Genomic DNA, 57,671 nt, shown 5'->3' with positions numbered 1-57,671 from the left:
GTTGTTGATTGTCGCCACCGGCTTGATTCTGCTCAGGCGGGTTTTGTTGCTTCTGCTGCTGATCCGCCTGCTGAGGCTGCTCGTTTTGATTCTGTTCGTTTTGGTTCTGGCCAGCTTGATTGTTGTCATTGCTGTTTTGCTCAGAGCCCTGTTGGCTTTGCTGTTGTTGATTACCATCTTGCGGCTGCTGCGAGTCGCCGCCTTGATCGGATTGCTGTTGTTGCTGTTGCTGCTGTTCTTGTTGTTGTTTTAGTTGCTCAAGTAGGGCCTTGTTGTGTTGTGCTTGTTGAAAGTCGGGTTGTTCGTTTAAAGCCCTGTCGTAGGCTGCAATAGCCTCATCAATCTTGCCGGCAAGGGCGAGGCTGTTGGCCAAATTGTACTGGGCTTCGGCGCCGCTTTGTTGTTGCCAGTAGTTTGCCGCTGCCTCGTAGTTGCCTTGTTTATATTCGGCTGCCGCTTGCCAGTCTTTGTTGTTAAAAAGCCCGGACGCTTTTTCGTAGTCCTGTTGATCAAAGGCGCGTTCAGCGCGCTGATCTTTGCTGAACCAAAATTTATCTAAGCTAGAAGCTGTGGCGTTTGGCGCGGTTACAGCGCTTGTTATCAATAACATCGGCAGTGTGAACAGGGCGATCAATAGCTGTCCGCGGCGAAAGAGTAAAATAAAAAGCAAAAGTGCCGGCAGCAAGACCCAGGGGCCGTTGTCCTGCCACAAATCAACGTCGCGTTTATGTTCGCCGTCGCTATCGTGGCTGCTGTGAAGCACCAGGTTTTTTAGGGTGTTGATGTCGAGGCTGCTTGTGCTAAAAGGTACATAAATAGCGCCAAGTGCTGCAGCGGCGTCTTGAAACTGTTGGTGATTGAGACCGGCAACAACAATACTGCCGTCGTTGTTGCGCACAAAACTGCCTTGACCATTGGGAATAGGGCCGCCGTTTTCGGTGCCGATACTCCAAATAATAAAATCATTGAGGCTGGTTTTTTTAATGTTTTTTAACGACGCAAGGGCACTTGCGTCAATGCCGTCGCTTAATATAAGCACTTGAGCGTCGCTGCTATTGTTCTGCGTGTTTTGCAGCAGTAGCTCGGCTTGCTCAAGTGCCGCTTCTATATTTGAACCCGCCGCCGGCATCAGTGTCGGTGACAAGCTCGGCAGCATTGATTTGATGGTTTTAATATCATCGGTAAGTGGCGTGACCACATGAGCGTCTGCACCGTAGACAATCAAGGCGGTGAGGCCATCGGGGCGTTCAGCCAGCAGGTCGAGTATTTTTAATCGCGCTCTTTGAATGCGAGAGGGTTTGATGTCTTCAACCAACATTGACGGTGACAAATCAAGCACAATCACCAGTGGCGCTTTATTGCTGTGCAGGCTGACTTGCTGTTTATTCCAGCTCGGCCCGGCAAGGGCGACAACCATTAAAGCCAGCAGTATTGGCAGCAGTGCATGACTAAACTTGTGTTTTGGCGAGCTCTGGCCACTTGTTAGCACGTCTAAAAAAGTGGGCGCAAAGTGTTTTTGCCACAGGGCTTGGGCGCGCTGGCGTTTTAGCTGGCGCCAGGCAATAAACACAACCGGCAGCAACAACAATAAAAAAGCAGGCCGTAAAAAATGAAAGGCGACAATCGTATCCATTAGGCGTTCCCGGAGCGCTTCTTGATATTTGTACCCGCCTTATTTATTGCGCCCCCGAACCAAGCGCTAAGTGAAGGCAGCATCAATAACAGCAGCGACAAGCTCAGCGGCCAATAAAAATAATTGTTCAGTGGCCGGTACTGGTTGTCATCAAGCTCGATTTTTTCGATGTTGTTAAGCTCGTCGTAGACCTCTAACAACTCTTTTGGGTTGGTCGCCCTGAAGTAGCCCCCCCCGGTTTGTTCGGCGATATTCTGCAGGGTCTGCTCATCGATTCTGTTTTCTCTAAGTGCATAAGGTGAGCTTCGCGGTACAACACCGATGGTGTGAACTTTGACTTTTGCCTGCGCCGCGAGCCTTGCCGCCTGTTCGGGATCAATTGAACCTGCGGTGTTGCTCCCATCGGTAAGCAAAATAAGCACTCGCTGGCTTTCTGGGCGCTCTTTTAGTTGTTTAACTGCAAGGCCAATCGCATCGCCAATCGCCGTTTCGGGGCCGGCTATGCCGAGGCTGGCTTCTTGTAGTAGCTGGTTGACGGTTTTTAAATCAAAGGTCAGCGGTGCCTGTAAGTAGGCGCCGCTGCCAAATAGAATAAGGCCGATACGGTCGCCGTCGCGTTTTGTTAAAAAGTCTTCGAGTATAAACTTAACGACACTTATGCGTTGAACATTGCGATTCTGGATGCGCATGTCGGCTTTGCGCATGCTCATGCTGATATCGACAGCGAGCATCATATCGCGGCCACTGCTGGGCAGTTGTAGGGCTTCACCAAGTTTCGCCGGCTGCGCAAGTGCAAGCACAAAACACAGCCACGCCAGGCTTAAACAAAGCGTCGAAAAAAAGCTGCGATTATTCGGCGCAAGCTGCGTGTCAGCTTGCGCGGCTTGCGCGCGTTTAAAAAACGGCACGCGCAGTGAAGCGTTTTCGCTGTCACAGGCTTTGAGTTTCAGGTAGGCGAATATCGGCAGCGGCAGGGCGAGTAAAAACCAGGGCCAGAGCAATTGCATCAGCGGGTGCCTCCGATGTGCTGCTGTTGAAGCGCACCTGGTGGCGCTGTGTGTTGATGTTTAAGCTTGAGCTTGAGCCAGCGCTCGGCTAACAATATAAATTGCACGATCGCCGCGTTGTTACTGGCCATTTCAGTGCCGTTTAAGCTCAGTGCCTGCCATGTACGACAATCGTCGCCGGCTGGGCTTTGATTTAAATCTGCGCACAAACTTTGATACCAAGCTTCACCGTATAAGCTTAAGCGCAGGTTTTGGCCCCTGTGGCGACAGCAGCGCTTTAATATTGAATTAATGTTCTGAAGCGCCGTTTCGCAATTTAATTTATCCAGGTTTTGCTTAAGCTCAGCAAGCTCTGCAAGTGCCTGGCGTTGATAACGCAGTGCTTGCTGCCGGCGAATAGAATAAAAAAGCACGAGTGCAACCACGCAAAGCGCAGCAGCTAAATAACTTAGCTGCTGCCAGCTCGGCGGCCACCAGCCGATTTTTTCAGGTAGTTGAATATCTTCTAGTTGAGCTAACAACTGCTGTTGCAGTTCGGCTGGTAGTTGCTGCGCAGCTGCAAGGCTCGGTTGATGTATCTTCGCCAGGCCCTGCGCGATCACTTCTATTAAATGACGCAGCGCTATCATAGTGTCCCCGCCGTGACTTTGTTTGTGCTGTTGTTGCCGTGAGCAAGCCCGGAAAGCTTGATGCCGGTGTGACCGGGGGCGGGGCTCAGCTGAGCTTGAAGGCGCTGATCGCTGGAAAATAAACGAAGGTCAATGCGGTATTGCATACAGGTATTTTCAAGCTCTTTTAATTGTGTCAGCCAGCTTTGGCGATAGCTGCTGCGCAAGCGCTTTGACGAGCAATCCAGGCGCAAACGCTGCAACCCGTCGCTAATCAATGCGGCGCTGTTGCTCTTGGGTAGCTCGCGCTCGAGTTGATCGCTGACGTGTAAAAAACGCAGTTCATTGTGGCGCGACAGCAGCGCCAAGGCGCGCTCACACTCTCGATTAAAATCATTGAAGTCGCTGATTACGTAAATCAGCGAGCCCGGGCGGCTTATGCGCAGCACTTCTTCGAGCATGGTTTGCAGCGATAGGCCTGCGTCGGAGCGCACCTGGTCTTTTTGCTCAAACAGGTGTTGATTTAGCTGAACCAGCTTATTAATTAAATGCAGGCAGGCGTTTTTTCCCTGGCGTGGGCGAAGATCAATTTGTTGATGGTCGTTAAATAACAGCGCACCAATGCGGTCGTGTTTATTCTGGCTTGCCCAAGCGGCGAGGCAAGCGAGTTTGGCTGCAAAAACGGATTTAAACTGTTCCCGGCTGCCAAAAAACATGCTTTGGCGCTGGTCGACAAGCACAAATACCGGGCGCTCTTTTTCTTCCTCAAACAGTTTGGTGTGCGTACGCTGAGTCCTTGCCGTCACACGCCAATCGATGTTGCGCACATCGTCTCCGGCCTGGTAGTGGCGAACTTCGGCAAAGCTCATACCGCGCCCGCGCGACCGGCTGGCATGTGCGCCGGCTAAATTGCGCGAGCGAGGGCGGGCTTTACCGCTTAAAAAATCGCCAGCAAAAGCTTTTAATTCAATCAGCTCTGCCGCATTGGCGACGATACCGCGAAGTGCCTGACTGTTCGTATCCATAGTTAACAGCTTAAGGGCACGTGCTCAATAAGTTGGTCGATAACCGCATCGGCATCGACGCCGCGGGCCTCGGCTTCAAAGCTCAGTATCAGGCGGTGGCGAAATACATCGTGCACAACCGCCTGCACGTTTTCGGGGCTGACAAATTCCTGCTCATTCAGCAGCGCGTGGGCACGGGCGCAGCGGTCAAGCGCGATGGTGGCGCGCGGGCTGACACCAAATTCAAGTGCCGCTTCAAGTTCAGCAGATACCTTTTCGGCGTTGCGCGTAGCGTCGGTGAGCCTGACGATATATTCTTCAACGGCGTCGGCCATATGTAAGTCGAGCGCGCGCTGGCGCAGTGTTTTAATGGCCTGTTGACTCAACTCACTGACACTATTTGCACTACTCTGGCCGGCCTCTTGGCGGCTTAGGCGCAAAATTTCGCGCTCGGACTCAAAGTCGGGGAAGTCGACGTTGACGTGCATAAGGAAACGATCGAGTTGGGCCTCTGGCAGGGGGTAGGTGCCTTCTTGCTCGATCGGGTTTTGGGTGGCCATTACCAAAAACAGCTCGGGCAGCTTGTAGCTTTTTTTGCCGACGCTAACCTGGCGCTCAGCCATTGCTTCAAGCAGCGCCGACTGAACTTTTGCCGGCGCTCGGTTGATCTCATCGGCGAGCACGAGGTTGTGCATAATAGGGCCTGGTTGAAATTCAAAGCTGCCGGTTTCCGGGCGGTAGATGTCGGTGCCGGTAATATCTGAAGGCAACAGGTCGGGGGTAAACTGCACGCGGTGGAAGTCGCCTTCGATGCCGTCGGCCAAACATTTAATGGCCCGGGTTTTGGCAAGGCCTGGCGCGCCTTCAACAAGTAAATGGCCATCTGCAATAATGGCGATCAGCAATCGCTCAACAAGACTTTGCTGACCAATAATTTGCTCACTAAGCCAGGTTTTTAATGTGCTTAAGCTGGGCTCGGGACTCATTTTCTACCTTCATTATATCTGGAGTTGGGGTTGGACCGCGCGGCTCTACGGAAGTTTCCTTGAATGAGCTATGCTTTAATTGGGTTAAATCTTACGAATATCAAGTACTTAAGTAAAACACCTGGAGTCGATTGTGGAACTTGCGCACAAACATTTAGACGACAAGCGCCTTTTATTATCTGAGCTCGGCCAATTGAGCCCAGGCGAAAATCGCAAGCAGGCGCTCGAATTAAGCTGGGCTGCGCTAATGCTTGAGAATTTTCCACTTGCCGATTGGCTCGGTCGCCCGCTCAATGATCTGCGTCACGCGCTGCTGAATATATATCATTTTGTTTCAGATCGGCAGCCCGGTTTGCCAAGCTGCCAAGTGTATAACCCGAATTTACAGGATGACGGTTGGGTCTGTGCGCGCACGGTGGTGTTATTTAATAGCGATGACTATCCGTTTTTAGTCGATTCGCTGCGTATGGTTTTTGAGCAGTGCGAGCTCGGCATTCACATTGCCAGCAGTCGCATTGTGACCCTGCAGCGCAATAAGCGCGGTGATTTACTGCTGGACGCTGACAGTGACGCCAGCGAACGCGCCGAAACACTTGCGTATTTTGAAATCAGTGCCATTGCCGATGCGGCGGATTTAAAGCAACTAGAGCAGCGCCTACTTGCCTCGGCGGCAGATGTGGCGGCAGTGGTGGGTGATTATCCGGCGATGGTTGACAAGCTAAATCAATGTATTGAGGAATTGGAAGCGCACGGGCTTGAGCACGAAAGCATTGCGTTTTTGCGCTGGTTAAAAAATTCGCATTTTACCTTTCTCGGCTATCGGGATTTGAGCTTTGAGGGTGATCCGGATACGCCGGGGCAAGTTGAGGGGCGGGTGCTGGTGGAAGATGCCGCCGCCCGGCTCGGTATCTTTAAAGTGATTGATTGTGACTCAGTGTGCACGCCGGCGATGCAGTTTGTGCTTGGTGCCAGCGATTTTTATAAAGGTGATGAGGTTCTGTGTTTTTCCAAATCACGCACGCGTGCGACCGTGCACCGTCACGTCTATCCGGATTATGTTGTTGTTAAAAAGTACGACGCCGAAGGGCGTGTTTGTGGTGAGCGCCGCTTTTTAGGGTTTTATACTTATGCGGTGTCGTCGCTGTCGCCGAAGCAAATTCCGATCTTGCGCCAGCGCGTCGACTATGTACTCAAGCGCAGCGGCTTAAACCCAAAGTCGCACGATGGCAAGCGGCTGCAGCGCTGTATTGAACTTCACCCGAAAGATGAGCTATTTCAGGCTAAACCCGAAGAGCTCTACCAAAGCCTTAAAAAAATTACCGAGCTCAACGAGCGCGACATTATTCGTTTGTTAATACGCGCCGATGCCTTTGGTCAATTTGTGTCCTGCCTGGTCTATGTTCCGCGCGAATTATATACAACCCGTTTGCGCCTTCAGATTCAAAACTTAATTGGCGAGCGGCTCGGTTCGGCTGATATTGATTCAACAACTTTTTTTTCTGAATCCAAGCACGCGCGCGCGCACATTGTTTTTCGCTTAAAAGATAAGCACTACCAAGATTTCAGCGTCGATGAGCTCGAACAGCAAATTATCGAGCTGTGCCACGGCTGGCAGGAGCATTTTCGGCGCGCGCTCGATGAGCGCTTCGGTGAGGCCAAAGCGCTGAAGTTATATAAAGACTGGGGCGATGCGTTTAGCCAGTCGTATCAAGATAGCTACGATGCGCGGGTTGCGGTTGAGGATATTATAAGTTTTGAAACGCTGACAGCGCCGGGCGAAATAGCCATGAGTCTTGCCCAGTCTCAGGGTTTTGATAACAAAAATCTAAAATTTCGCGTGGCTCACCTGCGCGATATGCTGGAGCTATCCGATGTTATTCCGATACTTGAGACAATGGGGCTTCGCGTACTTGGAGAAGAGCCTTTTTTAATTAACAAAGGCGCTGAGCTCTGTTATTGGATTCACGATTTCACCCTGGTGCCAGCGCTTGATATTGAGCTGGACGTCAAAGCGATTAAACAAAAATTTGAGCAGTGTTTTAAGTTCGCCTGGCAAAAGCAGATCGACAGCGATGGTTTTAACCGCCTGGTTGTTGCCGCAGAGCTCGACTGGCGGCAAGTAAATTTGCTGCGCGCTTACGCAAACTACATGAAACAAACATTGTTCAAGTTGAGCTTGGATTATATCGCCGACACTCTGGTTGCTTACCCAAAGCTCACCCGCGAGTTGATTCATTTATTTGAGCTGATTTTTAACCCCGCGCAGGCTCAAGCCGCATCCGCAGGCGAGGGGCTAAGCAAACAAGCCCTAAGCTTGATCGAATCGATTGAGCTTGGCCTCGACGAGGTCTCGGTGTTGAGTCAGGAGCAGGTATTTAGGCGTTATCTAGAGTTTACTCAGGCGACTTTGCGAACCAACTTTTATCAGCGCGATAACCGCGGTGCCCACGCGCCTTATATTGCGCTGAAGTTTGAGCCGCAAACGATCAGTGACTTACCCGAGCCCAGGCCCGCTTACGAGTTTTTTGTTTATTCGGCGCGGGTGGAAGGTGTGCATCTGCGCAGCTCAAAAGTAGCGCGCGGGGGGCTTCGCTGGTCAGATCGCAACGAGGATTATCGCACCGAGGTGCTGGGCCTTGTCAAAGCGCAGCAGGTTAAAAACGCTGTTATTGTGCCAAGTGGAGCCAAAGGCGGTTTTGTTGCCAAACAGCTGGCGCAAACAAAAGACCGCGCTGCATTTATGAAAGAGGGCATCGCCTGTTACCAGCTTTTTATTCGCGCCTTGCTCGATTTAACCGACAGCCTAATCGACACCGAGATACACAGGCCCGAGCAGGTTGTCTGCCGCGACGGCGACGATGCCTATCTGGTGGTGGCAGCCGACAAGGGCACGGCAAGCTTCAGTGATATCGCCAATGAAATTTCCGCCGAGAAAAAACACTGGCTCGGCGATGCCTTTGCGTCCGGCGGCAGTCAGGGCTATGACCACAAAGCCATGGGCATTACTGCGCGCGGCGCCTGGGTGTCCGTTCAACGTTTATTTCGGGAAAAGGGTCTGCACACCCAGCGCGATGAATTCAGTGTGATTGGTATTGGCGATATGGGTGGCGATGTGTTTGGCAACGGCATGCTGCTATCAAACAAAATTCGCCTGTTGGCGGCCTTTAATCATCTGCATATATTTATCGACCCGGCGCCGGATGCCGAGCAGTCTTTTGCTGAGCGCCAGCGGCTGTTTGCAGCCAGCGCCTCGGGCTGGGATGCCTACAATAAAACACTTATTTCTCAAGGCGGCGGTGTCTGGCGGCGCAGTGAAAAATTTATTGAGCTCAGCCCGGAAATACGAAATTTAATTGCGTGTAATGCAACGCGCTTGACGCCCACGCAGTTGATTCACGCGTTGTTAAAGGCGCAAGTTCAACTGATTTGGAACGGTGGGATTGGCACCTATGTCAAAAGCGAGGCCGAGACCCACGCCGATGTTGGCGATAAAACCAACGACGCCGTGCGTGTTAATGGCAGCGAATTGCGCTGCGAGGTGTTTGGCGAGGGCGGCAATCTCGGGTTAACACAATTAGGGCGCATAGAATTTGCCGCTAACGGTGGCGCCTGCAACACCGACTTTATAGATAACGCCGCCGGCGTTGACTGCTCCGATCACGAAGTAAATATCAAAATTCTGATTGACGCTCAGGTGGCCAACGGCGATCTAACCGTCAAGCAGCGCAACGCACTGCTCGAGGCGATGACCGACGATGTCAGTCGCCTGGTACTTAACAACAACTACAAACAAACCCTGGCGCTGAGCATTGCCGAACAATATGCGGTGATACGAGGCAATGAATATCGACGCTTTATCAAACACCTTGAAGAGCAGGGCAGGTTAAATCGCTCGCTTGAGTACTTGCCCAGTGATGAGCAGCTTGCCGAGCGCAGCGCCGCCGAACAGGGATTGTACAGGCCGGAACTTGCGGTATTAATCTCTTATGCCAAGGTGCAGCTAAAAGAGGCCCTGGTTGAGTCCGATATTGCCGACGATGCATATTGTGCGCGTTCACTGTTTAATTTGTTTCCCGAGCGCTTACACGATGATTACGCGGAACAAATAAAACATCACAAGTTGCGAGCGCAAATAATTGCCACGCAGCTGGCTAACGATTTAATTAATCGCCTGGGCATCACCGCGTTTTATCGCCTGGCGGAAATATCTGGAAGTTCGGCCGAAGAGGTTGTGCGCGCCTATGTGATTGCTCGCGAAGTTTTTTGTATGGAGGACTTTTTTGCCTATGTTGCCTCGCTCGATTACAGCGTTGAGGCTTCGCTGCAACACGAACTGTTGGCGACGTTGATGCGCCGGGTGCGCCGCGCCAGCTCCTGGTTCTTGAAAAATCGCCGCGGTGGGCTCGATGTCGAAAAAGAAGTCAGTGCTTTTAAAGCCAAGCTTAAGCAGGCGCAAAATTGCGTCGCCAGCTTGTTGCCGCAAAGCTATGCTGAGCTTTGGCAAAAACGCAGCGACGAATTAAAGGCCCAGGGGCTCGCTGACGAGTGGATCGACAGCATGGTCATGCCAGATAACTTGTTTAGCGGCCTGGGTGTGGTCGAGGTATCGAACTGCAGTGGCGCGGCGATCGAGCGCTGTGTTGAAAGTTTTACCGTATTGATGCACGAGCTCAAGCTCGACTGGTTTGCCAACCAGCTGGCACAAATGAAGGTTGATAACTTTTGGCAGGCCAGTGCACGCGAGGCCTATATTGACGATCTTGAGGCGCAGCTGCGCAAATTAAGTACCTGCCTGCTATCCGAGCGCTATGAGGGCAGCGTTGGCGAGCGCCTGGGTGCGTGGCTTGAGAGCAATCAGGCCATGATAAGCAGGTGGCGCAGCATGGTTAGCAAGGTTGAGGCGAGCAGTCGGGTTGATTCGGCCATGTTTTCGGTGGCGCTGCGCGAATTAAACGACTTGGTTCAGGTAACCGTGCACCGCTAACGCTGATATGAGATGTTATTTTGTCGATATGCATATTAGCGCCGAGCAGTATCTGCGCATGTACGAAGGTAGCGCCAAACTAGTATCGGTGCTCGATCGCAGTGGTCGGCGGCTGCAGTTTCCTGCGTCAGTGTTGCGCCCCTTTGTCACCCACTCGGGCATCGATGGCAGTTTTGAGCTGCAGGTTGATAACAACTCAAAGTTGATCCAGATTCGTCGACTCTAAGCCTTGCATCAGCTATGCTTTGCGCCAAATTTTCAGCCGAGTTTTAGCTTATGAGTCTTTATGATGTAGCGCGTCGTATGTTGTTCCTGCTTGATCCAGAAACCGCCCACGAGGTGTCTTTGGACATGATGTCCGCATCAGAGCGCCTCAAATTAATTGGTTTATTAAAACCCAGCTTTCGCGCCAACAAAAAAACCGTTATGGGTTTGCAGTTTCCAAATCCGGTCGGCTTGGCGGCGGGCATGGATAAAAACGGCGATCACTTTAATGCCCTGGGCGGTTTGGGTTTTGGTTTTATTGAAATTGGCACGGTAACGCCCGTTGCGCAGGCTGGCAATGAGCAGCCGCGACTGTTTCGCCTGCCCGAGCACCAGGCGATTATTAATCGCATGGGCTTTAACAATAAAGGTGTCGACTACCTGGTTAATCAGGTGCGCAATCATCGCCGTTTTGATGGCGTGCTCGGCATTAATATCGGTAAAAACAAGCTGACCGCCGATGAAGATGCGCTCAGCGATTACCAAACCTGTATGGATAAGGTTTACGACGTCGCAGATTACATCGCAATCAATATCAGCAGTCCGAACACGCCGGGGCTTCGCGGCTTGCAGTTTGGTGACGCGCTCGATCGCCTTATCGCAGGTATTGCCGACAAAGCCAAGCAGCTTGCCGATGATTACAGTAAAAAAGTTCCGATTGCAGTAAAACTTGCACCAGATACCGATGACGAAGGTTTAAAGTTTATTGCCGATACCTTGCAGAAGTATCAAATGGATGGGGTGATTGCGACCAATACGACGGTGTCGCGCAGTGCCGTCTCCGGACATAAATTTGCTGATGAGGCCGGTGGCTTAAGCGGCAAACCACTGACGCAAATGAGCACGGAAGTGATCGCCAAATTGCGCTCGTACTTAGGTGAAGCTATGCCGATTATCGGTGTCGGCGGCATTGAAAATGCTGACGATGCCAAAGCCAAGATTGATGCGGGCGCTGATTTATTGCAAGTTTATAGCGGCTTTATTTATCGCGGCCCGGCATTAATTAAAGATGTCAACGCGGCTTTTGATCCTGCTGCCTGATTCCTGGGGCTGGCTCCTAGTTAGAGTTAGGCCTAGGAATCAGGCCCAATCCAACACCTTGCTCAGTGAATGGCTTTAGCCAGGCTCAGCTTCTTCGCCGCCTCGCGGGCGACATCGCTATACTGCTGCTCGAGCTTGGCAAAGTTCGCTTCGTGTTTGCGGCGCTCTTGTTTGGAAAGTTTTTTCCAGTCTTCGTGAGTCGGGATATGTTTTATTTGCCCGGCAATCTCATCAAATATTGCATAGGCATCGCGCGCGCGCGAATCCAGGCTTAAGCAGTCGAGCAGGTGATTGATGCGCAAGCTGAGCTCGGCCAGCTCTATCTGCTTGTCGAGATAGGCGCTCAGTAAAAAATTCACATCACTGTGAATGCGGGCAATATTCTTTTGTGCCAGCGCCTGCTGCTCTGCATTAAATTTATCAACCTGTTGTTGTCGCCGGTAGAGGCGATAGTGCAAATATGTCGCGTAAGCGGCGAGTAGGGCAACAATGGCGGCGGCGAGGGCAAGAAATAAAAACACAATAATTAAACGCTGAAGAGGGTTTTAGTTAGTTACGTGGCGGAGTATGCAGGCTTATTTTGTTTGCTGTAAATGTAGTAAGGCAATGTAGCAAGCTTAAGATTGTATAGGGCGCATAGTTTGTGAGGCGTAGTTAATGAGCCGCAGTTATTAATGGGGCATATATAGAGCAGCGTACAAACAATGCCTGTTTCGGTAACAATGCCTATGTCGGTGCTTATACGCAAATATCTACTGCCTGGATTTACCGCATCGTTAATAGACCGTGGCACTAATGTATTTTACGCGGGTATAAAAAAACCCGCACATTGCTGTGCGGGTTTTTTTATGTCATATGGCGATCCGGAAGGGACTTGAACCCTCGACCTCCGGCGTGACAGGCCGGCATTCTAACCAACTGAACTACCGGACCGCGGTAGTCATTCGTAACGTGAATGAAGCGTGGTGGGTGGTACAGGAGTCGAACCTGTGACCTACGCCTTGTAAGGGCGCCGCTCTACCAACTGAGCTAACCACCCGAGAGGCCGGCAATTTAATATCGAAAATGTCGTGGGTCAACACTTTTTTTTAAAATTTCTTACGGTTGTATGTATTGCAGTCAAAGTGGCTGGGCTTTGTGCTAAAGACCACAGTTACTGACGCTTCTGTGGCACAGGACTTTGTACTGTATATAATGCGTCGACCAAATCTCGGGCTTTAACAATGAAGAATATTCTTTTTTTATGCGCGCTGCTCGCGGCAAGCTCCGTCCATGTTCACGCCGAAGACGGCAACGCCGGGCTGTATCAGTTTGACACAGACAACCAGCGCGAGACCTACCAGTATTTGAGCGAAAGCCTACGCTGCCCCAAATGCCAGAACCAAAACCTGGCCGACTCGAACTCTGAAATTGCCATCACCATGCTCGACGTTATTGCCGAGAAAGTGCTGCAAGGGCAAAACGAAGAAGAGATCAAGCAGCTTATGGTTAGTCGCTACGGCGATTTTGTGCTCTACGACCCGCCAAAGCGCAAAGAGACCGCGCTGTTGTGGTGGGGGCCGCCGGCCTTGTTTTTTATTGTCGCGCTGATCTTTGTCGCGACCTTAATGAAACGCAGTCGGCGGCTCAAGCAAGAGGGCGACGACAAGCAAAATGAAGAACAACAAGAGACCGGAGAAAAATAATGGGTTTTTGGCAGGTATTTATTGTTTTTTCTCTGTTGGCCGTGGCTTTTTTACTGTGGCCGTTTTTTCGCCGTCTCGGCGCGCTCAAGCGCGGTTTGCGCGAGGATGTGCAAATCGATCTGCAGCAAACCTTGCAGTTTGATCGCCGTGAAGAGCTCAAGCAGGCGCTCGCGGCCGGGGAAATATCAGAAAAGGACTACCGCGATCTCAGCGCTGACTTAGAGCGCGACTTTGAGCAGCAGGCCTTACAGGGCGCACTGAACCAAGCCGTCAGCAATGGCTCGCGCAGCCGCCTCATTTTTGGCGGTTTGTGCCTGGCGCTGCCGCTTGCGGCGCTGCTGCTTTACAACCAGCTCGGTGCCAAGCCCGAATGGCAAATTACCGAAATTAGCGAGGCGCTCTACGGCGCGCACGGCGGCTCAAAGCAGCTCGAAACAGAGCTGCTTAGCAAGTTACAGCAGCGACTTAAGCAGCGCCCAGAGAGCCCGCAGCTTTGGTTTATGCTCGGCTCGGCGGCTTCGTCGGCCGGCAACTACGAGCTGAGCGTACGCGCCTACAAAGAGCTGTTAAAGCTTGCGCCAGAATCCGCTCGTGTGCACGCCGAGCTCGCTCAGTCTCTGTTTATGCGAGCGGGCAATACCATCACCCCAGAGGTTAGAGCCGAAACTCAAAAAGCGCTTGAGCTCGACCCGGAACTCGCCTCGGCCCTGGGCCTTGCCGGTATTGACGCGTTTCAGTCGGGCCGCTACCAGCAGGCCATTGATCTTTGGCAAAGCGCTGTGAAACAGCTCGACCCCCAATCCTCGGGCGCTCAAGTTCTCAGCCGTGGCATTGTTCGCGCGCAGGCAGCTTTGGGCCAAAGCGGTGCCAGTAAAACTAGCAGTGCCACCGCCAGCACTAAGGCTGCAGCCGGTGCCAGCATCCTCGTTAAACTCAGCCTCGGCGACAAGGCCGCCGAGCTCAGTGGCGACGAAACCGTATTTGTCTACGCGCGCGCCTGGCAGGGCGCCAAAATGCCGCTGGCGATTCAGCGCCTTAAGGTCTCCGATTTGCCGGCCACGGTTGAACTTAACAAGGATACGGCGATGGCCCAGGGCATGGATATTAGCTCGGCCCCGCAGCTTGAAGTACTCGCTCGCGTATCGCTAAGTGGCACCGCCTCGCCGCAAAGTGGCGATTGGTTGGCGAGCAAGGGGCCGATAGTGCTCGGTAAAAAAGCCAGCACAGTCGAACTCGAAATTAACGAGCAGCTGCCTTAATGCATGCGCCGCAGTGCGGCGCGTTTTAGCTCGCTAGGAATTTTAATCGAAATGTGTAGAATCTGGCCCTTGGAATGGAAGCGGTCAAACGGGCCTGCTTTCTGCGCAAAGTGGTGTTGATTTATACAATAAGCAGCCCGCGCATAGACCCTAGCAGGAATTTTTAGCAGCTTTATGCGTTTAAAGACCATTAAACTCGCGGGCTTCAAAAGCTTTGTTGACCCGACCTCTGTAAATTTACCCAGTAACATGTGCGCCGTTGTCGGCCCTAACGGTTGTGGTAAATCTAATATTATTGACGCCGTGCGCTGGGTGATGGGTGAAAGCTCTGCAAAAAACCTGCGCGGCGAAGCGATGACCGACGTTATTTTTAACGGCTCGAACTCGCGCAAACCCGTCGGCCAGGCGTCGATTGAGCTTGTTTTTGACAACAGCGACGGCACCATCACCGGCGAGTACGCAGGCTATGCCGAAATCAGTATTAAGCGCCGCGTCACGCGCGACGGGCAGAACCTCTATTATTTAAATGGCAACCGCTGCCGCCGCCGCGACATTACTGATATTTTCCTCGGTACCGGCCTTGGTCCGCGCAGTTACGCCATTATCGAACAGGGCATGATCAGCCGCCTGATCGAAGCCAAACCCGAAGACCTGCGCGTTTATATTGAAGAGGCGGCGGGCATTTCCAAATACAAAGAGCGGCGCAAAGATACCGAAAACCGCATGCGCCGCACACATGAAAACCTCGAGCGCTTGACCGATATCCGCGATGAGCTCGAACGACAGTTGGTGCGCCTTGAGCGCCAGGCAAAAGCGGCTGAAAAATACGCGGTCTTTAAACAAGATGAGCGCAGTTACAACGCCAAACTGCAGGGCCTGCGTTATCAAAAACTCAAACAGCAGGGCGATGAGCTGCGCAAGCGCATCACTGAGTCCGAGCTGGCGGTCGAGGCCTCTGTTACGCAGCGCGTCAAATTTGATTCGGCCATCGAAAAATACCGCACAGATTTCAGCGATAAGTCCGACGCCTTTAACCAGGTTCAGGGCAAGTTTTATGCGCTCGGCGCCGATATCGCCCGCATCGAACAGAGCATCAAGCACCGCCAGGAACGCGAGCGCAGCTTGCGTGTCGACTTAGAGCAAACCGAGCGCGACCTCAAGGACGCGCAAGAGCATTTAAACCTCGATCAGGCCAAAATCGAGGGCTGGCAGGGCGAGCTGCTCGAGATCAGCCCCGAGATAGAAATGCTCGAAGAGGATCAAGAGCTCAGCCACGACGCGTTGCAATCGAGCGAAGAAGCTATGCACGCGTGGCAACAGGACTGGGATAACTTTAATCAGCGCGCCGCCGAACCCAAACAGGCCGCTGAAGTTCAGCAGAGCCGTATTCAATATCTCGAGCAGGTGCAACAGCGCCTGTTAAGCCGCAAAGACAAGATCGATGCCGAAAGCGCTGACAGCGATCACGGCATCGACACCGAGGAGCTGAAGCTGCAAGAGGAGCAGCTGGCTGAATACGAAATGGATATTGAGCAGTGCAGCGAGCAAAGTAGCGAGCTCGCCGAGCGCATTGCCGAACTGAGAGACAAACACGCAGAAACGGCGGAACAACGCAATCACAGCTTAAGCAAGCTACAAAGCAGCAAGGGCCGCCTGGCCTCGCTCGAAGCATTGCAAGGTGCGGCGCTCGGCAAAGAGGGCGACGGTGCCCAGAGCTGGCTCGAAACGAACCAACTCGACGCCGATCAGCGCTTGGCCGAAAATCTCGACGTTGAAGCCGGCTGGGAAACCGCACTTGAAGTGGTGCTCGGCAATGCTTTGCAAGCGGTGTGCAGTGACAGCGCGCTCGATACTTTGCTCGCCAATTTACCCGAGCTCGACAACAGCCTCGATGTAAGCGCGCGTATTGATGCCGGTGACACACAAAGTGGCACGCTCGCAGCAAAAGTCAGCAGTGCCTACGCGCTGCCGCTCGAGCTAAACAACATTCTCTGCGCCGAAGATCTGACAGAGGCCAAAGCCAAGCTCGCCGGGCTTGCCCCCGGGCAAAGCCTGATCACCAAAGACGGCTATTGGCTCAGTAACAACTGGCTGCGCGTCGTGCGCCAAAGTGACGCCGAGGCCGGTGTGATTGCGCGCGCCAACGAAATCAAAACGCTCGAGCAGGCTATTGCCAAGCTCGAAGCGCATGTTGCCGAACTCGCCGAGCAAAGCAGCAGCCAAAAGGAGCAGCTGCGCTCGGCCGAAAGCCAGGCCGAAGAGGCGCGCCGCAAACAGGAACAGTTGCGCCGCGACAGCAATAATTTGCGCGATAAGCTCAACTTGCAGAAAAGCAAAATTGAAAAAGCTCTACAGGCCCAGCAGCGCGCGCAGCAAGATTTGCAAGAAATCAAACAGCAGCTGGAACTTGAAGCTGAAAATCTTGCCGAAGCCAGGGCCCTGCTCGAAGAGGCCATCGCCGCCATTGAAAATGACACCGAAGAGCGCGAAAGCTTGCTGGCCAGGCGCGATGAACTTCGCAACAGTCTCGACAGTGCGCGTCAGCGCGCCCGCCAGGCTCAAGACAAACGCCACGAGCTGGCGATGCGTCAGCGCAGCGTGCAGGCTCAACTCGATTCAATGCGCTCGGGTATTCAGCGCCTGAACGAGCAAATTTCGCGCATGGATGAGCGCCGTGAACAACTGCGCGAAGCGCTTGAAGAGGCGGCCAACCCGGAAGAAGAAAACCAGCTCGAGCTTGAAGATATGCTTGAGCGCCGAATCAGTCTTGAGAAAAAGCTCAGTGAGGCTCGCCTTGAGCTCGAGAGCACGGAGCAGGCCCTGCGTGATGCCGAGAGCCAGCGCGACAGCGCCGAAAAGTCAGTAGCGGAGCAGCGCGGCAAGCTCGAGAGCAGCCGCCTCGACCTGCAGACCCTTGAAGTAAAGGCACAGAACATCGCTCAGTTGCTTGAAGAGCAAGAGCTCAATGTCGACGAGGTCCTGGAGACTATCGAAGACGACGACAGCGAAGAGGCGCTTGAACAAGAATTGCAGGCCATTGCCAATCGTATTCAAAGGCTCGGTGCGATCAACCTTGCGGCCATTGATGAATTTAAAACCGAGAGCGAGCGCAAACTCTATCTCGATGAACAAAACGACGATTTATGTGAGGCACTCGAAACCCTTGAGGCCGCTATTCGCAAAATTGATAAAGAAACACGCACCCGCTTTAAAGAGACCTACGATCAGGTCAATAGCGGTTTGCAGAACCTTTTCCCAAGGCTCTTTGGTGGCGGTCACGCCTACCTCGAACTCACGGGTGAAGATTTATTGGATACGGGCATTGCTATTATGGCGAGGCCTCCGGGCAAGAAAAACTCAACGATCCACCTGCTTAGCGGTGGAGAAAAAGCGCTGACCGCCATCGCCCTGGTGTTTTCAATCTTCCAGCTTAATCCAGCGCCGTTCTGTATGCTGGACGAAGTGGATGCGCCACTCGACGATGCCAATGTCGGCCGTTACGCCAATATTGTTGAGGCAATGAGTGAGCACGTGCAGTTTATTTATATTACGCACAATAAGATTGCGATGGAAAAAGCGCAGCACCTACTCGGAGTAACAATGCAGGAGGCCGGCGTCAGCCGTATGGTGACCGTCGATGTCGAGGAGGCTGCCGAACTGGCGGCAGTGTAATACAGGAGTAATAACGTGAGCGATGCACTATCGGTCATTATTTTGGTTTTAATTGTTGCCATCGTGCTAGATGGTCTCAGAAGGGCGCGCAACGCGCGAAAAAACAGCGTTAAACTCAGCGCCAACGCCCGCAAAGCCGATCGCTATTTTGAAGAACAAGGCGGCGATGAATCGACGTCCATTGTTAGCCCTGCGCGCAAAAAAAATGGCGATCTGGATACTGCCGCCGCTGACGAAACTAAGGTCAGCGAAAAGAAGGTGAGCGACAGAAAGATTAACGAAACTGGGGCCAACGAACGAACGGCCGACGAATCTAAGGCACGGGCCGCACTCGATAGCGGCGTAAAACAAGCCGCCGTGCGGCACAAGAAAAAAATTAATGTTGAGCCTTTGCAAAGCCAGCTCGAGCTTGAAGAGCCGGTGCCGATGTTGATGGAAAGTGTTGAAGCTCAGCAGGATTCGAAACCCGAGCCCCGAGCGCTGGCCGATGATTTGGCCCTTGCCGAGCTGAATCAGACAGACGAGACGCTTGAGCCGAGCCTCGGTGAATTAAGTGACCTTGACGCGCCGGCCTGCGCGCCTGAAACCTACGCGCCAGGAAAAAGCTCCGCGGCTAAAGCTAAGCGCGCAGCTGACAAAAGCAGCGAAGCGGCAGAGAAAAGTGATAACAGCTTGTTTGCCGCGTTTTCGTCAAGCCCCCCCGAGCCGGAAGAAACAGTTGATCTTAGCGATGCCGAAGAGCTGCTTATCGTCAACGTTATGGCCCCCAAAGGTATGGTATTTAATGGTGAAGCCCTGCTCGAAGCCATGACGGAACAGCAGCTAAAGTTTGGCCAGCGCGGCATTTTTCACCGCCACCTCGACGGCGATGCAGACGGCGCCGTGCTCTACAGCGCGGCCAATATGATCGAGCCGGGCAGTTTTGATTTAAGCAATATAAAAAGCAGCCAAACACCGGGTGTGTGTTTGTTTTTAAGCCTGCCCTGTGCATGTGAGGGCGCCAAGGCTTACGATGACCTGATTCAAACCGCCCACGGTTTAGCGGCCGCGCTCGGCGGAGAACTTAAGGACGAGAATCGCAGCACCCTGACCAACCAAAATATCGAACACGGTCGTCAGCGTGTACTTGAGTTTGAACGCAAACAAAAACTTCGTAAATGACATCAACAAGCCCAACGCTTGAGCACAAACAGCTTTGTGAACAATTGCATTATCACTGTCATCGCTACTATGTACTCGATGACCCCGAAATAAGTGACGCCGAGTACGATCGTTTATTTCAACGTCTACTCGAACTAGAAAAACAGCTGCCGGAACTGGCAGTAGCTAGCTCTCCGTCTCAGCGCGTTGGCGCGCCGGCGCTCGATGCGTTTAACAGTGTCGAGCACCGCTTGCCGATGCTGAGTCTCGACAACGCATTTAGCGACGACGAGCTCGCTGCGTTTGACAAGCGTGTCGCCGACAAACTGGCCGGCAGCTACCACTACGTTTGCGAACCGAAGTACGACGGTATTGCCGCAAGCCTCATCTATCAGCGCGGTGAGCTTATCCAGGCTGCAACACGCGGCGATGGTCAGCGCGGCGAAGATATTACCCAGAACGTCAAAACCATTAACAGCGTGCCGCTTAAATTAAGCGGTGAACACTGGCCGGATTTATTTGAGGTTCGCGGCGAGGTATATATGCCCTTAAAAGGGTTTGCCGAGCTCAATCAACAGGCGCTGCAAAACGGGCAAAAAACCTTTGTAAACCCTCGCAACGCCGCGGCCGGAAGTTTGCGCCAGCTCGATTCAAAAATCACCGCCAACCGGCCTCTGGAGTTTTGTGCCTACAGTGTCGGTTTTGTCGAAGGCGCTCATTTTGCCGACAGCCACAGCAGCGCCCTGGCCAAGCTCAAGCAGTGGGGTTTTTTAATTAGCCCCTTGTTAAAGCGGGTCGCGTCGATTGAGCAATGCCTCGACTACTACCGCGAGCTCGAACAACAGCGCGCGGCGCTGGCCTTTGATATCGATGGCATCGTTTATAAAATTGATGAGTTTGAGCTGCAGCAGCAGCTCGGTTTTGTCTCGCGTGCACCGCGCTGGGCGATAGCGCGGAAATTTCCGGCGCAAGAAGAAATTACCGAACTAAAAGATGTTGAATTCCAAGTAGGGCGCACCGGTGTGGTGACCCCAGTGGCCAAATTAAAGCCGGTTTTTGTCGGCGGGGTCACAGTTAGCAATGCAAGCTTACACAACCGTGAAGAAATTGAGCGTTTAGGGCTTAAGATTGGCGACAGTGTGGTGATTCGTCGCGCCGGCGATGTGATTCCCAAAGTAGTTTCTGCGGTGGCGAACAAACGCCAAAGCGATGCCCGCGCGATTGTTTTTCCAGAGCATTGCCCGGCTTGTGGTTCTGAACTTCAAGCCAGCGACAAAGAAGTTGCCATTCGCTGTCAGGCGGGGCTGAGTTGCCCGGCCCAACTCAAAGAAAGTCTCAGGCACTTCGCCTCGCGCGATGCCATGGATATCGACGGCCTCGGTGAAAAGCTACTTGAACAACTGGTCGACACCGGTTTGGTCAAAGGTATTGCTGATCTGTTTAAGCTTGAAGCCTGGCAGCTCGCTGGCCTTGAGCGCATGGGCGATAAGTCCGCCAATAATTTGGTCGCCGCGCTTGAAAAAGCCAAGCACTGCCAGCTCGAGCGCTTTATTTTTGCCCTTGGTATCCGCGAAGTTGGCCAAGCCACCTCGCGCAATTTGGTGCGGCACTTTGCATCACTGGATGCTTTGGCCGGCGCCTCGCTCGATGCTCTGTGTGAAGTCGATGACGTCGGCCCGATTGTTGCCGAGCACATTGTTCATTTTTTTGCGCAGGAAAAAAACCAGCAGAGCATCGCGGCTTTGATTGAGGCCGGACTCAGCTGGCAGACACCGGTATCTAGCGATGCCAGGGGCCAGAGTTTAGACGGCCAGACCTGGGTGCTAACCGGCACGCTCGAGTCGATGCCTCGCAATGACGCTAAGAAATTGATTCAAGCGCTCGGCGCCAAAGTCAGCGGCAGTGTCAGCAAAAATACGGATTTACTTGTGGCCGGCCCTGGCGCCGGCTCCAAACTTAAAAAAGCCCAGGAACTGGGCATAGAGACTTGGGATGAACAGCAGTTTTTGGCTTTTATTGAGCAGCAGCGTTAAAAAAATTCTCGCCGTTGCTGTGTTTGCCAGCCTTGGCGCCTGCGTTACCTCGCCGCCAAAAAATGTCGATAATATTTGCGATATTTTTGACGAAAAAGACGGCTGGTACGATGACGCAAAAAAAGCGAGCAAGCGCTGGGGCACACCAATTGCGGTAAATATGGCGTTTATTCACCAGGAAAGCCGTTTTGTAGCCAAAGCCAAACCCCCGCGCAAAAAATACCTCGGTTTTATTCCCGGCCCGCGCAAAAGCAGTTCCTACGGTTACTCTCAGGCCAAAGACGAAACCTGGGATTGGTACAAAGACAAAGCGCCACACTGGGGCGCCGATCGCGAAGATTTTGACGACGCCATCGATTTTATTGCTTGGTACAATTATTTGAGCCACAAAAAACTCGGCATCGCGCAAAATGATGCCTACCGCTTGTACTTGGCTTATCACGAAGGTATGGGCGGTTACAGCCGCGGCACTTACAAAAAGAAGGGCTGGTTGACCGGAGTTGCGCGCAAGGTGCAAACGCGGGCGAGCAAGTATCAAACTCAGCTGAACAAATGCGAGAAGCGTTTAAACAGCGGCTGGTGGTTTTTTTAATTGGAAATATCTATGAAGCGTGAATCCGTCGTTTACGGTTATATCAAAGATCAAAGCGCCGCCCCGGAATTAGACCGCCGCAGTTTTACCAATCGTGCGGTCACCGAGGGCCTGCCTGATCTCGATGCATTTATGCATCTAAACCGGGAAATGTTTTCCAAGCCGATCAGCCAGGGTTTAGTTGAGGGTTACGACAGCTATTTGATCCCCTTTGGCGCCTGTTACGATGGCATTGAATACGAGTGGAGCAGCTGGCTCGAATCGTTTGAGCACATGCTTAAAAGCATGTACTGGGTCAGTGCGGTGGTGCACCTGGAAACCGAAATTAACGGCAAGCACAGTTTTAGCTGGGAGTTGCAGCAGGGCGAGCATCGCCCCGGCGAAGATGTTGAACGCAGCCAGCTCGAGTGGGTTCACGACAGGCTATAACTATGAAAGTTCACTTTAAGTTCAATAAACGCCACAGCATGTACGGTGCGCTTATCGCTTGTGGCGTGGGTTTGTGGATGATGCTAACGCGCTTTGGCCTCAGTAAGGCGCAGTTTTTTTCCTACCTTTTTTTAACCTTTGTCTTGATTGCTGCTGTTATTGCTGCGGCAGCATTGCTAGGCTTGGTGCTCAGGAAATTACATAAAGAGAAAGACTGATGGCCGAAAGCTCGGTGCCTGTCGCCTATGTCGAACAACTATTAAATAGGGCAGAGCAACAGGGCTGTCGTATCGACTTGGTATTACAGCAGCTCGGCTTCAGTCGCGCGAAGCTCTTGCAGCAAGAGCTTCGCGCAAAAACCTACGGCGATCTGTATCGTTTAATTATTCTCGACACCCAGAACGAATGGTTTGGCCTGTTTAATGTCGGTGGCAAAGTTCCGCTCGGCTCGTTTCGCATGATGGCGCTGACCCTGCTTCAATGCAGTTGCCTTGAGCAGGCGATTCGCCGCGCCAACGATTTTGCTGCGATATGCCGCGGCATGAATACAACCTATCAGCTTCGCCCGATGGGAGAGCGCACAACACTTCATTTAGTGCCCAGTCGCGCCGTCAGCCAGGAAGACTTTGATGCTAAGCTGCAAAAGAGCGACGCCGATGAGGTGCTGACATCGCTGTTGACCTGGCACCGCTTCTCAGAGTGGTTGATCGATAAAGAAATCCCAGCGCTGGATATAAAACTCAGCTTTGATGAAGATACGCTCAAACAACCGCTCGCCTTTGGCGCCGGTGCCATCGACACGCTGCGTTTTAATCAGGAAAGCAACGCCCTGTGTTATCACAGCAGCTTTTTACAAAGTCCGATTGTGCAAAACCAAGAGAGTTTGCACGCGTTTTTGCGCAGCGCGCCGTATCACTTAGTCACCGAAGACCCCGCCCACCTGTGTATGGAAGCCAAGGTGCGCAGTATTATCAACCGCGATATCAACCATCTTATTCCAAGCGCCGAGCACGTGGCGCGTTGCCTCGGCATCAGCGTTTCCACCATGCGCCGCCAGCTTGTGAGTGAGGCCAGTTCGTATCAAAAAATTAAAGACGAGTGCCGCTTAGAGGCCGCCAAACACTTTTTAAGTTATGCCGAGCTCAGCAACAGTGATATCGCCCAGCGCCTGGGTTTTGATGAGCCGAGCGCGTTTTTTCGCAGTTTTAAAAAATGGACGGGGCTGACGCCGGGGGAGTACCGGGTTGCGTTTCGTTTGCACGAATAGATCGGCGCTTGCTGTTTTGCACTTTGCATGCTTGCTAAGACTGGCTGATACTCTTTAAATACAGCTAGCTTTTGCCTGAATGCTAAACGCAGGCCCAGAGGCGAGCGCTTAAAATAAAATAATAAGCCCGGGCAGGGCGTTTAGGCTTCGCAGCGGCGAGACCTGGCTTTGTTCTACACTAAATACGACATGGAGCACGAAGTGCGCGAGCGCTTCTGGAGTGAATAATAATGAACGATTACCAAGCGCCTCTGCGCGACTACGATTTTATTTTTTTTGAGCTCTTTGATTTTGAGCAGCACTATCAGCGTTTGGGCCTTGGCGATGAAGCCAGCCCGGATATTGTGCGCGCTATTTTTGAAGAGGGGGCGAAATTCTGCGAGCAGGTGATAGCCCCGCTCAATCGCAGCGGCGATGAAGAAGGCTGCCACTGGCAAGACGGCGAGGTAACAACACCCAAAGGGTTTAAAGAAGCCTATCAACAATATGTCGATGCCGGCTGGCCATCGATGTCTCACGACACTAAATACGGTGGCCAGGGTCTGCCCGAGTCGCTCGGCACCTTACTCAGTGAAATGGTTGGCACCGCCAACTGGTCCTGGGGCATGTACCCGGGCCTCAGCCACGGGGCCATGAAAACACTCAGCTTGCACGGCAGTGAAGACCAGCGCGAGGCGTATTTAAGCAAACTGATCGAGGGGCGCTGGACCGGCACAATGTGCCTGACCGAGGCGCACTGCGGCACCGATTTGGGTCTGTTAAAAACCAAAGCCGAGGCCCGCGCCGACGGCAGCTACAGCATTAGCGGCAGCAAGATATTTATTTCCGCAGGCGAGCACGATTTGAGCGAAAACATCGTGCACATCGTTTTGGCGCGCCTGCCAGATGCGCCGGCTGGTACCAAGGGCATATCGCTGTTTGTGGTGCCCAAATTTATTCCGGGCAGTGACGGCGAGGCGGGCGAGCGCAACACACTCAGCTGCGGCGCCATTGAGCATAAAATGGGCATACACGCCAATGCGACAGCAGTATTGAATTTCGACGGTGCGCAGGGCTGGCTGATTGGGCCGCCGAACAAAGGCCTTAACTGTATGTTCACGTTTATGAACACCGCCCGCATCGGTACCGCACTTCAGGGTTTGGCGGCGGCGGAGCTGGGTTATCAGAAATCGCTGGCCTACTGCAAAGACCGGCGCCAGGGGCGCGCCTTAAGCGGTGCAAAAGACCCGGACGCGCCCGCCGATGCCATTATTGTTCACGCCGATGTCAGGCGCATGCTGCTCAGTCAAAAAGCGCTGCTTGAAGGCAGCCGCATGCTGATTCACTACGTCAGCATGCAGGTTGATATCGAGCACCACAGTGAAAACGAAGAAGAAAAACAAAAAGCCTCTGACTTGCTTGCACTGCTGACACCCATTGCCAAGGCCTTTGTGACCGAAGTCGGTTGTGAAGCTGCCAACCTCGCTCTGCAGTGTTTTGGTGGTCACGGTTATATTCGCGAGTGGGGCATGGAGCAAAACGTTCGCGACGCGCGCATCAGCACACTCTACGAAGGCACAACCGGGGTTCAGGCTCTGGATCTGCTCGGGCGCAAAGTGCTGCTGACCCAAGGCGCCTTACTCAAGCGCTTTACCAAAGAGATACACCTGTTTTGCCAAGCAAATGAAAATAACGAAGCGCTGCAGGAATTTATGCCCGAACTGGCCCGGCTCAATAAAGAGTGGGGCGAGTTGGCCATGCATTTGGGGCTGAGCGCGATGGAAAATGCCGACGAAGTCAGCGCAGCCTGCGTCGATTTTTTGATGTACAGCGGCTACGTCAGCTTGGCGTATTTTTGGGCAAGGGCGGCCAAGGTTGCCATTGATGCCGATACCGACAGCGAAAGCATCTATGCTTCCAAACTGAAAACAGCGCGCTTTTATTATGCACGTATACTGCCGCGCACACGCAGCTTGGTTGAAACAATGAAGTCCGGCGCCGATAAACTATTGAGTTTCGAGCTCGATGAGTTTTAAACTCTGCGCCCGCCGCGCCAGCACCTAAAAACAACAACAGAGGGTATTTTGCGTGACTCAACGTTTTAACACCGTAATCGAGCTCATCGAGTCCGCGTTTGAATCCTATGCCGAGCTGCCTGCTTACAGCTGCATGGGTCGTGAAATGAGCTATGCCGAGTTGGATCAGCTCAGCCTGCGCTTTGCGAGTTATTTGCGCAACGAACTTAAACTCAATGCCGGCGACAGGCTCGCCATTCAGCTGCCAAATATTCTGCAATTCCCGGTGGCGATGTACGGCGCAATACGTGCGGGCTTGGTCATTGTCAACGTCAACCCGCTTTATACCGGGCGCGAGCTTAAACATCAGCTACAGGATTCGGGCGCCAAGGCCCTTGTTGTCCTGGCGAATGTCGCAGCAGCCGCCAACGCTGTTGTTGATCAGACACCGGTTGAACACGTTATCGTCACCGAACTTGGTGATTTACATCCGGGTTTAAAGCGGCCGCTGATTAACTTTGTGGTCAAGCATGTCAAAAAACTCGTGCCGGATTACAACTTTAAGCACGGGCGCTCTTTTCTTGCGGCACTTAAACACAATCGCGCCGACTTTAGTTTGCCGAGCACAAGCGCCGAGGATTTATTGGTACTGCAGTACACAGGCGGCACCACGGGGCTCAGTAAAGGTGCAATGTTGACCCACGGCAATCTGTGCGCAAATGTCTGGCAAATGGTCGAGCATATGCCGGTTGCCTTTGGTGAGGGCGAAGATGTGTTTGTCGGCTGCCTGCCTCTGTACCACATCTATGCGCTAAACCTGCATGCCTTAGCGGGGTTCAGCCGCGGCTGTGCGACCTTGTTAATCCCTAATCCGCGCGATTTAAATGCCTTTGCCAAGGCGCTTGCAAAACATAAATTTACCGTATTTATCGGTATCAACACCTTGTTTCGCGCCCTGGTTCGCCACAAGGGCTTTTGCCAGCTCGATTTTAGTCAACTTAAAATTACCTCGGCCGGTGGCATGGCATTAACCGAAGACGCCGCCGTCGCATGGGAGCAATTGACCGGCTGCAAAATTATTGAAGGTTACGGGCTTACCGAGACCTCGCCGGTGCTCACCGGTAATCCGCACGATGATATTCGCTTAGGCAGTATCGGCACAGCGCTGCCGGAGACCGACATTGTTATTCTCGATGATAACGAAGAGCCTGTTACCGACGGTGAGGTTGGCGAGCTGTGTGCAAAAGGCCCGCAGATTATGCCCGGCTACTGGCAAAAAGACGATGAAACCGCCAAGGTGTTCAGCGCATCGGGCTATTTTAAAACTGGCGATATGGCCAAAAAACTCGATGACGGATACTTTAAAATTGTCGATCGCAAAAAAGACATGATTCTCGTCTCCGGTTTTAATGTCTACCCCAATGAAATTGAAGACGTTCTGTGTTCGCACCCGGATATCAAAGAGGCGGCCGCGATTGGTGTAGCCGATGAGTGCAGTGGTGAAATTGTCAAAGTTTTTATTGTGCGCGAAAACGACGAGCTCAGTGAAAAAGAAGTGAAAAAATTCGCCAAGGCAAATTTGACGCCGTACAAAGTGCCTAAGATTATCGAGTTTCGACAAGAGCTTCCGAAAACAAATGTCGGTAAAATACTGCGCCGAGAACTGCGCGACTCTGCCCAGTAGCCAAACAAGGAGCCCTCATGGAAGTTCAATACCTTATTATTTTAGTTTTTGCCGTCGTCTTGATTGGCGCGGCGTGGAAGAGCGTACCCCAGGGTTCAGAGTGGACGGTTGAGCGCTGGGGGCGTTTTACCAAAATCTTAAAGCCCGGTGTCAACTTTATTGTGCCGTTTGTCGATCGTGTCGGTCGAAAAATGATCGTTATGGAGCAGGTGCTCGACGTGCCACCACAAGAGGTTATCAGCGCCGATAACGCCATGGTGCAAACTGACGCGGTCTGTTTTTTTCAAGTCATCGACACCATTAAAGCCAGCTATGAAGTCAACGACCTTAACCGCGCCATGCAAAATCTGGTAATGACCAATATTCGCGCGGTGCTCGGTTCGATGGAGCTCGATATGATGCTCAGCAATCGCGACGTCATTAACAATGCGATTCTCGAAAAAGTCGACGAAGCAACCGACCCCTGGGGTGTAAAAATCACCCGCATTGAGATCAAAGACATTACCCCGCCGCGCGATTTGGTTGACGCAATGGCCAATCAAATGAAAGCCGAGCGCGAGAAGCGCGCGCAAATTCTCAAAGCCGAAGGTGAACGCGAGGCGGCAATTAAAGTTGCCGAAGGTGAAAAGCAGGCCCAGGTACTCAACGCCGAAGGTGAGCGCCAGGCCGCTTTTCTCGAAGCTGAAGCCCGCGAGCGCCAAGCCGAGGCCGAAGCAAAAGCCACAACCATGGTCAGTGAGGCGATTGCCAAAGGCAACCAGCAGGCCATTAATTATTTTGTTGCCACCAAGTACACCGAAGCGCTGCAGCAGGTGGCCTCGGCCGACAATGCCAAAGTGGTTATGATGCCGCTTGAAGCTTCACAGCTTATTGGCTCGGTCGCCGGCATCAAAGAACTGTTTGAAGGCAAGGCCAATGTTTGAGCAGCTCCAGAGCATACCTAGCTGGCTGTGGCTGAGCCTTGGCTTGGTGCTCTTGGTGGTCGAAATGCTCGGCCTTGGCGGCTTTTTACTTGGCACCGGTGTCGCCGCGCTGTGCATGGCTGTTTTGTCGTGGTTTAGCTCGCTGCACTGGACCGTGGAAGTGCCGCTATTTGCCACATTAAGTGTGCTTTTTTCCTATATTTATATTAAGCACATGAAACCCAATGCGCTTGAATCTGAAGACCCAAAGCTCAACAACCGCATGGCAAGATTGATAGGCAAACAAACAGCCTTAACCAAAGCGACGGAACACGGTGTTGGCAAAGTTCAAATTCAAGATGCCTTTTGGACGGTAAAGTGTGAGCAGGACTTAGCGGCGGGCACCAAAGTTAAAGTGCTTGCCTACGAGGGCTCAACGCTGATTGTTGAAGCCTGTGATGAGTCGCTATAGCAGCTTATGACACGTCGCGTATCAGGAGGCCCATGCCCGGCAACGCACTTATACTCTCTGGCGGCGGCGCGCGAGCGGCTTACCAAGTTGGTGTGTTGCTCGGCGTTAGCGACATCCTGCCGCATCTAAAAAATCCCTTTGAAATCATTTCCGGCACCTCCGCCGGCGCCATCAATGCCGCCTCCCTCGCTGCACACCCCGGCAGTTTTAATCGCTCAGCACACGACCTTGCGGCAATTTGGCGCGAGCTCGAGCCAGATAGTGTATTTCGCAGTAATTTAACGTCGCTGCTAAGTGGCGCTGCAAACGTAGGTTTTAGTTTACTGCACGGCGGAAGTCGCGGAAAAAAACCGCTGGCCTTGCTCGATAACAGCCCGCTGCGCGAGACCTTGAGCCATATGATCGACTTTCGCCATATCCAGCGCAAAATTGATAAAGGCAAGCTCAAAGCCCTAAGTGTCACGGCGCTCGGTTACAGCTCGGGTGAATCGGTAAGTTTTTTTCAGGGGCAAGCGGGCCTTAAAGGTTGGCGCCGCTATCGGCGTGTCGGCACGCCTGCAACAATCAGCGTTGAGCACTTGCTCGCGTCGTCGGCGATTCCGGTTATTTTTCCAACCCTAAAGCTGAGCATGGAATATTTTGGCGACGGCGCTATGCGTCAAATGGCGCCTATTAGCTCGGCTTTGCATTTAGGTGCCAATCGCGTATTTATTATTGGTGTTTCAGGCAACCGAGCTGTAGGGCCATGGGGGCGAAGCGGCAAGTTTGTCGAGCCGGAGAACAGCCCGTCGCTTGCACAGATACTTGGGCAGATGATGAACGCGGCGTTTATTGACTCGCTAGAAGGGGACATCGAACATTTGGAGAGAGTCAACGATTTGCTGCGCCTTGTGCCCGAAAAGGCCGAGGGGCAAACCGGTTATCTGCGTGAAGTCGACACCTTAATTATTTCACCGACCAAGCGCCTCGATCGCATTGCGGCACGGAAAATAAAAGGGCTGCCCAAAACACTTCGTTTTTTTCTTCGCTCAAGCGGCGCCTCGGCAAAAGGTGGTGGCGCTGCTGCGGCCTCGTATTTATTGTTCACCCGGGAATACTGCAACGAATTAATTGAGCTTGGCTACAACGATGCCATGTGGGACAGAGATAAAATCGAAGCCTTTTTTAACAAAGGCTAGCGCCTATTCGTGGTGGATAGCTGGGTGTTGGATCGTTGCGCGTTTAAATTAGCCTCTAGTTCGACTTTGTACTGCTTCGCCGACTCTCGTTTTCGAGTGCTTTTTCAGTGATGTGATGGTAGAGCTCAATGGCTTTAACGATCAGGTCTTTATAGGCCGGGGCGGCATTTGCGCTTGCGTGGAACTGACTTGCGTCATGCAGTACTTCAGAGAGAAAACGAATATCAAACTCACCTAAGCGTTCACCGCGTTCAACTCTATCTCTAAGCTCATTAAGCCTGGGTAAACGCTGGTGATTAAAACGCTTCACAATGGCTTGAGCGGTCAGTTCGTTGCGCAGTTGTGACGGCGACATGGACAATTCCTTTTCCTTTTTAGCTCAAAATATGTATCGCAAGCACTGCCGGCAGTGTGTACAGCCTAATTGGCCTACCGCTGCAGAGCAACACGCGCATACAAACAAAAAATCAAGCTTAGTTTACCGGCCTTGTATGAAAATTCCACAACAATAATTCACCCAACTCAACAAAAGCCAGGCAGATTGATACGACTCAAACGCCCTGGCTAAAACGAGCTTGCTTTAGACGTTGGTAAAAATACCGCTAAGCGGCGTGTTGTCACCGCTCCAGGGTACAGATGTGCCAGCGGCACGCGCGATTGTTGCCCAGAGGCGCTGCATGTCGGTGCACTGGCCGAGCTTCCAGTGCTGGCGGTTGCCCTGGCTGCTCAGGTTGAGAAAACGCCCACTGCCGAGACCGTTGTTCAATAAACCGCTGGCGCCACCGATTAAACTTACCGGCACATCTTGCATATGCTCAGGCGCGCCGTCGGCCATCTCGCTGGTCAGTACCACTAAACTGTGATCGAGCAGCGAAGCGCCTTCGACATCTGGGTCGGGATAGGCGGCGAGCCTGTCGAGCAGGTAGCGAACTTTGTGTATGTACCAGGCGCGGCTGTCTTTCCACTCGTTTACATTGCCATAGCGGTGTGCGCAATCGTGAGGGTTGCGTGTCGACGACACCGACTTGATAACAACCGGGTCGGCCGAGCGGCCAATTTGCAAGGTGGCCACACGGCTCATGCCGCAGCTTAACGCAGAGGCGACAATATTTGCGTGCGCTTCGGTTACCGCATCCCGGTGATCGGCGGAGTGGATTGCAAGCTCTGATGCCGGTGTAGCGCCGGCAAGGTCACAGGCGCCGACGGGGGCGAGGGTATTGCGTATGTCGCTGACCACTTGCTCAACCGCGCCAAGGTGTAATTCAAGTTTGTTTTTTTCGCTGGCGCCCAGGGCCGATTGCAGGCTTTTAATATCTTCTTGTACCGGGTCGAAGATATGGCTGTTATCCGCCAAAACGGCCTGAGCTTGCCCCGGAGCCTGGTAGTTGCCATAGACTTGATCAAAAAGCTGATACGGGTTGTCTTCGGGCAGCAGCATCACTTTGTTTTGATAACTGATATTCCACGCCGCACCCACCATCGCGTGCGGCCCACTGTAAATACGTTTAAGAGCGGGCTGGCTGCCGGGTAAAGCATCGGCCAACACAAGATCGATGCTCGTGTGGCTGGAATTGCTGTCTCTTAATATGGTTTGCCAGGCGTTGTGGCCGCCGGTGCCGCTACCAACAATTAAACCGCGCAAGAATAGCGCCTGTTGGGCGTAGCTGCCGAGATGGCGGCTCATCTCGTTGAGCTCAAAGTTTGTGCTCTCTTGCGCGTTTGTTTTAGGGAACCACAAACCGTCATTAAAGCCCGCATACGCATCGACACCAAAACCGTCGGGTATCACCGCAAATATCACCTTGAGCTTGGCCGTGCTGTTGGCCATGGCCAGGCGGCTAAAGCTCATAGCGCCTAGCCCCGTGGCACCGAGTGCGGCGGTGGTACCGGCACTATAAAGGCTTTGTTTAAAAAAACGGCGGCGGCTCAGTTGTGTGGACATAAAATTGGCCTAAATGTTTGTAGCGAATAGGGCATTAATATAATGGCGCGGCAGAGCTGGGCCTATTGGCCCCTTGGCCAAAGCTTGGCTTAGGCCGCAGCTTTAACCGGAGCTTAAGCCGCAACTTTGGCCCGAGTGCAGGCCGGCCTAGTGTTAACAGGCCCGGCGGCTAAATAAAAAATAAAACCCAAGCGCTTGTGCTTTTTTTGCGATGTTAAGCCTCGCTTGGCAACGCGTTGGGCGTTCAAGATAGAGCGTAAAAGGTTCAACGTTTTACGCAGAGAAAAGAATCTTGCAAAACAGCGCTTATTGGCGGTACAGCAGCACATCACTTAAGACAAGATCGCGCATTAACTCGCGTATATCACCGCTTAATTCAAATGAATCGGCGATGGCCTGGATGCCGGCATCACTGTTTTCATCGGCTTCGTGGCCAGAGCTAAAGCGATACAGGTTGTCGACAAAACATGCGCGCAGCTGCTCGCTGGACGCGAAATAGATGCTCAAATCGCGCAGCGTTGAATAACTAGCCAAATACTCGGCACCGCTGTTGTCCCGCAATACGCCTGTCGCATCAATCGCCAATTGCACACCGTCGACATTAAAGCTTGTTTCCGAAGTGCGGTAGCGGCCGGCGTGATCGAAGTGTTCCATCGCCACGCCGGGCTCGTTCATTAACTGATGGCAGCTCCAGCACTGGCCTTCACTCGCTTCGGGCCCGGTAATTAGCTGCCAGCGCTCGCGGGTACTAATCGCGTGACTTGGCAACTGAATATTTGCAGGGTCGACGCCAGAGGGCACACCCAAGCTGTGACAGAGCATATTTTCGCGCATCATCTTGCCGCGCTTGACCAGCGAGGTCGCCGAGAAGTCACTGTTGTGTACTTGCGTCGCCCCGTGGTGCAACAGGCCTCCGCGCCGATCGTTGGTCGCGACTTTTACAAAGTCTGGCTCGGCAGAATTAATGCCGTAGTGCTCCGCAAGCGCGGCGTTGACAAAAGTAAACTCAGGGTTAAATAACTCGTCGATTGTCGCTGAACCCCGGTTAAATAAATCGGCGATAGCGAGCTGTTGCTCTTGCTGCATCGCATCGATTATTTCCCTGGTTAAACCCGGTTTTTCTGGCAGCCTTGCGTAGGTGTTGGTGTAATAGCGAATAAACTCGGCAAAGTGTGTGGCAAAGCGCGCATCGCTGAGCATGGTATCGACGTGATCGCTTAGCCCTTGTTTGCTATTTAATTCGCCTTGCCCGGCGCGCTCGAGAAGCGTTGAATCCGGGCTTGTGCCCCACAGGCGAAAGCTTAAATGTGCCGCGCGTTCGTACGCGTCAAGTTCGTAGCGCTTGTCGTCTTCATTCCAGCTGCCAAGTTCAATATGGTAAAGAAAATACGGCGACATAAGCATGGCGTTTAACATCGAATCGGGGCCGTGATCCTGTTGATAGCGCCGATAGCGCGTTAACTGCTCGTTACTGGCTGGGCGCCGGAACAGATGTAAAATAAGCTGCTCAATGGCGTTGTCGGCGCAGCTTAGCCCGCAGCCGAAGCGGCTTAAATCGGCTGCTTGGCTAACGGTACTGGCGAGCTGTTGATACTGCCTAACTTGTGTTTCAAGTACCACGCCGCGATCACTTTGTGTTGCGTATTTAAAATCGGCATCAAAGCGTGCCGGCGGTAATTCGTCGTGCGCAAGTTCCACGCCGAGTACATCCCGAATAATGTTTTTATATTCATAGGGGCTTAACAGACGTATACCGCGAACACCCAAAGCGCGCGCAGATGTTTCTTGCTCAACATAACCCCAGCGCTGCCATATCCACGAGGCAAGGGTTTGTTGGCAGGCGTCTGTGCACTCGGGGGCCGGCATCGCCGCGACTTTAGTTGAAAACTCGTTAAAACTGCGTTCGGCCCAGCGGCTTTGAACCTGGCTTAGCCACAGATCACCACCAAGGCCCGATGCAACGTGGCACGATAAACAGTGCTCATTAAATAATGCCTCCGCCTGCGCAGTTAAATCGTTCTCGGGCGCCGAATTATCCGGAATCGAATTGTCCGGCGTCGAATTGTCCGGAGTTGAATTGTCCGGAGTTGAATTGTCCGGAGTTGAATTGTCCGGAGTTGAATCATCCGGAACCGTGGCAAGACAATCGATCGAGCTCCAGGCCTCTTGCCAAAAAAGCCCTTTGCCTGGCTCATAGGCCCAACTAGCTGGGCTCGAACACCAACCGGGGATCTTGCAGCGATAGGCGCCCGTGTTATTAAGTACCTCGTCTCCCAAAGCGTAAGTTGCTGCTTTTTGCCAAAGGCGAGTAGGGCACATCGGCAGATCCGGCGAAAGTCCCGGCGTCTGTGTTTCACCTTGATCATCATTTGGCTCGGTGATCGAACTGTCACCTTGATCGCCAGAGCCCGCAGCAGGAGGCCGTTCACCTGAATCCGGGTTGTTATTATTCTCGCCGGTATTATCGCTATCAGAGCCAGCGCCCGCATCGGGCTCGTTTTGCTCAATAGCGATTAACTGATAGCTGCCCGGGTAACGTTTTTCGATTAACCAATGGCTAATGTCCTCGGCGCAGTTAAGGTCACACAGGGCGGGGTTACTCGTTGGCATGTTTTTATAGCTAATATCGGCAATGGCATCGGCATCGTTGGCATTGACAAACAGTGCAAATGCGCCGCCTTTGCCGTCGCGGCCGTGACAAGCTTGACACTGAGCAGCGTAAAGCTGGCCGCCGCGCTCAAACTGCTCAAGCGTCAGTTTCGGCAAGTCTGTATCTTGTGGGTTAACAACGTTGCCGCTGTTGCCCGGCGGGCCGCCCGGTTCGGTTGCTGGCTCGTCGGGCTGGAATTCCAGCGTATCGCTGCTGTCAATATTGATGTCATTACACGCACTTAATAGCAGCGCAAGCAGCAATGGTTTCAATACTAGGATTTTGCGAAAAAGGGGCAGGGCCATGGCGCTTCCGAATACAAGTGGATCTTCCTGCCACTGTATCGCTCTGGATCAAAGTGCGGCATTGTCAGCATGGTTAAAATTCGGCTTAAGCCATCTGACACAAGGCTTGTTAGATAGCGTGCCATTTTTCCGAAGTTAATGTATGCACTATATCTTGACGCTAGCAACTCGGGCCCCTATGGTGAGCCTTTTGTATAAGGGAATAAACTATGAGCTGGGAAATGCGCCATCCGAAACTGGTTGTGCACCGCGACGGACACGAAATTGAACTTAAAGCTGGCACCTGGGCAGAACCCTACGAAATCAGCCCCAAAATTCATCGCGGAACCAAAGCAATTGAATCAGTTCGACTGATACGCGAAGGCATGAACTATGCGCGACGAGAAATGCAGGTCACAGCTTAAACGCCGTTATTACACGCTACATCATGCCCGAAGCATGAGTGTTTAACACGCAGTAAACTCATTCCACTCATTTAAGCTAAGGCACACCATGCAAGAAAGTTGTAAACGCATTGTTATTGTCGGCGGCGGCGCCGGCGGTCTTGAACTCGCCACGCGTCTGGGCCGCAAGTTTCGCAAAGACCCGTCTATATCCGTTTTATTGTTAGACAAACACCCCTTCCATATCTGGAAACCGTTGTTGCACGAAGTTGCTTCGGGCTCATTAAATGCGGAAACCGAAGGTATTGATTACCGTTTGCACGCTCGCAATAACGGTTTTGAATTTCAGCTCGGCTGCCTTGAGGGGCTTGATCGCGATGCGCGCACGGTGGCACTTGCCGCCATTGTCGACGATGAAGGAGAGGTGCTGGTACCCAAGCGCAGTATCGCCTTTGATTATCTGGTCATCGCTTTGGGTTCAATTACCAACGACTTTGGCATCGAGGGCGTCAAAGAGCACTGCTTTACCCTTGATGAAACCAAACAAGCCAATATTCTGCACAAGCGCATACTCAACGAGTTTTTGAAAATCAAAGCGCTCGGGCAGCAGCGCCCGCTGCGGGTTGCGGTTGTCGGCGGCGGTGCAACCGGTGTCGAGTTAACAGCCGAGCTATATCAACTCGCCGAGACTCTAAATACTTACGGTTTCAAGAACGTTGACCGCAGCTCCATTCAGGTTGAGTTGGTTGAAGCCTCCGATCGTATTCTTGCAGCGTTACCAGAGCGCATATCTAAAAAAGCCTCGCAAATTCTCAGTCAACTCGGCACAAAAATTCACTGTAAAACGACGGTTAGTTCCGTTCAGGCCGGTGGCCTGGTAACCGCCGATGATTTTATCGACGCCGATATTTGTGTGTGGGCAGCCGGGGTGAAATGCCGCGATTTTCTGCAAAATATCGGTGGCTTAAACACCAATCGCATACATCAAATCGTTGTTCGCGAAACATTGCAGAGCGAAAATGACAGCCAGATTTACGCCATTGGCGACTGTGCATCACTGACCTTTGAAGACGGCAGCCGTATACCGCCGCGCGCACAAAGTGCCCATCAAATGGCCACCTGCACCTATAAAAACTTAGTTCGCCAATTAAAAGGCGAGCCGCTGGAGCCCTTTAAATACAAAGATCACGGCTCGCTGGTATCTTTTGCTGAATACTCTTCGGTTGGCGTGTTACAGGGTGTACTTGGCGATACCGTATTTGTTGAGGGCAGTATTGCTAAACGGCTCTACGTTTCGTTATACCGTTTGCATCAAATTGCCTTACACGGCTACACACGCACAAGCTTATTAATGTTGGTAGATCGAATTAACCGCCGTTTACGCCCGGTGCTTAAACTGCATTAATTGTTTTAGATAAGCCCTTAACGTGCCAACGCTTGCGCCTTATATTTCGGTGGTTATGCCAGGCCGATCAAAATAAAAAAGCCGCCCAAGCTTTTACTATGGGCGACCTTTTTTAGCTGAGCTTGTTTAACTGAACTCGTTTAACTGAACTGGTTTAGCTGAAATGACTGAGTTGAACGCAGTTGGTTGAACGTTCTTGGTTGAGCGTAGTTAGTTGAATTTACTTAGCTGAGTTTTAGCTGGCTTTAACTGTTCGAACCGCTTAGTCGCCGTGGATGACACGGCGGCTAAGCGCGCAGCGATTGGCTTTAATTAGCGCACTGGCTTTTGTTGTAGCGAAGGCGCAGCAGCGGGCCTTTACCGGATTCAAGGTCGTGAATATCCAGGCCATTACTTGTGCCGCCGGAGGCAATAACAAGCCCATAGTTATCGCCGTTTAACCACTGTTGCACAGCCGCAACACCCGAAGCATTAAAGCTTACTTTATATACGCGCGTCGACCCCGGCACAAAACTGCCGATGTTTTGGCCGTGTAAATCATTGCCGCCGACGGAATTCCAGGTAGCAGAAGCAGCAGACCAAGCTTTGTTGCCAGCAAAGAGATTGTAGTTGCCCGATGATGCATCAAACACATCAAGGTCAAGCTCAGCGCTTTCTATCGTTGCGCACGCGGGCACGGCCGACACATCCCACTTTATTAAAATTTGCATTTCGCCGTAGCTAAGATCGTATCCGTCGGCGAGCAGCTCGTAGCCATCTGCTTCAAAATTTGAATTGCTGTGGCGGCGGGAAATATAGGTATCTTCGCTGCTGCGAATATCAATACTTTGGCTCACATTGTTATTTGAGCTAACACTAAGATCTTTACTGCGTGTTGCGCTGGCGCCGTCATTATCGCTAACACTTAGTGTTACGCGGTAAGTTCCCGCACGCGCGTAGCGATGCCTGGGGTTTTTAGCGCTGCTGCTATAGCCGTCGCCAAAATCCCAACGCCACAAAACAACGCTGCCGTCACTGTCGCTTGATGCGTCGCTAAAGGCAACATCTAACTCGTCTGCGCGGCTTGAGAAATTCGCCGTCGGCGCCTGGTTGCTGCTGCCACCACAGTTATCTTCATTGTAAGTAACACGCAACACCGGCGCTTTGCCCGATTCTCTATCGTTGATATCAATACCGTTGCTGGTTCCCGCCGAGGCGATAACAATGCCGGCGTTGCTGTTGCCGTTAACCCAGCTCTTAACCATGTTTGATCCGGCGGAGTTTAATTGCACACTGTAAAAACCCTTGGAGCCCGGAGTAAAACTGCCGACGGCCTCGCCTTGCTGGGCGTCGCCATTAACGCTATTCCAGCTTACCGACGATTCTTGCCAATTGTTTGTGCCAGCAAAAATACTGTAAGAGCCCGAAGACGGATCGAAAAGATTGAGCTCAACTTTTACCAACTCGATGCTTGCACAACTCGGAATCGCCGAGACATCCCAGGCTATCAAACTTTGCATTTCACCGTAGTAATTATCCGCGCCGTCAGCGAGCAGCTGATCTGACGAAGCGTTGTAATTGTTATTGGCATGCGCACTGGAAATAAATGTGTCCATCGACGCTTCAATACTAAGTGTCGTAGCGTTGCCAGAACCTGCTGAACCTGCGAGCACACTGCGGTTGTTGGCGTCGCTTTCAAGGGTCATAACATCACCGACATTATTCGCAACCCACCAGTTAACGCCACTAGGCAGCGCTGTCGCGTCGGCATCGCGTGTGGCTTTGCTTAAGCTCGCTGGCGAGCCGTTAAATTGTGCGGTTCGCAGCTGCATTTGTGTAGCATCGACGCTAATCACTTTAAACTGCTGAATGCTTGCCAAATCCATCGTCCAGGACTTGGCGTCATTAGCCGAACGCGCCGGAGCACCCCAGCTGCCTTCACCAACATAAACAGTTCCGGAGCGAACCCCCTGGTCGGCACCGGCAAAACCATTGCCGCTTGGTGCGACAACTTCGGTCAGCTTAGTTAAGTGTGTGTCCGACTCAACAACAAGGTTCATACCGTAGTCGTAAAAATCTTGCGCCCACCAGTTAAACAAGGTGTGGTTGTCGGATTTGCCGCTGTAGTGGGGGAACATCGGCTTGTGGTACTGGGCGATGCGCCAAATGGCCGAGGCGCCATTATTCGCTAAATCGCTGCGCAGCCAATTATTTTGCGCATTCTGCAAACTTGAGCTTCGATTCATAAACTGCGAGTTTAAGGTGTAAATACGCAAAAGCGGCGAGACATCTACAGTGTAAAACGAATCGTAGGCGGAGCAGCTGTTATTGCGATCGACATCCACACCGAGCATTTTACAGATGGTGCTGATATCGCCATCTTCGTGGTTGCCGTGGGTGCTGATCATCGGGTAAATACGTTTATAGCTCAAGCCATCTATATTGTCGCTCGAATACGAAAGCTCCCAGTCGATCAACCACTGGCGCCACTGCGAATAATTATTTGCATCGGTAAAGTCACCACCGTGCATAACAAACAGCGGGCGAACTTTCGCGATTAAACGGTTTCCGTCCTGGCGATTGGTCCAGCCCGTGCGAGTATCGCCACCTGCGACAAAAACAAACGGCGAATTGTCATTCGCGGCCGTTTTAAACCAGAAGCGCTCGCCACAGCCACCGTCATCACAGATACGAAAATACACTTCTGCGTCGGGATTTAAATTATTTAAACGTACGTGTTTACTGGTAATTGAGGCCATGCTCGATGTAAAAGTTACCGGCTCGCTGTACCAGTTGTTTTCATTGCTGCTGTAACCATAACTGACGTAAGCATTGTTATTACTGCCATCGGCAGTAAAACTAATGGTTGCTTCACTGCTGGCATCGCCTTGCCAGCCCAGGCGCACCCACTTGCTGTCGGCTTGGCTGACATGCGCAGCAAACATAGAACTTAACGCCATCGCGGCAGATAAAAATAGTTTGTTCATTTTTTCCTCAAATAGAGATAGATCGCAGGGATTTTTGTGTTTGTGTAAAGAACAAATCGTGATCAGAAGCTTGGGCTCTTCCTAGCTTATCTACGGGCAGACAAAGAGCTGGCTCGAAGCATAGGCTGTGAATATGAAAGGCGATGGAAAGAAATATGAAAGCTGAATAAAACAATTGTTTCAGTGCGTGCAGCGCGACAAGATAAGCGTGTACGCGACAAAGATAGACTCGGCGCCTACGGTTATTCTTCAAGTTTTCGGGCCAGGGCGAGTGCTCCGGCCACGTTGTTGATAGCGCATTAAATGACGAGCCCGCCCATTTAACGCTGCTTTGCTTTTAGTGCTTGTTCTAATTTGCGTGTTAATTTCTTATCAGGCCGGCTAACAAGGCGTACAAAAGCCGCGTTCCTATAGGGTATAACCCGTTGCTCACCGCTGATAAAATCGATAGCAACAGCGCCGTGGCCAAGGTGCTTATATACCCCCGTCAATACACGCTCGTGTTCCGAGCTCCAGTAATCGCCGCGCTTAGTATGTGGAAAAAAATCATTGTAGATGCTCGCCTGGCCAGCTTTAGGTGAAGGGTTAACAATGGAGCGAAGTTCCACCGCCGAGGGTAAACGCCACTGGTCGATACCGCAGCTCGCTTCATTGTTGGCGCGGCGAATTAAATCAGCAGTATCACAGCGATCAAGTTCAAAATAACAATCGCCGCCGTTTTCAACGCCGTATTGTTGCTGCTGCCAGGAATAGGTCCAAAGCGCATCGTGAATACTTTCATCATCGCTTTTATTTTCCCAAACCAGCCCGGTCTTACTGTCGTAAATACAGGCCCAGGGGCCGTGCCAATTATCTACAAGTTCACCGAAACGATCGATTTTTACAAATCGCGCAGGCGCACTTTGCTCAGGTACATGTTCGTACAGTGAAAAATAGATAACTACCGCAATAAAAATTAGCAGCGCCAAGCGTTTGCAAAAAGGCATCATTGTATATTGAGCTCGATAGGGCGGGTGTGACGGGTGTGAGCAATTTGGCTGCGATCAAAAGCCGCCACCCACATGCAAACGCCATCGCTGATTGCAATATCTTTGACCGATTGTGTATCGAGTTTTCGAAATAATTCCAAAGACCAATACCCCTGTTGCCAGCGCGCAAACGCGCGCACATGAGCGCGATCACCTTCAAACTGGTTTGATACATATAAAATCGAAGGCATGATGCTGCCAGGTGCGTAATCGTCTTGCTGGGCCTGATAGGCCTGACTATCAAACCAGGGCAGCACCCAGGGCGTCGCTTGTGCTGAGTCTGAGTCTGAGTCTGAGTCTGAGTCTGAGTCTGAGTCTAAGTCTGAGTCTAAGTCTAAGTCTAAGTCTAAGTCTAAAGAGCTTAACGTCGAGAACGCTGCGCTCTCGTTCGCTAAGCCCTGATACGGCGCGAGGTTTTGTTTGTTGATGGCCAGGCGCTTGGGCACAATACCGTCACTGTAAAACCACTGCCAATTCATTTTATAGGCACCGGATTCTTTGGCGTCCTGCTGGTAACCGGCGGTATAACGCCTTTCACCGGCGCGGGCTTCTACCGGCTCGCCGATATAGTTGTCATCCATCAGTTGCATGCTGTTGCTTCGCACCGCCTTCCACTGCCACAAATCAACCAAGCCGTGTTTGCGATAGTGATAACCTTTGCCTGTCCAGTGTTTGGGTTTGTCCTTTAAAGGTTTGGGGCCAAGATGAGCGGTGCCTGCGGCATTTAGTTCACAGCTGTCGGACAAAATCACCGCAAACTTATCTTCGTAGTAGCGTCGTTCGTCAAAGTCTTTGAATCCCTGCTGCAGCACTTTCCAACCTTGTTCGGTTTTTATCAGCGGTAAATGTTCCAGGCTTTTAGTCTCATCGCGCCAGCGAAAGTGCATATAAATATCGTGGCCATTTTGCAAGGCCCGTATAGTTACCGGGGTTGCGCCGCTGCCGTGTTCAAAATTCGCGCCGCTATGAGTCTGAACGGTGATGGCCTCGGCCTGTTGCCAGAGCGCCTCGGACATTAAACCATCAATTTCTATATGTTTGTTTTCATCAATAGTCAGCACCTGTAACTGATGATGTTGCTGAACGATCACCTTGATAAAGATCACGAGCAGCACACACATCAACAAGCTGATGGCAACAGTACGCCGTGTTAGTTTTAAAAAAGGTTTGCTGATCCAAGCTAATATTGTTGCACCGTATTCAAGGTAATAACCGGCGCTGTGCAAAACCAAATAGATCAGCATAAAAACGGCCGCGTAAAAATGTACTTTTTTTATAGCGTCGATGGCGCTTGATTCTGGCTCAAAAAACAATAGCCAACCACTAATAAGTAATAGGCTAAGTGCCACGCGCATGCAGTAGCTAAGCACGAGTTGAAAGCGGCCACTTTTCTTTTTTAGTTTTGGCCTTAAGGTGTTGGGCAGCGCGCGACTTAGAGACAGCAAAACATACAGAAGCGCAACAAGGCTGATTAACGCACCCGCATACAAGTGCAGAGCATGCATTTGCCCCTGAGGTAAAAAATGGTTTAAGGCAAGTAAAAACGGGTAGTCAAGTACGGCAATGCGCAGGCCCGTTGCAAGGGCGCTTAACACTGCAACGATCGCAAGGGCATGCAGCAAGGCCCAAACACTTTTCTTGGGAAACAGCATGGCGGTGGTTAGATCAGAAAAAATAAAGCAAAGCGATAGATTTAGTCGGGAGTTAGTCAGGCATTAGTTGGGTATTCGCCTGGCGATAGATTGAATCTGGCTTAGACAACGCGCCGCATGCTAACCGGCCTATATGACAGATAAATGTAATTAGTATCCAAGCAGCTGTCGAAGAATAACCATCGTTACGATTTGTATACAACTTGATCGCTTTACAGACACAGGTGTGCAAAAGCCAATGGCGCGCAATTTTTCAAACATGCAGCAAATTAAACACCGTTTTATCTAAGAGTAGGGCACTGCCAGAGCTGCTTAACAAAACGTCGCGGCTTTGAGTGCCAGCGCGTAATTTGCAAAGAACTCCGCCCACTTATCTAAAGCTGGGCATAAATGCAGCAATGCCAGCCATCAAAAGGCAAGGCCTGCTAATAAATGCTCAGAAACATCAAAAAATAAACGTCCATGTTGCGCAGCTAAGCGCCAGCGCGTTGAGGCGAGTTGTCAGTCAAGCGTCGATTTATTGTGCGCGCAATACACGGACGCATGTCTTTGTAGCAGCCGACATTAATTTGCGCGCCTAAACCACATGTGACCAGCAAAGATCGCTTTTAAAGCGGCAGACTTAAGCTGCTCTGGCAGCTTTTGGCTTTCTGGGTGATCGTTGTTGTTTTTATTTTTTGCTGCAGCTGCAAGCAGGCAATAAAAACCCCAGGCACATGTGATTTCTCAGCAGCTTAGAACGGCCATGTTGTTTTTTTAATTAGAACAACAACGTCGTTTCTTTGCACAAGAATCAAAGCAAGCTAGAGGTAAAATAACCACATGAAGTGTATGAATAAGAGTCTACTGCCCATCGCCGTGAGTGCGTGCGTATTGGGTTTAAGTGCAGGCGTACAGGCTGAACGCTACGCGGAATTATTCGCCAGTGAACAGGAATATCAAAACAGCGACCCACTTTATTTTATGCAGTGGCACCTGGATAACACCGGCCAACGCGCGGCGGCGAAAAACCCCGGCGATGCTGGAAACGATATCAATACCACCGCCGCTCACGTTGACTACCGCGTGCTTGGTGAATCGGTTAAGGTCGCCGTGGTTGATTCGGGCATGGCCATTGCCCACGAAGATCTTGCCGCTAACGTATTACCTGGGCGATCGCGCAACTACGTTGCCGGCGCTGCCGACCCAACAGACCCTACGCCACCGCGCTCTGAAACAGGTGGTGATCACGGCACGTCAGTGGCCGGCCTTATTGCTGCGCGTGGTTTTAACGGCTTAGGCGGGCGCGGTGTTGCACCACTTGCCAAATTGATGGGCTTTAACTGGCTTGAAAGTCAAAGCTATGAATCGTGGGTTGAAACCCATGGTGGTGCGGGTGTAACCGACGATGCGCGAGTCATCAACCAAAGTTATGGTTTTTCACCAATCTGGCCTGTTAGTTTCGACAGTGTCGACAATGCCCAAGAAGAGTCACACCTTGCCAGTGTTAATCGCCGGGTTAATCAGGGCAAAGGCATCGCGTTTGTAAAATCTGCCGGTAATTCGTTCTCGTACTTAAGCAACGTTGCCAGCGTATTTAAATACAAAACCGGCGACGGCGCGAGTGGGCCTCTGCCGTGGTGGTGCAGTTTTTACCCGAGCTCGCCTCAGTGTCAGAGCTCAGGATCGACCTATACCCCAGATTTTATCTTTTCTGCCGATGCGCGTGATACCAGCAAAAGCCAGGCGCAAAGTTTGCCTGCGCAGGTAGCCGCGAGTGAGCCTTCAAATGCGAGTTTCTACCACACCACCATTTCTGCACTCAGCGCTGGCGAAAACCGCGTTTCCGGGCGAGGTGATGGCGATGTACTTTCTTCGTATTCAACCGTTGGTGCATCCGTTTGGGTGTCCGCCCACGGCGGTGAATACGGCGATGACAACCCGGCAATGGTCACAGTTGATATTGAAGGCTGTAACGCCGGTTACGCCTCAAGTGGCGCCAGCACAGCGTTTAATAACGGTAGCGATCGCTTAAACGACGAGTGCAATTACACCTCGACCTTTAACGGCACGTCCTCGGCGGCTCCGGTTACCTCGGGTGCCTTTGCACTTATTTTTGATGCCAACCCAGATTTAAGCTGGCGCGATGCAAAAGACATCCTGGCTAAAACCGCAAGTAAAATAGGCAGCAATTTCCGTCCTATTGTTGTTGATACTGGCTTAGGTGACTTTGTTGCTGAACCGGGCTGGTTCACCAACGCCGCCGGTTACCACTTTCACAACTGGTACGGTTTTGGGCGCGTTGATGCCAGCGCCGCCGTTGAGCTTGCACTTTCACCAAGCTACGAGCCGCTGCCGCCTTTGCAGGTGACAAGCTTTATTCGTGCACAATCCGGTTCGGCCAGCCAAATCCCCGAAGGGCCGCGCGGCGTTGAGCAAGCCATTTACGTAAACGATGTGTTAACCGTGGAAGCGGTGCAAGTGAAGCTGAGCATTCAACACGGTCGCGACGCCGACCTTGCGGTTGAACTTATTTCACCTGCCGGCACCAGCAGCATGGTATTAACGCCGCGCAGCATGTTTGTACTCGATCAGGGTGAGCCCGTTGCCAGCGATTTAAAACAAGCGCTCAATACCCAGACCGACTTTAACAATACGGTGTTTTTAAGTAATGCGTTTTACGGTGAAGACGCACAAGGTGAGTGGACAGTTCGGGTTACCGATACCAACTCTGGTGAATTCAGCTTCTTTGGCTACAAGCGTGATACGCGTGAATTCAAAGAAATCACTACCGAAAATAACAGCCAGCTCGGTCGTATTACCGCTGCATCGCTGCGTATTTACGGTCACTAAGCCCAGCCACTCAAGCAACCAGATTTAAGAGGTAAAAAATGAAAAAGATTATGTGTTTAGCTGCTGTGCTGGCTGCGAGCTCCGCCTATGCCGAGACCCAGCAAGAGCGCGATCAAAAACTTATTCAAGACCTAGAGCGCCGCCACGGCCTGGATACACCGGCGCCGGCGGCCGAGCGTTTAACCAGCAGTCGCTTGCTAAATGGCAGCAGTGATGTTGAAAGTGATGCATCCAGCCAAATCGATCAGACTCGCATTGTTAAAGTGCTGCTCGATGAATACCAATCGGCTGATGATATCGCCAATGAACTTGATATCGAGTTGATTTCAGATGGCGACGACGCTGCAGCGGTTTATCGTGTTGGTGAAAACCAGAGCATAAGTAGCGTAGTCGGTGAGCTGAAACAGCACCCAGGTGTTTTAGATGCCAAACAAGAAACCATTATTCGGGTGAATAAACCCCAGTAATAAACTTCAGTAATTACAACGCTTAAACAAATCTTACAAGGCGGCTTGCAGTATAAGCCGCCTTTTTTATAGCTGCTTGTTTAAAACACTTACTTTAGCTGATCGCGATTGTGCGGGCGCAAATAGTCAATATCCGGCCCCACAGGAACCACTTGCGTTGGATTGATCATGGTATGGCTAAAGTAGTAGTGGCGCTTGATATGATAAAAATCCACTGTTTGGGCAACGTTTTGCCATTGATATAATTCACGCACATAGTTGCTAAGAGCAGGGTAGTCTTCAAGGCGTTGGCGGTTGCACTTAAAATGGCCGTGATAGACCGAATCAAAACGAATAAGTGTGGTAAACAAACGCCAGTCGGCTTCACTAAGTTCAGCCCCCACCAAAAAGCGTTGCTGGCTTAAACGTTGTTCAATATTATCTAAGGCCTTAAATAGATCGTCATAAGCCAGCTCATAGGCCTTTTGAGTGGTTGCAAAACCACAGCGGTAGACGCCGTTATTTACGTTGTTGTACACCAGTGTGTTGATCTTATCGATGGCCTCGCGCTTCTCAAGCGGGTAAAAATCCTGCGTATCGCCAGTTAGCGTATTAAACGCACTGTTAAACATTCGAATAATTTCAGACGACTCATTGCTAACGATGCAGTTTGTTTGTTTATCCCACAGTACAGGCACGGTAACACGCCCGCTGTAATCGTTTTTATTGCGCGTATAAACTTGGTGTAAAAACTCAGATTCAAACAGCGTATCGCCACTGCTGCCTTCGTGCTTATTGAAGCTCCAGCCGCTTTGCAGCATATCCGGGCTGACGACAGAAACGCTGATATGCGCTTCGAGCTGTTTGAGCTTTCGAAAAATCAAGGTGCGGTGTGCCCACGGGCAGGCAAGCGATACATATAAATGATAACGGCCAGATTCTGCCTTAAAACCAGCAACACCGCTGGGGCCCGCCGAGCCATCGGCCGTAACCCAATTGCGCAGCTGCGCCGCCTCGCGCTTAAATGCGCCGTCTGAGTTTTTTGTGTCATACCACGTATCGTGCCACTGACCGTTTACTAAAAGTCCCATAAAAACCTCATCTTTACTGGTGTGAGCTTGCTCTGCTGTTAAAACAAGAGCAGCGCCTAGGCCTAATTTACGCCGCATCTCGATACTTAGACCTTAAAAACAACGATCTTCGACGTATTAAAAACAAAAAGCACCGAGCCATCAAAACAAAACCGCTGCCCAAGCCATTACTGTCAATGGGCTGTTGCAGAGCTGTTGCAGAGCTTCGCAATTTGCCTGCTTAGTCAGCACAATGCAGCGCAATCTTACAGAAGCTGGATCTTGCTTAGAGAGCAAAGCGCATGGTTGTTGTAGTCGTTATGACTTTATATGCTTCTGCAATTCTTGATCAGCTTTCACTAAGTGCCAGCTTGAAATACTTCACATTTCTTCACTACAAATGACACGTATTTGCTTTTTATTGCGCCAAAATGTAATAAATCTGCGGTTTTTGGATATTCTAAGTATGCGTAGTGAGCGGGGCTCGTTTTCTGTTTTCTTCTCGAGTTGCTCGCAGGCCATGGCTTTTAGGGCTAGCGCCTAAACGCTGCGTACTTCTGATGCCCAGGCATTAGGAGTATTTATCTCAGTCTCGCTGTTATTTGTTTCTTTGTCTGTTCAAGAAAATCCCCTGATCTTGTACAGCTTGTCTTGTTGAAACAACTATAAGACCGAATTTTGTAAAAAATACAATAAAGCAAATTAGGATCTTCTTATGAAACACAATCAACCCGTCCGGGTGCGCTGCCGTGCCTTGGCTCTTTTCTTATTAACTGTACTCGTTAGCCCAGTAACCTGGGCTGCCAATTTTTATGTCGCGACGAATGGCAATGACAACAACAGCGGCACACTTAGCCAGCCGTGGAAAACCATACAAAAAGCGGCCAACACCGCTAAAGCCGGCGACCATGTTTTTATCAAGGCCGGCAACTATTACGGCACAGTAAATGTAGCCAATAGTGGCCACGCCAATGCGTGGATTAGCTTTGACGCGATGCCCGGCGATGAACAAAAAGTGATATTAAATAACGCAGCATTTCGTATTATTCGCAAGAGCTACATTCGAGTATCGGGCATTAAAATTAATAAATCGCCCACCGAAGGTTTTTATGTGGAGGGCCCCTCGTCAAATATCACACTTTCAAACAACCATACCTACGATACCAAAGCATCGGGCATTGGCATTTGGGGCGTTCGCTGGAAACAAGACCCCAAAAACTATGAAAACATTCGCAATGTAAAAATTTTAAATAACAAGGTAGAAAAAGCCAATAACGGTGGTTACAACGAATGCATCACGCTGGCCAATGGCATTGTCGGTTTTGAAATATCAGGCAATGAAGTTTTTAATGGCGGCGACCCGACCTATGGCGGCGAAGGTATAGATATTAAGCTCGGTATTAAAAATGGCGTTATTAAAAACAACTACGTTCACGATCTAACCCGGCGTGGTATTTATCTGGATGCGGCCGGCATCTTGCCTGAATTTCCTAAGCCTTATATCGATAACGTAGAGGTATTTAACAATTACGTTTGGAACAATGAAGGGCAGGGCATCGCGTTGATGACCGAAGGTGTTGGTGATATCAAAAATGTGAAGGTGTACAACAATGTCTTAAGCGGCAATAGTGAAGACGGCATTATGTTCTATAAGCACCCTCAGGGCAGTGGCAGTATTTACAATGTCGAGGTCAGCAACAATACCATCTATAACAACCCTCGCTATGGTATTTTGCTACATTTCCCCGGCTCTCATTCGAATATATTCCGCAATAACCTTATGTATAAAAACGGTACCGACAGCTATTTTAAATCTGGTGCTTATAGCGCCTCTCACAATTTAAGCGGCCGGGACCCGCTGTTTGTCAATGCTTCGTCACGGAATTTTCAGCTAAGAGCAGGTTCACCCGCAATCAATGCCGGCTCCGCTCAAAATGCCCCCAGTGTAGATGTGCAAGGCAATGTGCGTGTACAACATGATATCGGTGCCTATGAGCATGTAGACACCTCAACAGGCTCGCAAAGCCCCTATAGCAACCATATTATCCCCGGCCTTATTCAAGCAGAAGACTTTGATTTGGGCGGGCAGGGGCTTGCGTATTCGGATTCGACCCCGGCAAATTCCGGCGGCGTTTATCGCAGCACTGAAGCGGTGGATATTCAGGATACAAGTGACAACGGCGGCGGCTTTAATGTCGGTTGGGTTACAGATGGTGAATGGCTGGAATACAGTTTGGCGGATATCAGTTCGGGAAGCTATGACATACATATGCGTATTGCCGCCAATGGTTTTACCCAAGGTAAATCCATAACACTTACACTTGGTAACAAAAAGCTCGGTACGCTTGAATTTAGTGGCACCGGCGGTTGGCAGAACTGGAAAACCGTAAGCCTAAAAAATGTCAGCCTTGTACAAGCGCAAAACCAAGTGCTAAAAGCTCAGTTTAATGGCGGCGCTTTTAACCTAAACTGGATATTGTTTGAATACAGCGATAATTCGCCCGGCACACCGGCAACCGTTTTGTTTGAAGCCGAAGACTTTATCAATACCGGCGGCAGCTATGGCGGCTTTGAACGCTACACAACAGCCAGCGGTATTGCCGCAATCAACTTTAATCAGCGCGGCGACTGGGCGGAATACCATGTGCAGGTGCCCGAATCGGGTGTGTATCGCTTTGAGGCAAAACTGGCGACGACACAAGAAAAAACCGCGATTGAAGTCTTTGTTGATGGCAGCTCAAGGCTCAAAGAGAATGTTGCCAACAATGGCAACTGGGATCAATTTCAAAGCTTGAACGCCAGCACGAGGCTAGATTTAAATGCTGGGCAGCATCTAATCCGTATTCAAAGCTCCGGGGCTTCAGATTCCACGTGGGAGTGGAATGCCGATTCCTTTACTTTAATTAAAGAGTAGTTTAATTAAAGAGCAGTTTAATTAAAGAGCAGTTTAGTTAAAGAATCGTTGTTGATGTGGGGTCAGATAAAGCTTTCCTGTGCACTTTAACTTCTCAGCTTATCTGACCCCGTTTTTCCCAAAAAAAATCTGCTGATACGCGTTGTCTACCTTAGCTTTTGTTTCCAGCTGGCTGGCGATATCCATATCAACAAATAGATTTGGGTGAGACTTTGTTTCAAAAGCAGGGGCAGCAAAAACGGTGGATGACAAAGCCGCATACACACATGACGCAATTGTTATTTTTTTCACGCTTAATTCCTTTTATTCGTTTAAATGATGGCGACAAACAACCGGTGTGTTATCTATACGCCTTTAAGTGTTACGTTTTTGTCGATAAAACCTGCTCGATCTTCAACAGCCTCGACATCACAAGTTTTACTGAAGAATAAAACGTTTTACAAATGCGAATGACACAAAATAATCTTGTCTAAAAGGTTTAAATACAAGATTCAGAGCCTCTAGCTAAGTTGATGTGTCACTTGGTTCTTTGTCGTGTTTTTAAGATTGGATGTACTTAATCTGGCGCGAATATTTTTCCAGCTTTAACGGGCATTAAATATCGACTTTTCGAGTAATGTTGTTTTGCTTACCATGCAATTGTTTTTGTTGTTCAACATTTGTCGCTGGCCGACAGATTGATTCGAGTTTTTTTGGCAATGCGTTTTGAGCAAAAAACTTCCCATCCAGGCTGGAGCGGGATCATCTTGCTGACAACACTTTCAGTACTATCTCTGCCTCAATCTACCAACTTCAATTGCGAACGAATAATCATGAAAACTTCAAAGAACTCCGCTCGTGTTGGCGATAAATTGTTAAGAGGGCGCTCTAACAATTAAAAGTCTTGAGTATGAAGATTGATCTTACGTTTGTTGTGGTGGCGGGAGCCGCCGTATTTGTTGGTGCGAACTGGGATCGCTAACTTTGGGGCTGCGAAGGTGCAGAAGCAGGGGAGTTGGCTTGACCTTAGCCGGCCGCAGCCAGGCCCGTTTTAGTCGCCTGCTAACAAATTCTAGCTGAAGCGGATTCGATTTTGACTGCCGGTTAGTTCAAGGCGCGCCTTGTAACCTCTGAAACGGTTGAATACTTCTAGACTGGAAAACACGGGTTCAGAAGCGAGTGACAGTCAGATCACGCAGATAGTTAATAGCGTTGGCACTCCGCATACGCAATGCATGCGTTAATAAAATCACACATTCATATTTTTGGTAAGGAAACGACTTATGTTAAGTCGTCAACACGTCTCATCGCTTCGGCGGTGGTACTTTTTGAATGAGCTTCACTTTCGTTGTATGCGCTACCAACCGCTGATTCACTAGTGACTTTGGCGAGAGCCTGATAAGCGAAGTTTGCGTTAAAGCTAACCCCACCGACCGGCTTCCACCCGTCGTTTAGGTACTTGGCAACTTCTGCTTCAAACTCAGGCAAGCTAGGCTTACCGCCAACCACTTTGTATAGCGCTCGCTTCACTTATGTAGCATCCTTTCTGATTTTACTGTTCGGTGTATTTTGACGTAATATTTATTAAATTTCCAACCACTTGTAATCCATTAATAGTATGAGAATTAAGTGATCTTCGACCTCAACGCATTCACAGAGGCGGATTTTTAATCCCGTCACCACTAGATTACTAATAAATACAAAAAATCGTATTCGGTAGCTTCAATCTTATTCTTCCGAGAATAAAACTCGTTTTTTACGCTATGGCTTACATTGTATTTTAGCCGTGGGCGAGAATGTTCATTATTAAAAATCATTTTCGTTTTGCACCATTTACTCCCAAACGGGTAAAAATTACCTGACTGCCGCTAAATTCGGGCTTTCCCCGTTGATTTCCATGCTGGTCTTGGGGCTTTTTCGAGCCTATAATGTGATCAGATTTGCACCAGGATTCCCGGACGAAATGGTACAAAAACGGCTCCCAGACAGCGGGTTTACCCACTCGCGCTCCCAGCGTCTCTTTCACCCAGTGGAAGCGCCCTCGATCGACTTCCCCATTCAGTCAGTACGGATAGATTGGGATCGCCTCGTTGCTAAACGCCCAATGGTATTGGAAACGGTCGATGCAATGCCGGCCTACCTACTTAAACCTGAAATCTTGCGCTTACTTGAAGCCGAAAAGCATCCGACCTACCGGTTGATGCTCGATTTAATGTGGACAACCGGTGCTCGAATATCCGAAGTGCTCGCGCTAACGCCGTGCTCGTTTGTAGATGATGGCTACGACTTTGGCGTGATATTAAAAACATTGAAGCAGAGACCTGGGAGACCGAGTCGAGCGAGCCTTCAACGCTCACCTAAACGCTACATTCCCATTGTTGATCATGCGCTAGAGGACCGAATTCAGAGTTATCTTTACGCAGGGCATTTCAAAAAAAATGAGCGCATTTTTTCGATGTGCCGTCAGACGGTAAACCGGCACATTTATGCCTTGGTCGAGAGAGTAGGGGGCGCACCTTTTACGATCAGTGCACATACTTTTCGGCACTCGTTTGCCATTCATTTGCTGTTGCACGGTCGGCCTCTGAAATACGTCAGTCAACTGTTAGGACATAAGTCAGTGGACAGCACTGAAATTTATACAAATGTGCTGACCGTCGACGGAGCGCATTTTTTAAATGGTGTAGATTTTCATTGAATGACAGGGGTCGACCCAGCGCGGACACTAATTAAATTACTCCCCACTGAATTAAAAGGTTAAAAATACAAGGAATAAAGCATGTCTAATACTTCGCAATTCGATGCGTCAGCTTCAATGCTTGGTTATATCTATCAAATTAGGTTTGCTCTGTATTTGTCATTAAAGAAGCTATCGGATTTGGCTGATCCTGAGCAGCTTAATGTTTCTATCGAGAAGTTGGACGACATTGCATTCGATAGTGACGGTTCGCCGGAAGAGCTTTTGCAGACTAAATTCCATGGTGACGAAGGTAACATCACAGATAGAAGTTCTGATATATGGAAAACCATTAGGGTTTGGGTAGAGTCGATTGAATCTGGAGAAATCTCACTCGGAAATGTAATTCTATCATTAGTTACGACACAAGCTGTTGCGGAGGACTCGCTGGCAAGTTTGTTGGGAGTTGGCCCGAAAAGAAATATAGATGAAGCTCTGGAGATCATGTCTGGGATCTGCGAAGAGTCAAATCAAACAAATGAAAAAGGCTATAAGGCCTTTAAGAGCTTGAGTGTCGCAGAAAGAAAAAGTTTATTAAGTGCTATCTATGTTGTTGGTAGATCAGAAGACCTATTAAAGATTAGAGAAAACATGAAACCAATTGCCAGACAGTCAGTACCTGTTCAGGCGATCGATGCGTTCTTAAATCGAATTGAAGGAAATTGGTTTAAGTGGGTCGTGGAAGCTCTGAGCAAGACTCCATCAACTGTCATCAATTTAGGCGTTTTACAAGAGTTAGTTGAAAACATACGCCCGGAATATGCTCTTACAAATCTGCCTGCTGAATATGTTGATGCGTTGCCCGATGCGATGGACGTAGACAATGACATGCGGGTATTTGTTAAACAGATGCGTTTGTTTAATGCCCCTAAAAAACTTATTGAGTTGGCTATAACTAATTACTACAGAGCATTTGAGCAACGAAATAAGTGGGCCGGAGACGGTTTGTTGAATCCCGGTGAGATCAGTGGTTTTGATAGAAAACTGTTTGAGAAGTGGTATGAGCAACAGGCATTTATGGAAATACAGGAGGCTCTTGACACCGAGGAGGCCAAGAGAGCGTATTCAGCGAAGTTGTATCAGTACTGTCAGCAGCAAGGTATTGTTCCTATTCGCCCTGATTTCGTAGAAGAGTACCTTTCCAAAGGCTCTTATCACATGTTATCAGATGACCTGAAAATTGGATGGCATCCTGAATTTGAGCAGTTGGGTAATGCAAGTAACGAGGGTGTTGCCTAATGATCATTGAATCAGAACTATCCAAAGAAGAGGCTAATCTTTATAACCCCGCCTACGTTGGGGTCGTCTTGTATCAGGCGATTCGGGAGTGTTCGGAAAAAAATCAGCAAGGACTTCATTGCTCACTTGTCTACTTAGTTGCCCCGCTAGCGTTATGTGGCCGCTACTCATCTGTATTACCGGCCTCTATATCGACGCCCCTAGCCGGCTGGGCTTCGGACTATGAAGGGCACTTAGTTGGATTTGCTAATTCAGTGAGTTCATATATCGATGTGGTTAACATGGCAATTGTATTTCTGCTTGAACAGAAGGCTATTTCTTTATCGGAAAATGGCTTCTTTCTAATTGATAACGGAGCAATGCCAAAGTTACCAGCAATGGTTAATAAAAACGAAGTATTTAAGAAGGCGTTTTTAGGTGCCGGATTTTTAGGTCGATGGTTTGGCCAATCTCCCTCCGTAGAGGGTATCTATACGCATTTGGGAGTGATGCCATGACTATGCAGATATTAGCTGTTTCATTATATGGAAAAAATGGCACGCGACGAGACGTCACATTTAAGCCTGGTTCGGTAAACATCATTACAGGGGCTTCCCAGCGAGGAAAAACCTCGCTAATCCACATTGTTGAATACTGTTTAGGCGCCAGTGAGTGCATGGTGGCGGCTGGCCATATTCGGGAGACTGTAGATTGGTACGCAATTTTATTGCAATACCCTGACTGTCAGGTGTTCATCGCGAGATCAGCCCCCATGCCTGGCTTTAAAGCATCATCGGCCTGTTATATGCTCGTTGAAAAAGAACTTTCCTTGCCGAGCAAATCGGAATTAACGAATTCCACCAATGTTGATAGTGTAGTTTCTTTTTTGACCCAAAAGGTTGGTGTTCCAGAGCATGTTACGGAAGTTCCCGAAGGACAAACCAGGCATCCGGTTACTATTGGGTTTCGACACTCTAGATACTATCTATTCCAAAGCCAGACAGAGATCGCCAATAATGAAATTCTTTTTCATCAACAGGCCAGGGACCGAGTTCCGCAGAATATAAAGGATACCTTGCCCTATTTTATCGGCGCCGCTGAAGACGACCGGCTCTCCGAAATGGAAAGGTTGAGATCGCTAAAACAAGATCGGATGCGTCTGGTAAAGCAGATAAAGGAAATTGAGTCATTAAAGGGGGATGGGCTTCAAAAAGGTTATTCGTTGCTGTCTGAGGCCGCAGAGTTGGGGCTGTACAGTTCGGGGAATCTGATTCCGAAAGATGAGGTTTTATTGGAGCAACTAGAGTTGGTTTCTAATTGGTCGCCAACGTTGGATGTAAATGTAGACGATGAGAAGGATCCGCTTATTGTCTTGGAGGCAGAGAATCGAAAACTCCAGGGCCAGAAAAGAGCGCTGAAGTTAAGGCTCAGGGAAGCCCAAGAATATACCTCGTCAGAATCTGGTTTTGAGCAGGCCGTAAACGATCAGGTGTTTAGGCTTCAATCAGTTGGGTTATTTAAGAAATTTGAAACTATGTCCAATGTTTGTCCTGTATGTGATAGCCCGCATGAAGGACCTTCAAAGTTCCAGGAGATAATTAGGGCTTCTTTGGCAGATCTATCTGGAAAATTACAGGGCGTTGGGCGCACTAGGCCTCGTATTAGTGGATATGTCAATCAGTTGTTACAGGAGCAGAGTGAACTTAATAATCAGCTTAAACGCACTAAACAATCTATCGGAAAAATTAGGTCGCAGGAAAATGAGGATGAGCAACGTGATGATCTGAACACACTGAGAGCTAAGTTGGCTGGGAAATGCAGTCTTTACCTTGAAAGCGTAGATTGGGCCGATGATAGCGAAAATTTAGAAACGCAGTTGGCATTGTTAGAAGAAGAGATATCGGTCCTTTCAGAAAAGCTCGACCCGGTAGCTCTAAGAGAAAAGTTGGAGGCTCAGCTTAATTGTATCTCGGAAGATATGACTGCTTGGGCTCAGGAGCTAGGTCTTGGATACAGTAATCATCGAATTCGTTTAGATGCGTCAAAATTAACAGTTGTTGCTGATACTCCTGATGGGCGTGTCAGTCTCGATAAAATGGGAAGCGGTGAAAACTGGATGGGTTATCATGTCGTCACTTATCTTGCTTTGGCAAAGTGGTTTTTGGAACGTGGTCGTCCAGTTGGTCGTTTTATTTTCTTTGATCAACCTTCCCAGGTATATTTTCCCGCTGACAAATCTGAGTCAGGAGACCTTTCCGAAATTGATAGGGATGAAGACAGAATCGCTGTTAAAAAGTTGTTCGAGTGGATTTTTAAAATTGTCGAAGAAATGTCTCCCGGACTTCAAGTAATAATAACTGATCACGCAGATATTGATGAGCCTTGGTATCAACAAGCCATTCGAGATAAAAAGTGGCGGGGTGAGTATGCTCTTATCCCAAAAAGCTGGTATGAAGAACCTCAGATTACAGAGTCAGATTTATATGCACATCTTCAAGAGTTAATTGTTCGTTGTAAGGAAGAGGTTAACTATACGCCTACATATTTTATTCGGATGCTTGAAGAGAGCGGGGCAATTCAAGCTGTATCTCAATTAGTTTTGGATCCAAAAGTATCAGAAGGTTTCACTAAGCTAGCTTTGGAGGGGCGTCTTGACCTGAGTGTTGAGTCTGTCGTTGTTGATAGTGCTTGGTCGTCATTGTTTGATGAGGATGTAATTCATGCTGCCAAAGTAAAGCTAATGAGTAACTAGGGGACGCTTGAATGTTAGATCGAAAAATAGAATACACAGAACAAATTGTCGCATTCGTAGATATTCTCGGATTCTCCAATCTCATCAATAGAATAGAAGAAGACGAAAAATTGCATAAAACCCTACATTGGGCTTTGAGTCATATTAAATCATATAAAAAAACTTCTGAAATGGACAACACCGCTCATTCAGACTTGGAGGTTAGTGTATTTTCTGATTGTATTGTCGTAACTGGAGATTCTGAAAATTTTCATGGTGTCACTTGGGCAGTCGGCTGGCTTCAGGCTCAGCTCTTAGGTGGGGGAATACTTACAAGGGGTGGTATTGCAACCGGAAAGATACATCACTCGGACGGCATCTTATATGGAGCTGGAATGATTAAAGCGTATCAAATAGAAAATAGTGCGGCCGTGTTTCCTAGGATAGTTTTAGATCAAGATTTGGCTTCCCGAATCCCTGAAAAATACAAATCCATATATTTTTCGCTAGATGTTGATGGGCTATATTTCGTTGATCCGTTTTCTTTTAACGGAAGTGTTGGAAATGTTGAGGCGCTGGTGGAAGATGGCTGGGATCCTCATGAAGTCTATCTGGAAGAAGTTGAGCGTCACATAAAAGAAGGAATTTCTTCCGCTAATCGAGTTGATCACATATCTAAATGGACATGGTTGAGTGTTAGGCTTTCTATTGCTAAAGAAAATTATATCAACACTGGTGAGACAAGGCTCACACAGTTATGGAAAAATACTGAACAAGTCAATGTGGCCGATCGTTAACGCGTCGTCAGCATTGATGCGTTAATCTATCAGGAATAATCATGGACGAGGTAATCGTAAAAAGATTAGATATAAAAAGATTCAATGCCCTAGCCGCTCAATCTAGAAGCCCCGCAGCAGCATATATGAGTGAAGAATTAGAATGGTATGCTGATGATTCCGAAGTCGTCTTGGGTATTGTACTTCGGGATACAGTTGATGACGACTTTGTTGGCATTCTGTTAGGGCGAGATGAGGGTGACCGCTTTAGAGCATTTGATGTTCAAGCCTCAATTGAAACGCTTGAAGAAGCGCGAACGTGGGTCCAAGGCGGTATTAGATGGCACGCCAGCACAGGGAATACTGCATTTCCCCAAGGTGATGAAACGAAGGGTTTGGACTTATTTACTCCAGTAGTCTCAATTGCAAAGCAACATCCATTCTTTTCAAAGTTATCTCGAGAAGATTCATTTATACCTGCCAAAACAATTATCAATGAGCTTATGCCTCATTTTGTTGATGTTGACGGGAATTTTATTGAGCAATTTCAAAGTTCCGGGTTTGACGCCAGGCTATGGGAACTCTATTTGAATACGTACTTCAATGAAGAACAACTGTTTTTTGATCGAGAGCACCATGCGCCAGACTTTTTGGTTGAAAAATATGGTCATAAGGTCGCAGTTGAAGCAGTAATAGTGGGTAGAAAAAATGAAAACCCTGCCTTGCTACTCCAGAAAGAGCCAAAATTATTGCACCCGTCTGAAATAGCGGAAAAGCACAAAAATGAAATGCCGATAAAATTT

At 50.3% G+C, this 57,671-nt stretch carries 43 protein-coding genes and 2 tRNA genes (2 of these 45 running past the window's edge); 28 read left to right on the top strand and 17 right to left on the bottom strand.

Going from position 1 to position 57,671, the window contains the following annotated elements; all coding sequences use genetic code 11:
- The 5 genes in view from CFK45_RS08115 to CFK45_RS08095 are tightly spaced (at most 2 nt apart) and all read right to left on the bottom strand, a layout consistent with a single transcriptional unit that may run on beyond the window.
- On the bottom strand, positions 1-1,633 hold the 5' portion of the coding sequence (locus CFK45_RS08115) for a vWA domain-containing protein (RefSeq protein ID WP_096085935.1). It extends 470 nt beyond the left edge of the window; 1,633 of the gene's 2,103 nt are visible here — the first part of the coding sequence; its start codon is at positions 1,631-1,633; its stop codon lies off the left edge, out of view.
- Entirely contained in the window at positions 1,633-2,640 is a 1,008-nt protein-coding gene (locus CFK45_RS08110) for a vWA domain-containing protein (RefSeq protein ID WP_096085934.1), read from the bottom strand. The genes CFK45_RS08115 and CFK45_RS08110 overlap by 1 nt, the downstream gene beginning before the upstream one ends.
- Positions 2,640-3,269, bottom strand: coding sequence for a DUF4381 domain-containing protein (locus tag CFK45_RS08105; RefSeq protein WP_096085933.1), 630 nt, complete (start codon positions 3,267-3,269; stop codon positions 2,640-2,642). Before CFK45_RS08105 ends, CFK45_RS08110 begins: the two co-directional genes overlap by 1 nt.
- On the bottom strand, positions 3,266-4,273 hold the full coding sequence (locus CFK45_RS08100) for a DUF58 domain-containing protein (protein ID WP_096085932.1): 1,008 nt from the start codon (positions 4,271-4,273) through the stop codon (positions 3,266-3,268). Before CFK45_RS08100 ends, CFK45_RS08105 begins: the two co-directional genes overlap by 4 nt.
- A gap of 2 nt (positions 4,274-4,275) precedes the next feature.
- The gene (locus tag CFK45_RS08095) at positions 4,276-5,238 is read right to left on the bottom strand and encodes an AAA family ATPase (protein WP_096085931.1); all 963 of its coding nucleotides are present in this window, start codon (positions 5,236-5,238) and stop codon (positions 4,276-4,278) included.
- Between the two features lie 133 nt (positions 5,239-5,371).
- On the opposite strand from CFK45_RS08095, the gene CFK45_RS08090 reads away from it, so the two are divergent.
- Genes CFK45_RS08090 through CFK45_RS08080 form a run of 3 tightly spaced genes read left to right on the top strand, consistent with a single transcriptional unit; the run spans position 5,372 to position 11,527 of the window.
- Positions 5,372-10,222, top strand: coding sequence for an NAD-glutamate dehydrogenase (locus CFK45_RS08090; protein WP_096085930.1), 4,851 nt, complete (start codon positions 5,372-5,374; stop codon positions 10,220-10,222).
- 7 nt (positions 10,223-10,229) lie between these two features.
- Positions 10,230-10,448: a DUF2835 domain-containing protein gene (locus tag CFK45_RS08085; protein WP_096085929.1), complete on the top strand. Its 219-nt coding sequence runs from the start codon at positions 10,230-10,232 to the stop codon at positions 10,446-10,448.
- Between the two features lie 50 nt (positions 10,449-10,498).
- Positions 10,499-11,527 carry a quinone-dependent dihydroorotate dehydrogenase gene (locus tag CFK45_RS08080; protein WP_096085928.1) on the top strand — a complete coding sequence of 343 codons (1,029 nt, stop codon included), beginning with the start codon at positions 10,499-10,501 and terminating at the stop codon, positions 11,525-11,527.
- 62 nt (positions 11,528-11,589) lie between these two features.
- Here the strand turns inward: CFK45_RS08080 and CFK45_RS08075 are convergent, their stop codons facing one another.
- The 3 genes from CFK45_RS08075 to CFK45_RS08065 all read right to left on the bottom strand — a co-directional run bounded on the left by CFK45_RS08075 (position 11,590) and on the right by CFK45_RS08065 (position 12,566).
- Complete coding sequence (locus CFK45_RS08075) at positions 11,590-12,048, bottom strand: DUF2489 domain-containing protein (RefSeq protein ID WP_158224637.1); 459 nt, start codon at positions 12,046-12,048, stop codon at positions 11,590-11,592.
- Between the two features lie 335 nt (positions 12,049-12,383).
- Positions 12,384-12,460 (bottom strand) — tRNA-Asp (locus CFK45_RS08070).
- A gap of 30 nt (positions 12,461-12,490) precedes the next feature.
- Positions 12,491-12,566 (bottom strand) — tRNA-Val (locus tag CFK45_RS08065).
- A 184-nt stretch (positions 12,567-12,750) separates the two neighbouring features.
- On the opposite strand from CFK45_RS08065, the gene CFK45_RS08060 reads away from it, so the two are divergent.
- From CFK45_RS08060 to CFK45_RS07990, 14 genes are all read left to right on the top strand, one after another.
- Positions 12,751-13,212 carry a cytochrome c-type biogenesis protein gene (locus tag CFK45_RS08060; protein ID WP_096085926.1) on the top strand — a complete coding sequence of 154 codons (462 nt, stop codon included), beginning with the start codon at positions 12,751-12,753 and terminating at the stop codon, positions 13,210-13,212.
- Positions 13,212-14,471 carry a c-type cytochrome biogenesis protein CcmI gene (gene ccmI / locus CFK45_RS08055; RefSeq protein ID WP_096085925.1) on the top strand — a complete coding sequence of 420 codons (1,260 nt, stop codon included), beginning with the start codon at positions 13,212-13,214 and terminating at the stop codon, positions 14,469-14,471. The genes CFK45_RS08060 and ccmI overlap by 1 nt, the downstream gene beginning before the upstream one ends.
- 174 nt (positions 14,472-14,645) lie before the next feature.
- The gene (gene smc / locus CFK45_RS08045) at positions 14,646-18,143 is read left to right on the top strand and encodes a chromosome segregation protein SMC (RefSeq protein ID WP_096085923.1); all 3,498 of its coding nucleotides are present in this window, start codon (positions 14,646-14,648) and stop codon (positions 18,141-18,143) included.
- 15 nt (positions 18,144-18,158) lie between these two features.
- The gene (gene zipA / locus CFK45_RS08040; RefSeq protein ID WP_096085922.1) at positions 18,159-19,304 is read left to right on the top strand and encodes a cell division protein ZipA; all 1,146 of its coding nucleotides are present in this window, start codon (positions 18,159-18,161) and stop codon (positions 19,302-19,304) included.
- Positions 19,301-21,316, top strand: a complete 2,016-nt coding sequence (ligA, locus tag CFK45_RS08035) for an NAD-dependent DNA ligase LigA (RefSeq protein WP_096085921.1) — start codon at positions 19,301-19,303, stop codon at positions 21,314-21,316. Before zipA ends, ligA begins: the two co-directional genes overlap by 4 nt.
- Positions 21,300-21,908 carry a transglycosylase SLT domain-containing protein gene (locus CFK45_RS08030; RefSeq protein WP_096085970.1) on the top strand — a complete coding sequence of 203 codons (609 nt, stop codon included), beginning with the start codon at positions 21,300-21,302 and terminating at the stop codon, positions 21,906-21,908. Before ligA ends, CFK45_RS08030 begins: the two co-directional genes overlap by 17 nt.
- A 12-nt stretch (positions 21,909-21,920) precedes the next feature.
- Positions 21,921-22,337, top strand: a complete 417-nt coding sequence (locus tag CFK45_RS08025; RefSeq protein ID WP_096085920.1) for a hypothetical protein — start codon at positions 21,921-21,923, stop codon at positions 22,335-22,337.
- Between the two features lie 2 nt (positions 22,338-22,339).
- Positions 22,340-22,555: a hypothetical protein gene (locus CFK45_RS08020; protein WP_096085919.1), complete on the top strand. Its 216-nt coding sequence runs from the start codon at positions 22,340-22,342 to the stop codon at positions 22,553-22,555.
- Positions 22,555-23,604, top strand: a complete 1,050-nt coding sequence (locus tag CFK45_RS08015; protein ID WP_096085918.1) for an AraC family transcriptional regulator — start codon at positions 22,555-22,557, stop codon at positions 23,602-23,604. The genes CFK45_RS08020 and CFK45_RS08015 overlap by 1 nt, the downstream gene beginning before the upstream one ends.
- A 230-nt stretch (positions 23,605-23,834) precedes the next feature.
- On the top strand, positions 23,835-25,619 hold the full coding sequence (locus CFK45_RS08010; protein ID WP_096085917.1) for an acyl-CoA dehydrogenase C-terminal domain-containing protein: 1,785 nt from the start codon (positions 23,835-23,837) through the stop codon (positions 25,617-25,619).
- Positions 25,620-25,671: 52 nt separating this feature from the next.
- Entirely contained in the window at positions 25,672-27,282 is a 1,611-nt protein-coding gene (locus CFK45_RS08005; RefSeq protein WP_096085916.1) for an AMP-binding protein, read from the top strand.
- 17 nt (positions 27,283-27,299) lie between these two features.
- Positions 27,300-28,205, top strand: coding sequence for an SPFH domain-containing protein (locus tag CFK45_RS08000; protein ID WP_096085915.1), 906 nt, complete (start codon positions 27,300-27,302; stop codon positions 28,203-28,205).
- A complete protein-coding gene (locus CFK45_RS07995; RefSeq protein ID WP_096085914.1) occupies positions 28,198-28,656 on the top strand; it encodes an NfeD family protein in 459 nt (152 codons plus the stop codon). The genes CFK45_RS08000 and CFK45_RS07995 overlap by 8 nt, the downstream gene beginning before the upstream one ends.
- Positions 28,657-28,688: 32 nt before the next feature.
- Positions 28,689-29,834 carry a patatin-like phospholipase family protein gene (locus CFK45_RS07990; RefSeq protein ID WP_096085913.1) on the top strand — a complete coding sequence of 382 codons (1,146 nt, stop codon included), beginning with the start codon at positions 28,689-28,691 and terminating at the stop codon, positions 29,832-29,834.
- Between the two features lie 55 nt (positions 29,835-29,889).
- On the opposite strand, the gene CFK45_RS07985 is transcribed toward CFK45_RS07990, so the two are convergent.
- The 3 genes from CFK45_RS07985 to CFK45_RS18795 all read right to left on the bottom strand — a co-directional run bounded on the left by CFK45_RS07985 (position 29,890) and on the right by CFK45_RS18795 (position 34,731).
- Positions 29,890-30,189, bottom strand: a complete 300-nt coding sequence (locus CFK45_RS07985) for a hypothetical protein (protein WP_096085912.1) — start codon at positions 30,187-30,189, stop codon at positions 29,890-29,892.
- A gap of 225 nt (positions 30,190-30,414) precedes the next feature.
- Positions 30,415-31,776, bottom strand: coding sequence for a DUF1552 domain-containing protein (locus tag CFK45_RS07980; RefSeq protein WP_096085911.1), 1,362 nt, complete (start codon positions 31,774-31,776; stop codon positions 30,415-30,417).
- Positions 31,777-32,082: 306 nt separating this feature from the next.
- The gene (locus tag CFK45_RS18795) at positions 32,083-34,731 is read right to left on the bottom strand and encodes a DUF1592 domain-containing protein (RefSeq protein ID WP_143247520.1); all 2,649 of its coding nucleotides are present in this window, start codon (positions 34,729-34,731) and stop codon (positions 32,083-32,085) included.
- Positions 34,732-34,940: 209 nt separating this feature from the next.
- Between CFK45_RS18795 and CFK45_RS07960 the strand changes: the two genes are divergently transcribed.
- Both CFK45_RS07960 and CFK45_RS07955 read left to right on the top strand, forming a co-directional pair.
- Positions 34,941-35,135: a hypothetical protein gene (locus CFK45_RS07960; RefSeq protein WP_096085907.1), complete on the top strand. Its 195-nt coding sequence runs from the start codon at positions 34,941-34,943 to the stop codon at positions 35,133-35,135.
- A gap of 88 nt (positions 35,136-35,223) precedes the next feature.
- The gene (locus tag CFK45_RS07955) at positions 35,224-36,519 is read left to right on the top strand and encodes an NAD(P)/FAD-dependent oxidoreductase (RefSeq protein ID WP_096085906.1); all 1,296 of its coding nucleotides are present in this window, start codon (positions 35,224-35,226) and stop codon (positions 36,517-36,519) included.
- Between the two features lie 308 nt (positions 36,520-36,827).
- Here the strand turns inward: CFK45_RS07955 and CFK45_RS07950 are convergent, their stop codons facing one another.
- The 3 genes from CFK45_RS07950 to CFK45_RS07940 form a co-directional block, all read right to left on the bottom strand.
- Positions 36,828-39,485, bottom strand: coding sequence for a DNRLRE domain-containing protein (locus CFK45_RS07950; protein ID WP_096085905.1), 2,658 nt, complete (start codon positions 39,483-39,485; stop codon positions 36,828-36,830).
- Positions 39,486-39,805: 320 nt separating this feature from the next.
- The gene (locus CFK45_RS07945) at positions 39,806-40,474 is read right to left on the bottom strand and encodes an Lcl C-terminal domain-containing protein (RefSeq protein WP_096085904.1); all 669 of its coding nucleotides are present in this window, start codon (positions 40,472-40,474) and stop codon (positions 39,806-39,808) included.
- A complete protein-coding gene (locus tag CFK45_RS07940; RefSeq protein WP_143247519.1) occupies positions 40,471-42,165 on the bottom strand; it encodes an ethylbenzene dehydrogenase-related protein in 1,695 nt (564 codons plus the stop codon). Before CFK45_RS07940 ends, CFK45_RS07945 begins: the two co-directional genes overlap by 4 nt.
- 831 nt (positions 42,166-42,996) lie before the next feature.
- Between CFK45_RS07940 and CFK45_RS07930 the strand changes: the two genes are divergently transcribed.
- Both CFK45_RS07930 and CFK45_RS07925 read left to right on the top strand, forming a co-directional pair.
- Positions 42,997-44,997 carry a S8 family serine peptidase gene (locus CFK45_RS07930; RefSeq protein WP_158224636.1) on the top strand — a complete coding sequence of 667 codons (2,001 nt, stop codon included), beginning with the start codon at positions 42,997-42,999 and terminating at the stop codon, positions 44,995-44,997.
- Between the two features lie 38 nt (positions 44,998-45,035).
- Complete coding sequence (locus CFK45_RS07925) at positions 45,036-45,464, top strand: hypothetical protein (protein WP_096085901.1); 429 nt, start codon at positions 45,036-45,038, stop codon at positions 45,462-45,464.
- Between the two features lie 89 nt (positions 45,465-45,553).
- Here the strand turns inward: CFK45_RS07925 and CFK45_RS07920 are convergent, their stop codons facing one another.
- Positions 45,554-46,534 (bottom strand): glutathione S-transferase family protein, encoded by a 981-nt coding sequence (locus CFK45_RS07920; RefSeq protein WP_096085968.1) that lies wholly within the window; start codon positions 46,532-46,534, stop codon positions 45,554-45,556.
- A gap of 694 nt (positions 46,535-47,228) precedes the next feature.
- On the opposite strand from CFK45_RS07920, the gene CFK45_RS07915 reads away from it, so the two are divergent.
- Complete coding sequence (locus tag CFK45_RS07915) at positions 47,229-49,427, top strand: carbohydrate-binding protein (protein WP_096085900.1); 2,199 nt, start codon at positions 47,229-47,231, stop codon at positions 49,425-49,427.
- A gap of 99 nt (positions 49,428-49,526) precedes the next feature.
- Here the strand turns inward: CFK45_RS07915 and CFK45_RS18285 are convergent, their stop codons facing one another.
- Together CFK45_RS18285 and CFK45_RS07910 are read right to left on the bottom strand one after the other, a co-directional pair.
- Complete coding sequence (locus CFK45_RS18285; RefSeq protein ID WP_143247518.1) at positions 49,527-49,718, bottom strand: hypothetical protein; 192 nt, start codon at positions 49,716-49,718, stop codon at positions 49,527-49,529.
- 969 nt (positions 49,719-50,687) lie between these two features.
- Positions 50,688-50,936: a DUF1737 domain-containing protein gene (locus CFK45_RS07910; protein WP_096085899.1), complete on the bottom strand. Its 249-nt coding sequence runs from the start codon at positions 50,934-50,936 to the stop codon at positions 50,688-50,690.
- A gap of 400 nt (positions 50,937-51,336) precedes the next feature.
- Here CFK45_RS07910 and CFK45_RS07905 point away from each other — a divergent pair, with 400 nt between their 5' ends.
- From CFK45_RS07905 to CFK45_RS07880, 6 genes are all read left to right on the top strand, one after another.
- A complete protein-coding gene (locus tag CFK45_RS07905; protein ID WP_239923610.1) occupies positions 51,337-52,104 on the top strand; it encodes a tyrosine-type recombinase/integrase in 768 nt (255 codons plus the stop codon).
- Positions 52,105-52,185: 81 nt separating this feature from the next.
- Positions 52,186-53,382, top strand: coding sequence for an ABC-three component system protein (locus tag CFK45_RS07900; RefSeq protein ID WP_143247517.1), 1,197 nt, complete (start codon positions 52,186-52,188; stop codon positions 53,380-53,382).
- The gene (locus CFK45_RS07895) at positions 53,382-53,879 is read left to right on the top strand and encodes a three component ABC system middle component (RefSeq protein WP_096085897.1); all 498 of its coding nucleotides are present in this window, start codon (positions 53,382-53,384) and stop codon (positions 53,877-53,879) included. Before CFK45_RS07900 ends, CFK45_RS07895 begins: the two co-directional genes overlap by 1 nt.
- Complete coding sequence (locus tag CFK45_RS07890) at positions 53,876-56,113, top strand: DUF3732 domain-containing protein (protein ID WP_096085896.1); 2,238 nt, start codon at positions 53,876-53,878, stop codon at positions 56,111-56,113. The genes CFK45_RS07895 and CFK45_RS07890 overlap by 4 nt, the downstream gene beginning before the upstream one ends.
- An 11-nt stretch (positions 56,114-56,124) precedes the next feature.
- Complete coding sequence (locus CFK45_RS07885; RefSeq protein ID WP_096085895.1) at positions 56,125-56,889, top strand: hypothetical protein; 765 nt, start codon at positions 56,125-56,127, stop codon at positions 56,887-56,889.
- Between the two features lie 41 nt (positions 56,890-56,930).
- On the top strand, positions 56,931-57,671 hold the 5' portion of the coding sequence (locus CFK45_RS07880) for a glycosaminoglycan attachment protein (RefSeq protein WP_096085894.1). It continues 627 nt past the right edge of the window; only the first 741 of its 1,368 coding nucleotides appear in the window; it begins with the start codon at positions 56,931-56,933; its stop codon lies beyond the right edge, outside the window.

The organism is Agaribacterium haliotis, from assembly GCF_002312815.1.
Taxonomy (GTDB): domain Bacteria; phylum Pseudomonadota; class Gammaproteobacteria; order Pseudomonadales; family Cellvibrionaceae; genus Agaribacterium; species Agaribacterium haliotis.
Note: the sequence above shows the minus strand (reverse complement) of the source record. Positions and strands in the feature narration are given on the sequence as shown.

Coding starts and splice junctions, on each gene's coding strand:
- CFK45_RS07900 (WP_143247517.1), top strand. CDS start 52,186: ATGTCTAATACTTCGCAATTCGATGCGTCAGCTTCAATGCTTGGTTAT.
- CFK45_RS08100 (WP_096085932.1), bottom strand. CDS start 4,273: ATGGATACGAACAGTCAGGCACTTCGCGGTATCGTCGCCAATGCGGCA.
- CFK45_RS08080 (WP_096085928.1), top strand. CDS start 10,499: ATGAGTCTTTATGATGTAGCGCGTCGTATGTTGTTCCTGCTTGATCCA.
- CFK45_RS18795 (WP_143247520.1), bottom strand. CDS start 34,731: ATGGCCCTGCCCCTTTTTCGCAAAATCCTAGTATTGAAACCATTGCTG.
- CFK45_RS08020 (WP_096085919.1), top strand. CDS start 22,340: ATGAAAGTTCACTTTAAGTTCAATAAACGCCACAGCATGTACGGTGCG.
- ccmI (WP_096085925.1), top strand. CDS start 13,212: ATGGGTTTTTGGCAGGTATTTATTGTTTTTTCTCTGTTGGCCGTGGCT.
- ligA (WP_096085921.1), top strand. CDS start 19,301: ATGACATCAACAAGCCCAACGCTTGAGCACAAACAGCTTTGTGAACAA.
- CFK45_RS08025 (WP_096085920.1), top strand. CDS start 21,921: ATGAAGCGTGAATCCGTCGTTTACGGTTATATCAAAGATCAAAGCGCC.
- CFK45_RS08085 (WP_096085929.1), top strand. CDS start 10,230: ATGAGATGTTATTTTGTCGATATGCATATTAGCGCCGAGCAGTATCTG.
- CFK45_RS07980 (WP_096085911.1), bottom strand. CDS start 31,776: ATGTCCACACAACTGAGCCGCCGCCGTTTTTTTAAACAAAGCCTTTAT.
- CFK45_RS08000 (WP_096085915.1), top strand. CDS start 27,300: ATGGAAGTTCAATACCTTATTATTTTAGTTTTTGCCGTCGTCTTGATT.
- CFK45_RS07945 (WP_096085904.1), bottom strand. CDS start 40,474: ATGATGCCTTTTTGCAAACGCTTGGCGCTGCTAATTTTTATTGCGGTA.
- CFK45_RS07940 (WP_143247519.1), bottom strand. CDS start 42,165: ATGCTGTTTCCCAAGAAAAGTGTTTGGGCCTTGCTGCATGCCCTTGCG.
- CFK45_RS07890 (WP_096085896.1), top strand. CDS start 53,876: ATGACTATGCAGATATTAGCTGTTTCATTATATGGAAAAAATGGCACG.
- CFK45_RS07930 (WP_158224636.1), top strand. CDS start 42,997: ATGAATAAGAGTCTACTGCCCATCGCCGTGAGTGCGTGCGTATTGGGT.
- CFK45_RS07920 (WP_096085968.1), bottom strand. CDS start 46,534: ATGGGACTTTTAGTAAACGGTCAGTGGCACGATACGTGGTATGACACA.
- CFK45_RS07915 (WP_096085900.1), top strand. CDS start 47,229: ATGAAACACAATCAACCCGTCCGGGTGCGCTGCCGTGCCTTGGCTCTT.
- CFK45_RS07990 (WP_096085913.1), top strand. CDS start 28,689: ATGCCCGGCAACGCACTTATACTCTCTGGCGGCGGCGCGCGAGCGGCT.
- CFK45_RS07895 (WP_096085897.1), top strand. CDS start 53,382: ATGATCATTGAATCAGAACTATCCAAAGAAGAGGCTAATCTTTATAAC.
- CFK45_RS08095 (WP_096085931.1), bottom strand. CDS start 5,238: ATGAGTCCCGAGCCCAGCTTAAGCACATTAAAAACCTGGCTTAGTGAG.
- CFK45_RS08105 (WP_096085933.1), bottom strand. CDS start 3,269: ATGATAGCGCTGCGTCATTTAATAGAAGTGATCGCGCAGGGCCTGGCG.
- CFK45_RS07885 (WP_096085895.1), top strand. CDS start 56,125: ATGTTAGATCGAAAAATAGAATACACAGAACAAATTGTCGCATTCGTA.
- CFK45_RS07955 (WP_096085906.1), top strand. CDS start 35,224: ATGCAAGAAAGTTGTAAACGCATTGTTATTGTCGGCGGCGGCGCCGGC.
- CFK45_RS07950 (WP_096085905.1), bottom strand. CDS start 39,485: ATGAACAAACTATTTTTATCTGCCGCGATGGCGTTAAGTTCTATGTTT.
- CFK45_RS07960 (WP_096085907.1), top strand. CDS start 34,941: ATGAGCTGGGAAATGCGCCATCCGAAACTGGTTGTGCACCGCGACGGA.
- CFK45_RS07925 (WP_096085901.1), top strand. CDS start 45,036: ATGAAAAAGATTATGTGTTTAGCTGCTGTGCTGGCTGCGAGCTCCGCC.
- CFK45_RS08010 (WP_096085917.1), top strand. CDS start 23,835: ATGAACGATTACCAAGCGCCTCTGCGCGACTACGATTTTATTTTTTTT.
- CFK45_RS08110 (WP_096085934.1), bottom strand. CDS start 2,640: ATGCAATTGCTCTGGCCCTGGTTTTTACTCGCCCTGCCGCTGCCGATA.
- CFK45_RS07995 (WP_096085914.1), top strand. CDS start 28,198: ATGTTTGAGCAGCTCCAGAGCATACCTAGCTGGCTGTGGCTGAGCCTT.
- CFK45_RS07985 (WP_096085912.1), bottom strand. CDS start 30,189: ATGTCGCCGTCACAACTGCGCAACGAACTGACCGCTCAAGCCATTGTG.
- smc (WP_096085923.1), top strand. CDS start 14,646: ATGCGTTTAAAGACCATTAAACTCGCGGGCTTCAAAAGCTTTGTTGAC.
- CFK45_RS08015 (WP_096085918.1), top strand. CDS start 22,555: ATGGCCGAAAGCTCGGTGCCTGTCGCCTATGTCGAACAACTATTAAAT.
- CFK45_RS08060 (WP_096085926.1), top strand. CDS start 12,751: ATGAAGAATATTCTTTTTTTATGCGCGCTGCTCGCGGCAAGCTCCGTC.